The organism is Methylocystis sp. (assembly GCF_021731785.1).
In the GTDB taxonomy this organism is placed as follows: Bacteria; Pseudomonadota; Alphaproteobacteria; order Rhizobiales; family Beijerinckiaceae; genus Methylocystis.
This window is the reverse complement of record NZ_JAKFWS010000044.1, coordinates 1-54,176: the sequence shown is the minus strand read 5'-3', so window position 1 is coordinate 54,176 and position 54,176 is coordinate 1. Positions and strand designations below refer to the sequence as shown.

Here is a 54,176-nt window from a genome sequence, read left to right as displayed (position 1 = left end):
GCGAAGGCCGCGTGCCGCTGCATACGCTGCGCGCCGACGTCGATTACGGCGTCGCAACCGCGCATACCGCTTATGGCGCTTGCGGTATCAAGGTCTGGATTTTCAAGGGCGAAATCCTCGAGCACGATCCGATGGCGCAGGACAAGAAGGCGGCCGAACAGGCGGCCGGCGGCGACCATGGCGATCGCGACCGCGGCGGCGAACGCCGTCGTCGGGAGCACCGCGAACCGCGCGACGCGGCGTAACGAACAAGATTAAAGAGCGCTATCATGCTGCAACCCAAACGCACCAAGTTCCGCAAGGCCTTCAAGGGCCGCATCCGTGGCGCCTCCAAGGCGGGCTTCTCGCTGAACTTCGGTCAGTTCGGCCTGAAGGCGCTGGAGCCGGAGCGCGTCACCGCGCGCCAGATCGAAGCCGCGCGCCGCGCCATGACGCGCCATATGAAGCGCGCCGGCCGCGTCTGGATCCGGATCTTCCCCGACGTGCCGGTCTCCAAGAAGCCGACCGAAGTGCGCATGGGCAAGGGCAAAGGCGCTCCGGAATTCTGGGCGGTGCGCGTCGCGCCCGGCCGCATCATGTTCGAGATTGACGGCGTGCCGGCGCCGCTGGCGCGCGAGGCCTTGACGCTCGCCGCCGCGAAGTTGCCGATTAAAACGCGCTTCATCGAACGCATCGCTGAATAAGGGGGACGTGATGAAATCCAGGCAGCGCCTCTCAGACATCAAGACGATGACCGAAGATCAGCTCAATGACGAAGTGCTGAAGCTCAAGAAAGAGCAGTTCAATCTGCGCTTTCAGCGGGCGACCGGCCAGCTCGAAAACACTTCACGCGTGCGCGTCGTTCGTCGCGACATCGCCCGCGCGAAAACCATCGCCGCGCAAAAGCGCGTCAAGGAGCAAGGTTAAAGCGCCATGCCGAAGCGAATTCTCCAGGGCGTTGTCGTCAGCGACAAGCAGAACAAGACCGTGGTGGTGAAGGTCGAACGCCGTTTCACCCATCCGCTGTTTCAGAAGACGGTGCGCCGCACGAAGAACTATCACGCCCATGACGAAAGTGGCGCGTTCAAGTTGGGCGATACGGTGACGATCGAAGAGACCGCGCCGATTTCGAAATTGAAGCGCTGGCGGGTCGTCGAAGAGGCGGCCAAGGCGTAGTCGGGAAAACGAACTGTCCGGACGAAGTCGGCGCAGTCCAAAGCGGGCTTGCCGAAACCAGACCGGAACGAAAGGCGGGTAGGCCATGATTCAGATGCAAACCAATCTCGACGTCGCCGATAACTCCGGCGCGCGCCGCGTTATGTGCATCAAGGTGCTGGGCGGCTCCAAGCGCAAATATGCCGGGGTCGGCGACATCATCGTCGTGTCGATCAAGGAGGCGATTCCGCGCGGCCGCGTGAAGAAGGGCGATGTGCTGAAAGCCGTCGTCGTGCGCACCGCGAAGGACATCAAGCGCGCGGACGGCTCCGTGATCCGTTTCGATTCGAACGCCGCGGTGCTGATCAACAATCAGAAAGAGCCGATCGGCACCCGCATTTTCGGGCCGGTGCCGCGCGAGCTGCGCGCCAAGAACCACATGAAGATCATCTCGCTCGCCCCGGAGGTTTTGTAATGGCCGCCAAGATCAAGAAGGGCGACAAGGTCGTCGTTCTCGCCGGCCGCGACAAGGGCCGCAGCGGCGAAGTGCTGCGCGTGATCCCGAGCGCACGCCGCGCCGTCGTCGACGGCGTCAACATGGTCAAGCGCCATCAGCGTCAGACCAAGGATCGCGAAGCCGGCATCATCAACAAGGCCGCGTCGATCGACTTGTCGAATCTCGCGCTCGCCGATCCCAAGGACGGCAAGGCGACGCGCGTCGGATTCAAGATTCTCGACGATGGCCGCAAGGTCCGCGTCGCCAAGCGTTCCGGAGAATTGATCGATGGCTGAGGAAAAGAAGCCCAAGGCCGAAAAGCCCGCCAAGGCTCAAAAGCCCGCCGCTGAAAGCGCGGCGGCGAAGGAACAAAAGAAGGCCGCCAAATCCGCCGAAAAGCCCGTCGCCAAGGAAAAGCCGGCGAAGGTCGCGGCCGTCGACGCGTCCTATACGCCGCGTATGAAGAAACATTACGACGAAGTCGTGCGCGAGGCGCTCACCAAGCAGTTCGGCTATAAGAACCCGCTTGAAGTGCCGACGATCGAGAAGATCGTGCTCAACATGGGCGTAGGCGAATCTGTCAATGACAGCAAGAAGGCGACCTCGGCGGCGAGCGACCTTGGCCTGATCGCCGGCCAGAAGCCGGTCGTCACTCGCGCCCGCAAGGCGATCTCGACCTTCAAGCTGCGCGAGAACATGCCGATCGGCGCGAAGGTGACGCTGCGCAAGACGCGGATGTACGAGTTCCTTGACCGGCTGATCACCGTCGCTTTGCCGCGCGTGCGCGACTTCCGCGGACTCAATCCGAAGTCGTTCGACGGGCGCGGCAATTATGCGCTCGGCATCAAGGAGCACATTGTGTTCCCTGAAATCGACTACGACAAGGCAGAGTCAATTCTCGGCATGGACGTGATCGTCTGCACGACCGCCAAGACCGACGAAGAGGCGCACGCCTTGCTGAAGGCGTTCAATTTCCCGTTCCGGCAGTGAGGGCGTAACGGCTCCTCAAACGCGGATACCGAAAGGCGAAACTGGTAATGGCGAAGAAAAGCGCGATTGAGAACAACAAGCGGAAGCAAAGGCTCGTGAAGTCCTACGCGGGGCGGCGCGCGCGGCTGAAGGCGGCCGCGACGGACAAGGCGCTGAGCGTCGAAGAGCAGTTCGAGGCGCGTCTCAAGCTGGCCGAGCTGCCGCGCAATTCGGCGCCCGTTCGGGTGCGCAACCGCTGCGAAGTGTCGGGCCGTCCGCGCGCCTTTTATCGCAAGCTGAAAATGTCGCGCATTGCGCTGCGCGAACTCGGGTCCCGCGGCCTCGTGCCCGGCCTCGTGAAGTCGAGCTGGTAAGGAGACCAATAGATGGCGATCAACGATCCGTTGGGCGATCTCCTCACCCGCATCCGCAATGCGCAGATGCGCCGCAAGGATAAGGTGTCCTCCCCGGGCTCCAAGCTCCGCGCGCATGTGCTCGACGTGTTGAAGGACGAGGGCTATATCCGCGGCTATAGCAGCACCGACTTTGGCAACGGCCGCACCGAATTCGAGATCGAACTGAAATATTTCGATGGCGAACCGGTGATCAGGCAGATCGAACGCGTGTCGCGTCCGGGCCGCCGGGTCTATGCGGCGGTCGGCGCGGTGCCGCGCGTGGCGAACGGCCTCGGCGTCACTATCGTGTCGACTCCCAAGGGCGTCATGGCCGATCACGCGGCGCGCGAAAACAATGTCGGCGGCGAGGTGCTGTGCAAGGTCTTCTAGACCTTTGCGCCTCATCAAACAGGATTTGCAACCATGTCTCGTATCGGCAAGAAGCCTGTCGTCGTTCCCGCCGGCGTCACCGCCAAGGTGGAGGGTCAGCTTGTGCAGGTGAAGGGCGCGAAGGGTCAGCTGGAGTTCCTGGCTCCCGACGAGGTTTCCGTCGTCCAGCAGGATAACGCGATCACGGTCGACCCGCGCAATGGAACCAAGCGCGCGCGCGCGCTGTGGGGCACGGCGCGCGCCCAGATCAACAATATCGTCGTCGGCGTGACCACGGGCTTTGAGAAGAAGCTTGAGATCACCGGCGTCGGCTATCGCGCCGCGGTGCAGGGAAAGACGCTGCAGCTCGCGCTCGGCTATTCGCATGACGTGAACTATCCGATCCCGGCCGGCATCGCGATCGCGACGCCAAAGCCGACGGAAATCACCATCAGCGGCATGGACAGGCACCAGGTCGGACAGGTCGCCGCCGAGATTCGCGCGCTGCGCGCGCCCGAGCCCTATAAGGGCAAGGGCGTCAAATACGCCAATGAATTCATCTTCCGTAAGGAAGGCAAGAAGAAGTAAGGCAATAGCCCTTTCCGGCGAAAGCAAATGCCGCGATCGCCGTCGAAAGCGCTTAAGGAACGATAAGGATCGCCGTTATGGCCAGGGACACGAAGATCGAAGAGCGTCGCAAAGCGCGCGTGCGCAAGGCGATCCGCGAGCGCGCCTACGGACGGTTGCGTCTGTCGGTGTTTCGCTCATCGAAGCAGATCTATGCGCAGATCATCGACGACGAAAAGGGCGCGACGATCGTCGCCGCCTCATCGCTCGAGAAGGCGAACCGCGAAGGTCTGAAGACCGGCGCGGACGTTGAAGCGGCGAAGGTCGTCGGCAAGCTCCTCGCCGAGCGCGCTGTCGCCAAGGGCGTCAAGGCGGTCGTGTTCGACCGCGGCGCTTACATGTATCACGGCCGCGTCAAGGCGCTGGCCGACGGCGCCCGCGAGGGCGGGCTGGAATTTTAAGTCCCTTCTCCCGCTCGCGGGAGAGGGATGAAACGAAGCGAGCGGCGCGGCGATGCGTTGCGTAAGTGACGGAAGAGAAAATGGCGCGTGAAGGAGAAGGCGGCCGCGGCCGCGATCGGGATCGTGACGGCGACAGCGAATTTGTGGATAGGCTGGTCCATATCAATCGCGTCGCCAAAGTGGTGAAGGGCGGTCGGCGTTTCGGCTTCGCCGCGCTTGTTGTCGTCGGCGACCAGAAGGGCCGCGTCGGCTACGGACACGGCAAGGCGCGCGAAGTGCCTGAAGCGATCCGCAAGGCGACGGAAGCGGCGAAGCGCGCGTTGATCCGCGTGCCGCTGCGCGAAGGCCGCACGCTGCATCATGACGTGCAGGGCCGCCATGGCGCGGGCCGCGTCATTCTTCGCGCGGCGCCGGCGGGCACGGGCATCATCGCCGGCGGGCCGATGCGCGCCGTCTTCGAGACGCTCGGCATGCACGACGTCGTGGCGAAGAGCCAGGGGTCTTCAAATCCCTACAACATGATCCGCGCGACCTTTAACGCTCTGGGGCGCGAAGACTCGCCGCGCTTGGTCGCGGCGCGCCGTTCGCTCAAAGTTTCGGTGCTGCAGTCGCGCCGTCAGGGCGTCGACGCCGACGCCGTCGACGCGTAAGGAGACGAGCCATGACGAAGAGCAAGCAGCAGATCGTCGTCGAGCAGACCGGCAGCCCGATCGGCCGTCCCGAGCGCCAGCGCCGCACGCTTCTCGGCCTCGGCCTGACGCGCATCGGCCGCCGCCGGACGCTGGAAGACACGCCGGCCGTGCGCGGGATGATCGCCAAGGTGGCGCATCTCGTTAAAATCGTCGACGGTAAAACCGTCGGCGGGAAGTGAGGACGCGGCCATGAAACTCAACGAACTTTCCGACAATTCGGGCGCAAGCAAGAACCGCATGCGCGTCGGCCGCGGCATCGGCTCCGGCAAGGGCAAGACCGGCGGCCGCGGCGTCAAGGGTCAGAAGGCGCGCGCCGGCGTCGCAATCAAGGGCTTCGAGGGCGGCCAGATGCCGCTGCATCGCCGCCTGCCCAAGCGCGGCTTCTACAATCCGTTCTCGATCGACTATAACGAGGTCAATCTCGGGCGCGTTCAGCAGGCGGTCGACGCCGGCAAGCTCGACGCCAATGCGCCGGTGACGCTCGACGCGCTGCTTGCGGCGGGCGTCGTCACGAAGGCGCGCGACGGCGTCAAGATTCTCGGCCAGGGCGAGTTGAAGGCCAAGCTCGCCTTCGAGGTCGCGGCGGCCTCGAAGTCGGCGGTCGCCGCCATCGAGGGCGCAGGCGGCTCCGTGAAACTTCTCGCCGGCGAGACGCCCGCGGCGTAAAGCAAAAACCGTGGCCGCTTTCGCATGAGCGGCCGCGCTGTTTTATATCAGTCGCTCCAAACGGAGCGGGCGAACCTCGCGCGAACCGCTCGCTTGAGTCGCCGCCCAACAAAATGCGTCGCGTCAACAGCGGCGCGACAGGGGAGTTCCTTCATGGCATCGGCAGCCGAGCAGCTCGCGGCCAACGTCAATCTCTCCGCCTTCGGCAAATCCGAGGAATTGAAGAAGCGCATCCTGTTCACGCTGGGCGCGCTGATCGTCTATCGTCTCGGCACATACATCCCGCTGCCGGGCATCGATCCGGAAGCCTTCGCGAAAAGCTTCTTCGGCCAGTCGAAAGGCATGCTGGAGCTCTTCAACATGTTCGCGGGCGGCGCCGTGCAGCGCCGCGCGATCTTCGCGCTCAACATCATGCCGTATATTTCGGCCTCGATTATCATCCAGCTGCTGACGTCGGTCATCCCGACGCTCGAGTCGCTGAAAAAAGAGGGCGAGCAGGGCCGCAAGGTCCTCAATCAATACACGCGCTACCTGACCGTCGCGCTGGCGACGTTCCAGGCCTACGCCATGGCGATCGGGCTTGAGGGCCAGCAGGGCGTGGTCACCGATCCGGGAATTTTCTTCCGCATCACCACCGTCGTGACGCTTGTCGGCGGCACGATGTTTCTGATGTGGCTTGGCGAGCAGATCACCTCGCGCGGCATCGGCAACGGGTCATCGCTGATCATCTTCGCCGGCATCGTCGCCGCCTTCCCGTCAGCGATCGTGTCGACGCTGGAGTTGGGGCGCCAAGGCGCGATCTCGACCGGGCTGATCATCGGCGTGATCGTCATGTCCTTGGCCGTCGTCGCCTTCATCGTCTTCATGGAGCGCGCGCAGCGGCGCCTGCTGATCACCTATCCCAAGCGCCAGCACGGCAACAGAGTGTATGAGGGACAGACGTCCTTCCTGCCGCTGAAGCTCAACACTTCCGGCGTCATTCCGCCGATTTTCGCCTCGTCGCTGCTGCTTCTGCCGACGACGGTGGCGAATTTCTATCAATCGACCGGCAGCGAAAGCATTTTCGCGACGATTTCCGCCTATTTCGGCCACGGCCGGCCGCTGTATATGCTCGCCTATGTCGGATTGATTGTCTTCTTCGCCTTCTTCTATACGGCGATCGTGTTCAATCCCGTCGAGACTGCGGACAATCTCAAGAAGCATGGCGGCTTCCTGCCCGGCATTCGCCCCGGCGAACGCACCGCGAAATTCATCGACGAAGTTCTGATGCGAATCACCGTGCTCGGCGCCGCTTATCTGGCGGTGATCTGTCTCATCCCGGAAGCGCTGGTCGCCTACGCCAACCTGCCGTTCTATTTCGGCGGCACATCGCTGCTCATCGTCGTTAGCGTCACCATGGACACGGTGTCGCAGATTCACGGCCACATGCAGGCGCAGCAATATGAGGGGCTGATCCGCAAGGCCAAGCTTCGCGGCGGGAAGCGCGCGCGATGAGGCTGGTGCTGCTCGGTCCGCCCGGGGCCGGCAAGGGAACGCAGGCCGCGCGCCTGGTCGAAAGGCATGGCGTGCAGCAGCTTTCGACGGGCGACATATTGCGCGCCGCGGTCGCCGCGAAAACGCCGATTGGGCTCAAGGCCAAGGAGATCATGGACGCCGGCGCTCTGGTGCCGGACGCGGTCGTGATCGGCTTGATCGACGAACGGCTGGATTCGCCGGACTGCGCCAAGGGATTTATCCTCGACGGCTTTCCGCGCACCGTAGCCCAGGCCGAGGCGCTGCAGCAGCTGCTTGACCGCAGGGGCCTGTCGCTCGACGCCGTGCTCGAACTCGCTGTCGACGAGGGGGCGCTCGTCGAGAGGATGCGCAAGCGGGTGGAAGAGACCGTCGCCGCTGGCGGCGCGGTGCGCGCCGACGACAATCCGGAAAGCTTCAAGACGCGGCTCGAAGCCTATCGCGCCCAGACCGCGCCCGTGTCGGCCCATTACGCCGGGCGCAGCCAATTGACCAAGATTGACGGCATGGCGCCGATCGATGAGGTGTCGGCGGCGATCGACCGCGCGCTTGTCGGCGCGGCGGTCGTTCGCGGCTAGCTCTGGCGCGTCAACGGTTTATTCTCGGTTACACGAATGGCTGATTGGCCCTGCTGTTGCGTCGGCCCTATTCGCGCCAGGCGGTCGATCATGCGCGCGCGGCTTTGCCGCCGATCTCGGGCTATGGGACTTTGCGCGCAAGCGCTCGAGGCGCAAGCGCTCACAATCTTGGCGGGGCTGGGATTTTTTTGCAGGCGTTGTCGGCCTGATGTCGCCAGCCAAAATATTGCGTGGCCGCCTTGACGATCGCGGCAGCCCACGCTTGCGGCCCTCATTCATTTACGCCGGTCGGCGACGTTCGCCAGCTAGAGAGTATTTATGCGGGCCTGGCTTTTCCTACTCGGGCTGACCACGATCGCTGCCGCGTCGATTGCCCAAGCCGAGGAATGCAACAAGGCTTCCGATATGGCCAGCATGAACGAATGCTTGGCCAAGTCCTACAAGCGGGCCGACGACGAACTCAACCTCCTCTATCAGCAGCTAATCGGCCGCGTGAAACAAGCGGGCGCTGATTGGGCCGATACACACACGGCTCTCGTCGCCGCGCAGAGAGCATGGATCGCCTTTCGGGAGGCCGAATGTGCGCTCGTCGGCTCCAAGACCGATGGAAGCTTCAACACCACCGTCACCACGTCTTCCTTAACCGGCTAAACTGTCAGTCGCATCAAGGACTTCAAGCGTTATCTCAAATGTAAGGAGGGCGATCTCTCCTGTCCGTTTCCGGCGAAATAGTGCGAAATCGCGGCGAACCGCTCGGATTTTGCCGGAGGGTTATTTTGGCTGGCGCATGATGCCTGTCCGCGCCGCCGATATTTGTGCGAAGCCGCTTGACCCTTTGGCCAATCCCCCCTAAGTAAATCGTCTTCACGTTGTTGAACAGGCGGCTCCGGCTCCCGGCTTGGGGGGCGGAGCCCGTTTTCGTATGAAAACGGTTCGCAGCCGTCCGCAAGGGCCGGGCTCCACCGGACGCGGGCGCCAACTTGGGAGCGACAGCTCCCCCTAATGGAGAGGCACAGTGGCCCGAATTGCAGGCGTCAATATACCGACGAACAAGCGCGTCGTCATCGCGCTCCAATATATCCACGGCATCGGCCCCAAGAAGGCGGCGGAGATTTGCGAGAAGGTGAGCATTCCGTCGGAGCGGCGCGTGGCGCAGCTCACCGACGCGGAAGTGCTGCAAATTCGCGAGACCATCGACCGCGATTACATGGTCGAGGGCGATTTGCGCCGCGAAGTGTCGATCAATATCAAGCGCCTGATGGACCTTGGCTGCTATCGCGGTTTGCGCCATCGCCGGCAATTGCCCGTGCGTGGCCAGCGCACGCACACCAACGCCCGCACCCGCAAGGGCAAGGCGAAGCCGATCGCCGGCAAGAAGAAATAATTCCGGGGCTTCGGCCAGTCGGGCTTGGGCAGTCGGACCCCGATTGCCGACTGCCGACCTGCCGATTGCCCCATCAGGTGGAGCCGCTGGAATTACGGCGGCGTCGATATCGAAAGGCAAACTGAACAATGGCCAAAGACACAACGCGCGTTCGTCGCCGCGAGCGCAAGAACATCGTTTCCGGCGTCGCGCATGTGAATTCGACGTTCAACAACACCATGATCACCATCACCGACGCACAGGGCAACACCGTGTCGTGGTCCTCGGCGGGGTCGATGGGCTTCAAGGGCTCGCGCAAATCGACGCCCTACGCGGCGCAGATGGCCGCCGAAGACGCCGCCCGCAAGGCCGGCGAGCACGGCGTGCGCACGCTCGAAGTGGAAGTCTCAGGCCCGGGCTCCGGCCGCGAGTCGGCGCTGCGCGCGTTGCAGGCGGCGGGCTTCACCGTCACGTCGATCCGCGACGTAACGCCGATTCCCCACAACGGCTGCCGGCCGCGCAAGCGCCGCCGCGTCTGAGGCTATTTCAGATCGCCCGATTGATTTCGCGCGGCGCGCGACACATGTCCCGACGCCGCGTTCAGGAGCTTCAAGGAAAGGCCTCCAAGTGAGCATCCAGAAGAACTGGCAGGAACTCATCAAGCCGAACAAGCTCGACGTCACGGCCGGAGACGATCCGAAGCGTGTGGCGACGGCCGTCGCCGAGCCGTTGGAGCGGGGCTTTGGCGTGACGCTCGGCAACGCCCTTCGCCGCATCCTGCTGTCGTCCTTGCAGGGCGCGGCGATCACGTCGATTCACATCGACGGGGTGCTGCATGAATTCTCGTCGATCCCTGGCGTACGCGAGGACGTGACCGACATCGTCCTCAACATCAAGGACATCGCCATCAAATATCAGGGCGAGGGCGTCAAGCGTCTGACGCTCAAGAAGACCGGACCGGGAGTCGTCGCCGCCGGCGACATCCAGACGTCGGGCGACGTCCAGATCCTTAATCCGGAGCTCGTCATCTGCACGCTCGACGAGGGCGCCGAGATTCGCATCGAGTTCACCATCGCGACCGGCAAGGGCTATGCGCCTGCCGACCGCAACCGCGCTGAAGACGCGCCGATCGGCCTCATTCCGATCGATAGCCTGTATTCGCCGGTCAAGAAGGTCAGCTATCGCGTCGAGAACACCCGCGAAGGCCAGGTGCTTGACTATGACAAGTTGACGCTGACGCTCGAAACCAACGGCGCGATGAGTCCCGAAGACGCGCTCGCCTTTTCGGCGCGCATTCTGCAGGACCAGCTCAACGTCTTCGTCAATTTCGAGGAGCCGCGCCGCGAGGAGGCGGCCCCGTCGATCCCGCAGCTCGCCTTCAATCCGGCGCTGCTCAAGAAGGTCGACGAGCTGGAGCTTTCGGTGCGTTCGGCGAACTGCTTGAAGAACGACAATATCGTCTATATCGGCGACCTCATCCAGAAATCGGAAGCCGAAATGCTGCGCACGCCGAACTTCGGCCGCAAGTCCTTGAACGAGATCAAGGAGGTGCTGGCGCAGATGGGGCTGCATCTCGGCATGGAAGTGCCTGGCTGGCCGCCGGAGAACATCGACGATCTCGCGAAGAGATTCGAGGAGCATTATTGACGGCAGTCGTCAGTCGGGCTTCGGCAGTCGGATTTCGACTGGCGACTGCCTAACGCCGACTGCCCATAATCGACGGCCGTTCCTTGGCACGGCGGCCGCATAATCAACGGAGAGCCGCATGTATCACGGTCACAAGAAGCGCCGTTTCGGGCGCACGCATGAGCACCGCAAGGCGATGTTCGCCAATATGGCGCAAGCGCTCATCAAGCATGAGCAGATTGTCACGACGCTATACAAAGCGAAGGACCTTCGCCCCGTCGTCGAGAAGCTGGTGACGCTCGGCAAGCGCGGCGATCTCCATGCGCGCCGTCAGGCGATCGCGCAGATCAAGGACGTGAAGCTCGTCGGCAAGCTCTTCGACGTGCTCGGACCGCGCTACAAGGACCGTAACGGCGGCTATACGCGCGTGCTGAAGGCGGGCTTCCGCTATGGCGACAACGCGCCGCTCGCCGTGATCGAATTCGTCGACCGCGACGTCAACGCCAAGGGCCAGGATTCCGGGCCGGTGCAGTCCGAGGGTGAGGCGGCCTAGCGGCTATCTCAACATCGCCCCGAGCGGCCGCGTCGTCAGTGGAGCGGCCGTATCATCATCAGACAAGGCGTCCGCGCGCCCCATAGCGTTGGAAATTCTTCCAGCGGAAGGAAGCCGACAGCCTCGTAAAAGCGTCCCGTCTCCGCGTAATTTTCGTCGGGATGGGACGCTGCGAGCGTCTTGACCGTGAGAAAGCGCTGGCCGTCACGCCGCGCGCGGCGCACGGCGGCGTCGACAAGCAGTCGACCGACGCCCTGTCGACGCCACCGACGTTTGACGCCGATCACATATAGTTCACATACATATTGGTTGTGATCGCGCAGCGAAACGAAACCAGCTCGTTCGCTGCCTATCGAAGCCGCGAACATCGGTTGAGCATCGCAGGCGCTGGCGTAGGCCGCTTTCGATTCCGCAATCGCGAACCATTCGGGAAGATCGTCGAGAACCTCGGCGCAGAACGCGGCGCGCCCCATCTCCTGTTCAGCGATGGCGATCTTCACGGTCCAATCTCGCGCCAACAAACTGCATTCCCGCATTCTTACGGTTTCGCGGCTTTGCGTCTATACATGCGCTGAGCAGTCAGATACGGAGCGCTTCATGAGCATTTCCGCACGTCATCTTTATTCTGCGGCGCTTGCTTTCGTCATTGCGACGTTGGCGATCTCCGGCCGCGCAGAAGCGCCGCTCGATCCGATGCAGGCCGCGCCTCCGCCCAAGCCGTCAGGCCGCGTCGACGGCTTCACGCCGCCGGCGCCCGAGCGCGTCGTTCCGACAAGTCGCGCCGACATCACTCTTTCCTTCGCGCCGATCGTCAAGAAGGCGCAGCCGGCGGTCGTCAATGTCTTCGCTTCGCGCGTCGAGCGCATGCCGGCCAATCCGCTGCTCGACGACCCCGTCTTTCGCCGCTTCTTCGGGGAAGGGGGCGGCATGCCCGGCCGCAATATGGCGCAGTCGCTGGGCTCGGGCGTCATCGTCGATCAAAGCGGCCTTGTTGTGACCAACAATCACGTCATCGAGGGCATGACCGACGTGAAAGTGGCGCTGGCCGACAAGCGCGAAATCCCCGCGAAGATACTGTTGCGCGATCCGCGCACCGATCTCGCCGTGCTCAAACTGACCGAAGGCGCCAATTTTCCGACGATCGAGCTTGGCGATTCGGACGCGCTCGAAGTCGGCGATCTGGCGCTCGCCATCGGCAATCCGTTCGGCGTCGGCCAGACGGTGACCCAGGGCATCGTCTCGGCGCTCGCGCGCACCCATGTCGGCATCACCGACTACGGCTTCTTCATCCAGACCGACGCCGCGATCAATCCCGGCAATTCCGGTGGGCCGCTCGTCGATATGAACGGCCGCGTCGTCGGCATCAATTCGGCGATTTTCTCCAAATCCGGCGGATCGGTCGGCATCGGTTTCGCCATCCCGGTCAATATGGTCAAGAGCGTGATCGCCACTGCAAAAGGCGGCGGCAAGCAGGTGCGGCGGGCCTGGATGGGCGCGACGCTGCAGGGGCTCTCCCAGGAAATCGCCGACGGCCTTGGGCTCGATCGCCCGACCGGCGCGCTACTGACGGACGTCGATCCGAAAGGCCCCACGGCGGAGGCGGGACTGAAGCGCGGCGACGTCATCGTCTCGGTTGACGGCCAGACGGCGGACGATCCGGAAGCCGTGGGCTATCGTCTTGGCACCAAGCCGCTCGGCGGACAGGCGACGCTCGGCGTATTGCGCGGCGGCAAGAAGATCGCGGTGCAAATCCGCCTCACCGCGGCACCGGAGACGCCGCCGCGCGACGAGCTGAAAATCAAGGGCGGGTCGCCATTCGCCGGCGCGACGGTCATCAATATTTCTCCCGCGGTCATCGAAGAAATGTCAGTACAGGGAATGACCAATGGCGTCGTCGTTTCCGAGGTGGACGACGGCTCTTACGCGCAACAGCTCAACCTGCAGCGCGGAGACGTTATTCTCGCCATCAATGACCAGAAGATCGGGACGACGCGCGATTTGACGAGCATCACGGCGGGACGCGCCTATTATTGGAAAATCACGCTGGCGCGGGGCGGGCAGGTGATCACCACCGTGATCGGCGGCTGACGCGCATGAGCGGGCTCGCGATCCTCGTGACGACCACCGACGACGAGGAACAGGCGCGCGCGCTTGCCCGCGGCGCGCTCGCTGCCAAACTCGCCGCTTGCGTTCAGATACACCCCATTCAAAGCTGCTACGTCTGGAAGGGCGAGATGCGCGAAGAGCCGGAGTTTTTGCTGCACATGAAAGCGCGCGCCCAAGACTATCCTGCGCTCGCCGCACTGGTGCGACGCCTGCACAGCTATGAGACGCCGGAAATCCTGCGGGTCGATGTCGCCGAAGCGGACCAAGATTATCTCGCCTGGGCGATCGAGGCCACGCGCCGTTAGGCCGGCGCCTTTCAAATCGCCGATAGCGGAATTACCTTCCTGCGCAACGGCGCTGCACGCCGCGCCACAACCCGGACTTTGCGATGTCGATTCCCACTGACTATCTCGTTGATCGCCGAAGACTGCGCCGGAAGCTCGGGTGGTGGCGCCTTGCCGCCCTTCTCGCTTTGGGCGTCGCCGGCCTCGTCGCGGTGGTGCGGCTTGGCGGCGCCGACTCGGCCAATAAGTTGACGCCGCACATTGCCCGCCTCGAGCTGCAGGGCATGATCACCGGCGACGACGATACGCTCGATATGATCAAGAAGATCGGGGAGTCGAGCCAAGCGAAAGCTCTTCTGCTGGAAATCGAAAGCCCGGGCGGAACGACGACCGGCGCCGAGCGGCTCTATGAGGAGCTGCGACGTGTCGCCGAGAAGAAGCCGGTTGTCGCCGTGGTCGGCACGGTGGCCGCTTCCGGCGCCTATATCGCCGCGCTTGCGGCCGATACGATCGTCGCGCGGGGCAATTCGCTCGTCGGCTCGATCGGCGTGCTGTTCCAATATCCCAATGTTTCGAAGCTGCTGAATAATTGGGGCGTCGAGGTCGAGACGATAAAATCCTCGCCGCTCAAGGCCGCGCCCAACGGGCTCGAGCCCACGAGTCCGGCCGCGAAGGAGGCGGTGGCGAGCCTTGTCGCCGACTCCTACGCCTGGTTCAAAGGTCTGGTGCAGCAGCGGCGCAATCTTGACGATGCGCAGCTCGCGAAAGTTTCCGACGGGCGCATCTTCACCGCGCGCCAGGGCCTGCCGCTCAAACTCGTCGATCTCATCGGCGGTCAGCGCGAGGCCATCGACTGGCTTGTCGCCAACAAAGGCGTCGCGAAGGACCTGCCGGTGCGCGAATGGAAGAAGTCATCCAGCCTGGAGCGGCTTGGGCTTGTCGGGAGCGCCGCCGACCTTGCGCGTATCGCCGGATTGCCGTCAGTCGCTGATTTTTTAGAAAAAACAATCTTGCTCGAACGAAGCGGCGAGCTTGACGGCCTTTTGGCGATTTGGCAGCATTCGGCCGCGAACTGACTGGGGGCGTCGCGGCTTAGCTTGTTCGACGCCAAGCTATTGGATCGGCTCATGATAAAGTCTGAACTTATTCAGCGCATCGCGCGCCGAAACGGCCATCTCTACCAGCGCGACGTCGAGACCATCGTTAGTACGATTCTTGACGAGATCACTTGCGCGCTGGCGCGCGGCGATCGCGTCGAATTGCGAGGCTTCGGGGCTTTTTCGGTGAAGAAGCGGGACGCGCGGACCGGCCGCAATCCGCGCACCGGCGCGCAGGTTTCGGTTCAAGAAAAGAGCGTGCCGTTCTTCAAAACCGGTAAGGAGATGCGCGAGCGCCTCAACGAGAACTATCAGGGCTGAGGCGATCTAAGGCGCGGCGTCCTCTCGATCGCGGGACGCGCGGCAGTGGCGTGCGGCGGCTGTAGGTTGCGGCTGCCCAGCGTGTTGCGCGGGGCCGGCTTGAGGGAGGTTTTATGAAGTCCATCCTGCGCGTCATTGTTTTCGTTCCGCTGGCGCTCGTCATTCTGTTTTTCTCGATGGCCAATCGCGGGTCGGTGCGCATCGGCCTCGATCCCTTTGCGCCGAATGACGGATCCGGTCCCTCTTTCGAGGCGCCGGTCTTCCTCGTGGTTTTGGCGTCGATAGCCATTGGCGTGCTCGCCGGCGGAATCTCTTCCTGGCTTGGACACCTGCCGGTGCGACGCGCCGCCAAGGTCGCGCGCGCGGAAGCGCGCAAGACGCGCGTAGAAGTCGAAAAGCTGCGCCAGCAGGCGCTGGCGAGTCTGCCGGCAGATAAGCGGCTGAAGAGCGATTGAGCGCGTTTTCTGGCGACGCGTTTTAGTGAAAGTCCCGAGATTTCGGCAGGATTCGCACATCACGCGGATGGCTGCCGCGTGGATGCTGGGGGTGATTAAATTCGTCGGCGCGAGACAGTACGATTTCCGGACGATGCGCCTCTGACAGCCTGTTGAGATCAGCGCTGCGGTCGATGATCCGCTGCGCCATCAGATGCACGACATTCTCAGGGCTTTTCTGCACCCTTCCTTCCACCAGCATGAGTCGTGACGCCATCGTCTCGCGGCGGTAGCGCTCGAAGAGCCGCGCCCAGATGACGATATTGAGAATGCCGGTTTCGTCTTCGAGCGTGACGAAAATGGCGTTGCCTTGTCCCGGCCGTTGCCGCACCAGCACGACGCCGGCGCCGCGCGCAAAGGCGCCATCAGTGAGCGCGGAAACTTCCGCGCAGGCCATGATCCGCTCACGCGCGAATATCGGCCGCAGCACCGCCATGGGATGCGCTTTCAACGAGAGCCGCAGCGTCTGATAATCCGCCGCGACATGTTCGCCAAGCGACATGGGCGGCAGCAGCGGATCTTGTTCCTTAGCAAGTTCGCGCGCGTCAGCGGCCGCAAAGAGCGGCAGGGGCTTCGCGTCCGGCAGACGCCGCACGGCCCAGAGTGCGTCGCGTCGATCGCTTTGCAAGGAGCGGAAAGCGTCGGCGTCGGCGAGCGCGCGCATCGTCGCGCCGTTGAGCGCCGCCCGCCGCGCGAGATCTTCGACGCTGTCATAGGGTTTCGTTCGCGCTTCGACGATGCGATAGCCTTCGTTCTCATGCACGCCGTCCGCCTGTCGAAAGCCGAGACGCAGCGCTAGAGCGCCATCTTTTGCGCGCTCCAGCCTATTGTCCCATTCGCTGAAATTCACGTCGACGGCGCGCGCCTCGACGCCATGCTCGCGCGCGTCGCGCACGATCTGCGCCGGCGCATAAAAACCCATCGGCTGCGAATTGAGCAGCGCGCAGGCGAAGACCGCCGGATGGTGACATTTGATCCAGGAGGAGACATAGACGAGCTTGGCGAAGGACGCGGCGTGGCTTTCGGGAAAGCCATAAGAGCCGAAGCCCTTGATCTGTTCGAAACAGCTTTGCGCGAAGCCGCGGTCGTAGCCGCGCGCCGCCATGCGTTCGACCATCATTGATTCGAATTGATGGATCGTGCCGACATTGCGGAAGGTCGCCATGGCGCGGCGCAGACGATTGGCTTCAACGTCGGAGAATTTCGCCGCGACCATCGCGAGCTTCATCGCCTGCTCCTGAAAGAGCGGCACGCCCTTGGTCTTTTCGAGCACCTTGCGCAATTCGTCCGCCGGCCCGTGCTCCGGCGCAGGCGAGGGATAGATCACCGGCTCGCTTCCGGAGCGGCGGCGCAAATAGGGATGCACCATATTGCCCTGTATGGGTCCCGGCCGCACGATCGCCACCTGAATGACGAGATCGTAGAATTCACGCGGCTTCAGGCGCGGCAGCATGTTCATCTGCGCCCGGCTCTCGACCTGAAAGACGCCGATCGAGTCGCCTCGACACAGCATGTCATAGGTCGCCGCGTCTTCGACCGGCACGTCGGCGAGGCCCATGTCCTTTCCTTCATGGGCGCGCAGATAATCGAAACATTTTCGAATGCAGGTGAGCATGCCGAGCGCCAGCACGTCGACCTTCATCAAGCCGAGCGCGTCGATGTCGTCCTTGTCCCATTCGATAAAGGTGCGCTCAGGCATTGCTGCGTTGGCGATGGGCGTCAGTTCGTCGAGCCGCCCGCGCGCAAGGACGAACCCGCCAACATGCTGCGAGAGATGGCGCGGAAAGCCGAGCAGCCGCGTCGCGAAATGAATGGCGCAGCGGATGAGGGGATTTTCCGGATCAAGCCCGGTCTGCCGGATGTAAGCCTGTGGAATGTCGGAACCCCAACTGCCCCACTGCGTGCTGGCGAGAGCGGCGGTCACGTCCTCGGTCAGTCCGAAGACCTTGCCGACTTCGCGAATGGCGCTGCGCGGCCGATAGCTGATGACGGTCGCGACGAGTCCGGCGCGCTCGCGACCGTATTTCGCGTAAATATGCTGGATGATCTCTTCGCGCCGCTCATGCTCGAAATCGACGTCGATATCGGGCGGCTCCTTGCGTTCCTGCGAGATGAATCTGGCGAAGAGCAGATCATTCTCCGCCGGATCGACGCAGGTGACGCCGAGCACATAGCAGACGGCGGAATTTGCGGCGGAGCCGCGCCCCTGGCAGAGAATCCCCTTGTCTTCCGCGATCCGCACGATGTCGTGAATGGTGAGAAAGTAGCGCGCATAGTCGAGCGTCTCGATGAGCGCCAGTTCTTCGTGCAGGAGCTTCTCGACCTTCTCCGGCACGCCGTCGGGATAGCGCATCGCGGCGTGACGCCAGGTCAGTTCCTCAAGCCATTCCTGGGGATTGCGCCCCGGCGGAACAGGCTCGTCCGGATATTCATATGTCAGCTGATCGAGTGAGAAATCGACGCGCGCGAGAAAACATTGCGTCTCCTCGATCGCCTCTGGCGCGTCAGTGAAGAGACGCGACATTTCTTCCTGCGTCTTCAAATGGCGTTCGGCGTTGACCTCCAATCGGCGTCCAGCTTGCGCGAGCGTCACGCCTTCTCGAATGCAGGTCATGACGTCTTGCAGATCGCGCTGGCCGGGATCGGCATAAAGCGCGTCATTGGTTGCGAGCAGAGGCGTCTGCGTTCGCGCGGCGATCTCTTTCAGTCTTGCAAGACGCCGCCTGTCGTCGCCGCGTCGCGGCATGGTTGCGCCGAGCCAGACGTCGCCTTGCGCAAGATCGCTCAGACGCGCCAGAGTCGACGGCAGGCGCGCCAGATTGCGCGAAGGCATGACGATCAGTAGCAGATCGCGGGCGGCCTGCGCGAGATCGTCGACATAAAGATGGCATTCTCCTTTCTTGGCGCGCAGATTCCCCGTCGTCAGCAGCCGCGTGAGCCTTCCCCAGCCGTTGCGATTTTGCGGATGAACGACGATGTCCGGCGTCTCGTCGGCGAAGACGAGCCGCGCGCCGACGACGAGCTTGAAGGATTGGGCGCGCTCTGCATCGAGCTGCGCGAGAAGCGCCACGTCTTCGTCAGCCGGCGGATCGCGCAGTTTTTCGCGTAGCTCCTTAAGCGCGGCATAGGCGCGCACGACGCCGGCGACGCTGTTGCGGTCAGCTATGCCAATTCCGTTATGGCCGAGCAGCATCGCCGTCAGCGCCATTTCTCCGGGATGCGATGCGCCGCGCAGGAAGGAGAAATTCGTCGCTGCGACGAGTTCGGCGAAAGGCGGGCTCATGCGAAGAGCCCATGCAGAAACCAGCGCGGGTCCGCGGTTTCGCTTTCGTAGAGGCCCTCGCGAAACACCCAGAAGCGACGGCCTTCGCGATCCTCGAGGCGGTAATAGTCGCGCGTCCGCCGGCGCGCGCCGGCGGCGTTGCGCCACCATTCCGGCGCGATGCGCTCCGGCCCTTCGGCGCGGGCGATCAAATGGCGCACGCGGCGCCATTTGAAATGCATCGGCGGACCGTCCGGCGTCTCCGCCATGGTTTCGATGGGCTGCGGCGGATCGAACAGAAACAGCGGCCGCAAGGGCGGCTCGCCCGGCTCCGGCTTCCCCCAGGAACTGGGTCGGGAAGAAGGAGACGCGGCGGCGTCGACATAGGCGGCGGCGCGCATGGGATCATGCGTTTCATGCGCCGCAAAGCGCAGCACGCGTTCGCGGCCGAAGCGCGCCGCGAGGCGATCGACGAGATCGGCGAAATCGCCATCTTGCGCGTCCTGCCGTTCGAAGCCTATCTGGCTTTGCGCCAGAGTTTCGGCGCGCAGGACGCAAAAGCGGATGACGTCGAAGCCGTATCCCGGATCGAGCGGATCGGCGAGCGAGTCGGCCTTCAGGCGAAAGAGCCGCAGCAGCGCCTCGACATGGCGCGAGGGCGCGCCGGTTTCGAAACATAACGCGCGGACGGCGCCGTCGGCGCGAAAGAAACGCGCTTCAAAAGCGCGGCCGCCTTGCCCGCGCTTTTCGAGAATGCCCGTCGCTTCCGCGATCAATGGGCGCAGAACGTTTTCTATCGCGGAAAGATCGAGAAAGGGCTCGGCGAAGCGCCGCTCGACCATGCATTCCGGCAAGGCCCGCAAGGGCGTGATGCGTGCGTCTTCGCGTCCCAGAATGCGCGTCAGCCGCCGCATCGTTTCGTCGCCGAAACGCGCTGTCAGCGCGGCGCTAGAACGATCGGCGAGATCGCCCAAGGTCGTGAGGCCGGCGCGCGTCAGCGCGACGCTCGTTTCTCTTGGCGCTTCAAGCGCGGTGATGGAGAGCGGCCGGGCAAAAACTTCCTCTTCGCCCGGAGGCGCGACGGCCGTCTCGCCAAAACGCGCCAGGGCGCGCGCGGCGTCTGGCGTTCCGGCGACAGCCGCGCGTCCCGAGAAAGAGAGGCGCGCCATCGTCCGTAAGACGTATGTGCGCATCGCCGCATCGCCGCCGAAAAGATGCGCGCAGCCCGTCGCGTCGAGCATGAGGCCGCAAGGCGGATCAAGCGCCACGAGCGGCGTGAACTGTTCGCAAAAGGCGGCAAGCCGCAGCATCAGCCGCTCGTCCGCCTCCGCGTCGGCCTGCGCGACGGCGAGATGGGGCGCGCGCGCCCTGGCGTCGGCGAGCGTCATGCCGCGCGTCAAGCCGAGCGCGATCGCCTTTCGATCGAGCGCATCGATGCGCAGCGCGCTGCGTTCTTTTTTGACGAGGACGAGCGGCGCGTCATCCGAATTTGCGTCCGGCTGTCTGCGGCGCGACTTCGTCAGGCGCTCCGCCGACAGGAAGGGAAACCACAGGGCGAGATAGCGACGGTGCGTCGAATGTTCTGTCTTCGAAGGCGCCACGGTCACGGTTCCACTCCACACGCCACGCATGCCCCGCCGCGCCGCCGCGCTGGCGCAGCAGAAAAATCGCGAAAACCGAAGATCCCGGCGCATTCGCCGCAAGCGCGCGGGAAGGCGCGGCGCGCACAAGCCAGCGGCTTGCGGCGGCGCTTGGCGCAGGAGAGGCGCTGACGCGGGCGATGAAAATCGGCGCTCCGGCGGCTGCGGCGGCCAGAGCCAGACGACGGCTTGCGGTGAGGTCATAGGCGCGCGCTTCGCCGAAGAGTTCGATCAGCGTCGCGCCGACGGCGGCGTAGCGCCCGGCCTCGGCGCCCGCCTGCAGCGCCTCTTTGGCGTCGCGCACGCGAATGAAGGCGACGGCGGCGGGGTTGAGGCCGATGTCGGCGAGGCCCGGCGGATAGGGCGCGCCGGATTCGGCGATCAGCGCCTCCTGCCGGGCCCAGAGCAGCGGCTTTTCTGCGCTGGCCATTGCGCGCCTGGCGAGCGCCAGGGCGAAGCCCGTCGCCGCCGAGGCGTCGGCGGCGGTCGCGGCATAGGCCTCATGCAGCGCCGCGCGAAGAATCCCGCCGCCAAGCCGCCGATCGAGGGCGGGCGCGCCGAGCGCGATCGTCTCGCAAGCTGCGGCCGGATGGGCGCAAGCCAGGCTTTTGCGCAGCGACGCCAGCGGCTGGGTCATCTCATATGTTCCTGTTATGTTCTTATAATGACTCCCGATGCGGGAGAGTCAAGCGGGGGCGAGAGACGGAAGGGCGTGTCGGTAAGGCGCCGGTTTCCTCATCCTGAGGAGCCCGCGTAGCGGGCGTCTCGAAGGACGAGGAAACCTTCATGGGCTGTCTTTTGAAAACTCGCCCTCGTGCTTCGAGACGCGCCTTTCAGGCGCTCCTCAGCATGAGGGCGAGGGGGGATGGTGGTTCATGCTAGGAGGGCGCCCCGCTCGCCGCCGCTCACTTCGTCTTCAAATATTCGACGATCGCCATGGCGCCGGCGACGTCGTTCGACCAATCGAGCTTCAGCGTCTTGCCATCCTCGACGACATCCTTGTCGTGGCCCTTGTTGGAGAGCGCCGGAAAGGAGGTCGTGTCGAAACGATAGCCCTCGCGCGAGAGCGTCTGCGCCGGCTGCCAGGAGAAGCCGACGAGCTTCTTGTCGTAGTCGAGTCGGCCTTTCACGAACACCGCCGGGCGCTCGCGCGGAACGAGAAGATGATACAGCGTCGGCACCGAGCCATTGTGCAGATAGGGCGCTTGCGCCCAGACGCCGCCGAGCGGAAGCGCATTATAGCCTTCATGCTTATTGGGATCGGCCATTGAGAGGTCGGCGCGGTTCTCGAGCGACACGCCGTCAAATTTCGCGCAGGGCGCGATGCGAGCGCCCGAGGGCGGCATCTCGATCACCTTGGTCGGCGGACAAATTTTTGCAAAGTTCTCGCGGGCTTTTTTCGCAATCGTTTCGCTGACGGCGCGCGCCCGGCCGAGATCCGCGCCCAAATCATAGACCTTGCCGTTATGCGGTCGGTGGCACGGCGCGCAATTCTCATCAAAGAGCGCCGCGCCTTTCTTTGCGAGCGTGAGATCGACGGGAAAGGGATAGACCGCCGCCGGCAGATCGCGCAGCAAATCCTCGCTGAAGGCGGCGACGCGAAGGTCGATGTCGGGTCCGAACTCTAGCGTCAGTTCAGCGGCGAGGTTACGGAAAATCGGAATAGGTATGTCGCCGTTCCATTGTCCGCCGCCGTCGACCAGCTGCGTATGATCCGCCGACCAGCGCGGCAGGCGCTTGCCCTGCTCCCAAACGGCCATGAAGTCGGCGATGCCTGGCGTCGGCGGCAGATCTGTCTTCGGATCGGGAATTTCGCCGCGCGCTTCGGCGGTGGCGTAAGCCATCGATGCGCTGACGCCGGTCGCATCGGCCATGCCGCCGAAGCCCTGCGTCATCTGCTCCTCGAAGCCTCTGTAGTTCTTGTAGATCAGATCGAGCAGCGAGAAGAATTCGAGTCCGGCCCGGGCAAGGTATTTGCCGACGATTGCGGCGGCGTCCTGTTTGAAGAGTTCGATTTGCCGCGCTTCATAGGCGGCGTCGAACCGGCGGCCGGCGAATGTATAATTCTTGTAGAAGAAGTTCCTGTCTTGAGCATGGACTTTGTCGAGCGTCGAGACGATCGACTGCGTCGCGCGTTCGACCTTTTCCTCGAGCGTCGCGGCCCCGGCGGTGATCTTCTTGATCGTGTTTATCACTCTGATGCGATACTGAGCGAGATTGAGCTGCGCGTTCACGCCGCCGTCGAGATAGCGAAGACTGAGGTCGTCGAGGCGCACGCGGCCGATGTGGCACGCGCCGCAACTCATCGTCGCGTAATCGACGCCGCTGTTTGGATCCTCGCGCGCCAATCCAGTCCAGCCGAAGCCGCGCGCGATCGGGTAGGTCGGGTCGCGTTCGTCGACGAAGAAGCCGGCGACATCGAGAAAATTGTTCTCGCTTCCCCATTCCTCCGGCGCGAGCTTCGGCAAAAGCTTCAAGATGATGAAGGGCGCGCCGTCCTGCCGGCCAAACGGAAAATCCGCAAACCACCGGTAGGCGATCGGCTTCCGGCTGATATAGACATCGAGCGCCTTCAGCCGCTTTGCCTGTTCTGCGCGCCACTCGCCGTCGGAGAGCGTCGCCTGCGCCAAAGCCGGCGCGTCCAAACAGGCGCGCATCGCCAACGTCACGCACGCAGCGAGCGAAATGCGCGAGAAGGCGCGCATCACAGACGTCGCCATGTCCAGATTAGAAATTCGGTCGGATTATTCGGCATGGGCGTCGCTTCAGCGCTTCTAGACATGTTTCACAATTCGCGACTTGGTCGGGTCATAGAGGAAGGGGCTGCGGAAAAATACGCGCTTTCGAGCCGATTGCCGAGACGAGTCTGCTTGATTTTCTTGACGATGCCGCTGTCTTCAAGCTGTCGGGCACAGCGGCGGCGCATGGAAGGATGGGATCTCGCCTTGCCTAGCGAGTCGCGATATGCGCATGACAGGCGCGCTGCTCACCGGGAAACGCCCACCGGCTCGTTAAGGTTCCGCCCGAACGCCGTCAATGTGCACTGCGAAAATCCGGCGCCATGCGTCGCGATCGACGCGGCGGCGCGCGCTTTAACGCGCCTCTTTTGCATGGCACGGGGGTCTCGCCAGTTGCGCCTGTCCTTCGCGCTATTATGGTGACAATGAAATATCGCCGGGCGCCGCGCTGTTCTCGCGCTGACCGATTCCGCAACGCACCGATGTCATCGAACGGTCGCAAAATGCGGGCTTCGATGCGCGCCAGACAATGTGCTCGATGATCCTTGCCGAGACGGACGCAGATATCGCTCCCATAAATTCGCGTCGCTTCGGCGTCGAGGCGCGCGCGCAACCCGGCGCCGAGCTTATTCACGATGCTTGCGCCGGCCGCGTGCGCATTCGCCACATGAGCTTGCGCGGCCGCGGGCCGCTGGCGCGGGCGGTGGAGGAGCGATTTCGCCATCTTCCCGGCGTCCTCCAGGTTCGCGCCAGCGAATGGACCGGCTCGACGCTCGTCGCATTTGAGCCGCCGATGACTACCGCGCGGCTGATGCAGGCGCTTGAAGCGGCGATCGCTGACGCGCCCGCGCGCAACGCGGACGGCTCGCAACCCCCGGAGCGCGCCGCTCATGCCGAGACGATTGCGACGCTCGCGGCGCGATTGGAAACGGATGTCGCTCGAGGGCTATCGACAGAGGAAGCGGCCGCAAGATTGGAGAGGTGGGGGCGCAACGAGCTGCGCCGCGAGGAGCCGCGCTCGGCGGCGAGCATTTTCGCCGAGCAGATTTCCAGCCTGCCCGTCGCTTTGCTCGCTGCGTCGGCGGCGGTGTCGCTGGCGACAGGCGGCGTCGCCGATGCGGTGATGATTGCCGCCGTGGTGCTCGTCAACGCCAGCATCGCCACGGCCACCGAGCGCCAGGCGGATCGCGCAATTTTGGGCCTTGCCGGCGAGGAGCCGTCGGACGCCGCCGTCATCCGAGACGGCGCGCGCGTGAGGATCGATTCGCGCGATCTCGCGCCGGGCGACGTCTTGCTGATCGAGCGCGGCGCGTTCGTTCCGGCCGATGCGCGCCTGATCGCCAGCGACGATCTGACGGTGAACGAATCGCCGCTCACCGGCGAGGCTCAACCGGCGCCCAAAGACGCAAAACTCGTTTTGTCGCCTGATACGGGAGTTTCGGATCGTCGCAATATGGTGTTTCGCGGCACGGCGGTGACCGGCGGATCCGGCCTGGCCATTGTCACTGCCGTCGGCGCGCATACGGAGATCGGCCGCGTGCAGCAATTGCTTGGCGGGCTGAGGCCGCCGGAGACTCCCATACAGCGCGAACTTGGCGAAGTTGAGCGCGAACTCGTCATCGTCAACGGCCTAATCTGCGCGAGCGTTTTCGGTCTCGGCCTCCTACGCGGCCACGGACTTCTCCCTACCTTGCGCAGCGCGGTCTCACTTGCAGTGGCCGCCATTCCCGAGGGGCTGCCTGCAGTCGCGACAACCACGCTTGCCTTGGGCGTGCAGGACATGCGCAAACGCAAGGTGCTGGTGCGCAAAATTGACGCCGTGGAGACGCTTGGGGCGATCGAAGCGATCGGGCTCGACAAGACTGGAACCCTGACCGAAAATCGCATGGCGACGGTCAGCGTTCACACCGATGGCGCCGCCTTCGAGTTGCGACGCGGCCGCCTCTTGCGCGACGGCGCCGATGCGGCCGCCGAAACGATCGCCATTGCACGACGCATGTTTGAAGTGGCGACGCTCTGCAGCGACGCCGGCGTAAGTCCCGCAGCGAGCAGTTGGGAAATCGACGGCACGCCGACCGAAACCGCGCTGATCGAAGCCGGGGTGGCGATGGGAGTCGATCCCGTCGCTCTGCGCCGATCGGCGTCTGTTGTGACATGTGTGGCCCGCGGCGAAGGCCGCAAGCGCATGAGCACGCTGCACGAAGCGGTTGACGGCGCGCGCATTCTTTGCGTCAAAGGCGATCCGGTCGAGGTGCTCGCGCGCTGTGCCGCGCGCAGGACCGCCGATGGCGTCGCGCTGCTCGACGATGCGGCGCGCAGAGTCATTCTCAAGGCCAATGAGCGCATGGCCGGAGACGCGCTGCGCGTCCTCGGCGTCGCGGTCGACGAGGCCGGCGGCGATCCCCGCGACGAGCGGGGTCTCACATGGCTCGGTCTCGCCGGTATGGCGAATCCTATTCGAGCCAGCGTCGCTCCGGCGCTCAAACAGCTCCATCGTGCCGGCGTGCGCACGGTGATGATCACCGGCGATCAGAGCGCGACGGCCTTCGCGATCGCGCGGCGGCTTGATCTTAATGACGGCGGCGAACTGCGCGTGCTCGAAGCCGGCCAGATGGCGAAAATGCAGCCCGAAACGCTCGAAGCGCTGGCGCGACAGCCGCATGTGTTCGCGCGCGTCAGCCCCGTCGACAAGCTCAACATCGTCAAGGCGCTGCAAGCGCATGGCCACATTGTTGCGATGACCGGCGACGGGATCAATGACGGTCCGGCCTTGCGAGCCGCGAACGTCGGCATCGCGATGGGCGGAGAAGGCGCCGACGTCGCCCGTCAGGTCGCCGATATCGTGCTCGCTTCCGACGACATGGACGGCATTGTCGAGGCGATAAGGCTCGGCCGCGCCACTTACGCCAATATCCGCAAGGTGCTGCGTTATCTCGTCTCGACCAACGCGTCCGAGACCATCGCCATGTTCGGCGCGGCGCTTGTCGGCGGCGAGCCGCTGACGCCGATGCAATTGCTTTGGCTCAATCTCGCGACCGACGCGCTGCCGGCGATCGCGCTTGGAGTCGAGCCGCCGGAGCCCGATGTGCTCGACAAGCCGCCGCATGATCCGAAAGCGCCGATTCTCGGCGCCTCCGATTTCCGGCGAATCCTTCGCGAGGGATCGGTCATGGGCGGCGCCGCGCTCTTGGGGTATTTCAGTCTCGGCGGCGCGGCCGGCGGGGCGCGCGCCAGCACCGTCACCTTTCACGGCATTACGTGCGGCCAGTTGCTCCATAGCCTGTCCTGTCGATCCGAGCGACGGGGATTGAGCTTTGAGTTCGGCAGGCCGCCGAATGCAATGCTTTACGGCGGCGTCGGCGCCACCCTGCTGTTACAGCTTGGCGTGCAGCTCTTTCCAATTACCCGGCGCCTTTTGGGCCTGTCGCCGCTCGGCGCCGGCGATCTATGGCGGATCGGCGCAATAGCCCTCGGCAGTTCGCTCGCCAACGATATCATCGGTAGAGTTGCGGATCGCGAAGCGCCGCCGCGCGCCAATGGAGAAAGCCATGTCTCCTGACATGATCTTCACGTCGGAGTCGGTGACGCGGGGGCATCCTGACAAGCTCTGCGATCAGATCAGCGACGCGGCCATTGACGCGCTGCTGCGCGAAGACGAGCGCGCCCGTGCGACCGTGGAGTGCGCCCTGGCGACAGGCGTCGTCTTTCTCGCCGCGCGCTACGCCGCCGATGCGCTCGTCGATTTGCCGGCGCTCGCGCGCACGGTGATGCAAGACGCCGGCTATGCCGCGGGGAGCTTTGACGCACGCAATTGCTCGATTCTCACGAGCTTCGTCGAATTGCCGCTCGACGCGCGCGAGCCACCGCTCTCGGACCTCGCCGACGACGAGGCGATCGGTAGGCGCGTCGCGCATGAGCAAGCCAATGTTTTCGGCTACGGCTGCCGCGATACGCCCGAATTCATGCCGGCACCGATCAGCCTCGCGCATAGGATCGCGCGCGCGCTTGACGCCGCGCGCCGCGACGGATTTGCGTCACTGTCGCCCGACGCCAAGACACAAGTGTCCGTCGAGTTTTGTGGCGGTCGACCGACGCGCATTCACGGCGTGTCGCTCACGGTCGCCTTCGACGGCGCGGCGCTGGACGACGACAAGTTCGAACGATTGCGCGCGATCGCGCTCGATGCGCTCTCGGTCGGCGAGATGAGGCCCGACCCTCAGACCAGCGTTCACGTCAATGCAGGGGAACCCTTCGACATTGGCGGGCCGGCGCGTCACGCGGGCCTGACCGGGCGCAAAAACGGAATCGATACCTATGGCGAGATCGCGCGCCAGAGCGGCTCCGCGCTTTCAGGCAAGGATCCTTCGCGCATCGAACGCGCCGGCGCTTACGCCGCTCGCCATGCGGCCAAGAACATCATCGCGGCAGGCCTCGCCGAGCGCTGCGAGGTTCATTTGGCTTACGCGGCGGGGCAGGCGGAGCCGCTCAGTCTCTCGGTTGAGACCTTCGGCTCCGGCCGTCTCGCTGATGACAAGCTCGCCAGAAGGCTCGCAGCGCTTCTTGATTTCCGTCCTGCTGCGATCGTCCGCCGCTTTGGCTTGCGCACGGCGCCGCAAACAGCCGGCGCGAAAGGCTTTTATCTGCCGCTCGCGACCTATGGACATTTCGGCCGGACCGATCTCGATCTCCCCTGGGAAGCGACCGACATCGTGGATGCGCTGAAGGGTTAGGCCCTACTCGCCGCTATCGGCGTCGCCGTCGAGCGACCATACGCCGCCGAGGCGGCCGGCGTACCAAAGCAGAGTGATCGCCGGCGGCAAGAAGCGCTCCCTCGACATTTGCCAAAGCGCCGCAGCCAAGAGCGCCAACGCTGCGACGATCTTCGGGTCGATGGAGACTTGCGGCGCCTCGCGCGGCGCCATAGTCGCTTCGCCGACGACAAAAAGCTGCGCCTCCTGCGCGGCGACCCCGATGCGCGCCAAAGGACCGCTGTGCTGAATGAGAACGCTGCCCGTCATCGGCGCCACGTCGACGGCGCGAACGCCGGTGATCGCCGAAAGGGCCTTGGCGACCGCCGCGAAGTAAGCGTCGTCGCCACGACGGTCGGCGATCCGCAGCCGCGCGCGGCCCGGCATGGCGTGGGCGACCTGCGCAAATGGCGGAGATGCTTGGGTCATTTACGCGCTCTCGCCCGCGGCGCGCGACGCCGGGGCTTCGGCCGTCGCGGCGCCGGTCTCGGATTTAGGAGGGGCCGCTTCGGACGTTGGTTGGTGCTTCGCCTTCGCTTGGGCGGCGGCCATCGCCGCGGCGAAAATATCCGAGGCGGCCTCGGACTTCGCTTCGGCAAAGAGATCCTCGGCGGCTTCGGCGAGTTCGGCGCCTTGCACGCGCGCTTCATGATAGGCCATCATCGCCGCCTTCAGCGCCGCTTTGGCGACTGGGCGCACGCGCCGCGTTTCCTGACGGGTGAGCAGCAAAACCGCAGCGGCCCCGGTCAGAACGCCCACTGCAAATCCAAAGGGTTTCATCGCTTCGACTCCGGTCCGATTCGCTGTGCGCCGTCGGGGCGAAGCGGCGACGGCCAAGAATTCTATCAAGACATCCTATCATGCAGCAATCGACGCAAATCGCGAAAAGAGCGTGAGGACGCCGTCACATAACTGTAACGTGGCGCGTTCCTATGAGCGGCGGCTGCACGACGCCTGAATCTGCCGGGACGCCGCTCGACTCTCTAGAGCATCATGAGACGCTATGACCGCACTGTCCCGTATCCTGACGCCAGACCGCCTGCCTCCAGCGGAGATGAACGGCCAGACGGTCGGGCGCTATCTTGTGGCGTCGGTTCCCATAGCCGGCTGGCAGGAGAGCGTCGGCGAGGCGCGAGCGCGATTGATCGGGCGGCGCTTCGACGACGCCTCGCATGTTTTCGCGCTTGCCGAGGATCGTCGCCTCATCGGCGTCGTCGCCATACGCGATCTGCTTGGCGCGCCGGAGAGGACCCCGCTGCATGACATCGCACGAAACGCCCAGGCCTATAGCGTCTCGCTCGACGCTGATCGCGAAGCTGCGGCGAGCGTCGCCATTCATGCAGGTCTGTCAATATTGGCCGTCTGTGACGCGGAAGGCAGGTTTCTCGGCGCCGTGCCGGCGCGCGCGCTGATGACGATCCTGCGCGACGAGCATCTCGAGGATCTGCATCATATGGTGGGCATCCTCGGCAAGTCAGAGGCCGCAAAAGACGCCCTGACCGCCGCGCCGCATCGTCGCGCGCTCTATCGATTGCCCTGGTTGCTTGTCGGCATGGCGGGCAGCGCCGCGGCGACCGCGATGATGTCGCGCTTCGAGTCCGCGCTCAGCGCGCATATCGCGGTCGCCTTCTTTATCCCGGCGATCATCTATCTTGCTGATTCGGTGGGCACGCAATCGGAAGTCGTGGTCGTGCGCGGGCTGTCCCTGACCGATTCCGCCCTGCTGCCGCTGTTTGCGGGCGAACTTGGCACCGGAGCGCTGCTCGGCGCGATGCTTGGCTGTCTCGCCTTTCCGATCGTCTGGTTCTTCTTTTCGAGCGTCGGGCTTGCTGCGACCGTCGGGATTTCGCTGGCGGTCGCGAGCACCATCGCCACGGCCTTCGGTTTTCTGATGCCATGGCTGTTTGCGCGGCTCGGCTTTGACGCAGCGCTCGGCTCCGGACCGGTCGCCACCGTGGTGCAGGACACTTTTTCGCTTCTCACCTACTTCGTCGTCGCGTCCTTTCTTGTGTTCTGAGCCGCGCGCTAAGAGACTTCGAAGAATTCAGCGGTCGGTCGCGCGTCTGAAGGCGGCGACGCCGCAAGGTTCGAGAATCGGCTCGCCGAGCAACAGTGTTTCTTGGCCGATGAGCGCCGAGACATCTGTAGCCTCGGCGCCATAGTTGAAAATGTAGCGCATCGCGCCATTGTCGCGGATGCGGATATCTTCGGCGAGATCGAGCGTCGCTATTTCAGCGGCGCTGAAAACCCGACGCAGGACGCTCGCCAGCAAGTCGTCGTCGGGCCAGCCTGAGAGATAGAAGACGTTGCCGCATCGCGCGAGCGCCGTCCCGCCGTCGTCCGATATGAGTTCGCGGCGAACGCTCTCTCCGAGCAGCAAAGATTCGCGCCACCGCACGAAGGCGCCCTCGCCAGATATCTTGACGGATGCTCCGGGACGAAGGCTCTCGATCCGTCTGACGCGAATGTCGATGAGGCTTCGCAGCGCTCCCGGCGGTAGATTGGCCGGAATTTGAAAATCGGCGGTCTTTGATCCGGCGCGTGGGCCAAGCAGGAGCGTCGCGCCGCTTTCCGCCAGCGCCTCCGTAAATTCTAGAGACGGCGCGAACAGCGCAGGCGCGACGATCAGTCTGCGCGCGGCGACGGCCGCGGCGGTCGGCGCAGTGACGTCGACGGAAAGACCGGCGCGCCGCAGACCTCGGTAAATCGACAGCATGAGGTCGAAATAGGAGAAGTCCTGGCCTTGCGGTTCGATGCGCCACGCCCAGGCGCTCTCATAGTCGAAGATGAGCGCGACCGGCGCGCGAACCGTTTCGACGCGCGCATCGAGCGCCGACAGCTCCCGCGAAACGCGTGCGACGATATTAAAGCCTTCATTGGGCTCGGCGTTCGGCAGCAACAGCCCCTCGTGCATCTGCTCCTGCGCGAAGGGCGCCTGGCGCCAGCGAAAATAGCTTACGGTCTCGGCCCCGGCGGCGAAAGCCTCGAAGGTCCACAGCCGCACCGCGCCTGCGGCGGGGGCCGGATTCCACGGCGCCCAATTCACCGGCCCGGGCTGCTGCTCCATTATCTGCCATCGGCCGCGGCCGCAGGCGCGATAGAGGTCGTGATGAAAGGCCTGAAAGTCGGGATCGCCGACCCGCATGTAGCGTAGCTTGAAGGCGTCGTCATGCGATGAGCGTTCGAGAAAGCCGAGCGGGTAGCTGTCCCACGCGGCGACATCGAGATCGTCGGACAGCGCATAATGATCGAAGTCGACGAATGAGCCCATGAAGTTGTGAAGGATCGTCGCGCCCGGCGCATGGCGTCTGATGATCCGCGCTTGGCGTTGATTGAAGGCGACGACCTGATCCGACGAGAAGCGCCGGAAATCCATCAGATGCGATGGATTGGCCTCGGTGACGGTCATGTTCGGCAGTTCGATCTCGTCGAAGCTTCGATAGTCCATCGACCAGAAGACATTCCCCCAGGCTTCGTTCAGCGTTTCGATGCGGCGATATTTGGCTTCGCACCATCGGCGAAACGCCCGCAGCGCCGCCTGCGAATAGCTCAGCACGGTGTCGTGGCAGCCATATTCATTGTCGGTCTGCCATGCGGCGATGGCGGGATGCGCGCCGAAACTTTGCGCCAAACGCTCGACGATTCGGTCGCACTCCTGAGCATAGCCTTCATGACTGAAGCAATAGTGCCGGCGCGAACCGAATCTTCGCGGCCGCCCATTGGCGTCGAGCGCCGCCATGTCCGGCATCTTGTCGACAAGCCATTTGGGCGGCGTTGCGGTTGGCGTTCCGAGCACGACCTTGAGGCCAACGCCATCGAGCGCATCGATAGCTTGGGCGAGCCAAGCGAAATCATAGACACCGTCGCAGGGCTCCAGCCGCGACCAGGAGAATTCGCCGACACGTACGAAGGAAAGACCTATCTCCTTCATCATGGCCGCGTCCTCGCTCCAGCGTGACTTTGGCCAATGTTCGGGATAGTAGCAAACGCCCAGGCGTTGACGTGTCATGCGCAGACGATCATTTGATTTCCTTGTCGCGCGTTCGATGCGGCGTCGCCTTGACGGTTTGATGACAACGGGACTGTGGCTGGAATGGAATCGATCGAGCAAGATCTGATCGCCGCCTTCCGCCAGAGCTTCCAGCGCGCGCCGCGCCTGTTTCGGGCGCCCGGCCGCATCAACCTCATTGGCGAACATACCGACTACAATGACGGCTTCGTCATGCCCGCGGCGCTCAACCTCTCGATCTGGGCTGCGATCGCCCCGCGGCCCGATCGGCGCCTGCGCCTACGCTCGCTGATCATGGACGACATCGTCGAATTCGATCTCGACGATCCGGCGGCGCAGCCGCGCGGCGACTGGAGCGACTATATCCGCGGCGTCGCGATTTTTCTTGAGCAGGCCGGCTACAGGCTGAGCGGCGCCGATCTCGTCTTTGACGGCAATCTCCCGATCGGCGCCGGACTCTCCGCCTCCGCGGCGTTCGAAGTCTCGGCGGGCTTTGCGCTCTTGACGATCTCCGGCGCAGAGATCGACAGAGTCGAACTCGCCAAGATTTGTCAGCGCGCCGAGAATCAATTCGTTGGCGTCCGCTGCGGAATTATGGATCAATACATATCATGCTGCGCCGTCGCAGGGAGCGCGCTGCTGCTTGACTGCCGCAGCCTGACGGCGCGGAAAGTTACGATCGACCCGCAAGCGCGTCTTGTCCTTTGCGACACTATGGTGCGCCACCAGCTCGCAGCCGATGAATATAACGCGCGTCGCGAGGACTGCGAGCGCGCGGTCGCGGCGCTGTCGACACGGATCGCGGGCATATCGGCGTTGCGGGACGTGACGTTCGACCAATTGATGCGATACGTCGACTCGATGCCCGAGCTTGTGTTTCGCCGCGCGCGCCATGTCGTCGGCGAGATCGATCGAACCCTGCGCGCCGCCGCGGCGCTCGATGCGGGAGACCTTGAGGAATGCGGCCGTCTGATGAATCTCTCGCATGACAGCCTGCGTGACGACTATCAGGTGAGCTGCGCCGAACTCGACCTCATGGTCGATATCGCGCGCAGCTTTCCGGGAGTCTATGGCGCGCGGATGATGGGCGGCGGCTTCGGCGGCTGCACCATCAATCTCGTCGACGGAACGCGGGCTGAAGCTTTCGCGCAGGCCATGGCCGAGAGATATCGAACGGCGACGGGCGTGACCCCGCCGATCCTCGCCTGCGTCCCCGGTCCCGGCGCGGGTCCGGCCGGTCTGATAGGAGCGGCGCATGTCTCTGCTCGATAGCGCCTCGCATCGCCGGCTCAATCAGCTCACCGGCGAGTGGGTTCTGGTGTCGCCGCATCGCACGAGCCGGCCCTGGCAAGGACAGCTCGAGAAAGTGCGCGACGCGGATCGACCCCGATACGATCCGTCCTGTTATCTTTGTCCCGGCAACGAACGGGCCAATGGCGAACGAAATCCTCCCTATAAAGGCGTTTTCGCCTTCGACAACGACTTTGCCGCGCTCACCCTTCACGCGTCGGCGCAGGTTGTCGCTCATGACGGACTGCTTGTCGCGCAAAGCGAACCCGGCCGATGCCGCGTGCTGTGTTTTTCGGAGCGTCATGATCTGACCCTGCCGCGCATGAGCGTCGAGGAAATCGTTCCGGTCATCGAGGCATGGCGCGACGAAACCATGCGGCTCGGCGCTGACGACATGATCAACTATGTGCAGATTTTCGAAAATCGCGGCGCGGCGATGGGCGCGAGCAATCCGCATCCCCATTGTCAAATCTGGGCGACGCACAGCATGCCCAACGAAGCCGTCAAGGAATCGAAGCGGCAAAGCGCCTATCTGGAACGTAACGGCTCCTGTCTTCTCTGCGACTATCTGGCGCTCGAAGAAAAGCTCGAGGCGCGCATCGTTTGCCGCAACGAACGTTTCGTTGCGCTTGTTCCGTTCTGGGCGATCTGGCCGTTCGAAACCATGGTGCTGCCAACACGGCATGTCGGCGCTTTCGACGAACTCGCCGCCGAGGAGGTAAGCGCGCTTGCCGACATCCTCCGGCGCCTGACCATTCGCTACGACAATCTGTTCGAGACCGACTTTCCCTATTCGATGGGGTTTCACCAGCGTCCCACCGACGGCGCGCACCACCCCGGCTGGCATTTTCATGCGCATTTCTATCCGCCGCTCTTGCGTTCGGCGAGCGTGCGGAAGTTCATGGTGGGATTCGAACTGCTTGGCGAACCCCAGCGCGACATCACGCCGGAAGCGGCGGCGGCGCGTCTTCGCGAGGATTCCGAAATCCATCATCTCGATCGGGCTGCCCGGGAGGGTCGCGATTGATCGTCGCCGCGCCGGTGCTCATATAGCGCAGTGGGTTTGCGAGGAGCCGTTCGCGGGAGGACCGGCGAAGTGAGAAAAGCCGCGATCACCGCCGAAGCGGCGGCAGCGCTCGTTGTCGATGGCGCGAGGGTGATGATCGGCGGTTTTTTGGGCGTCGGCTCGCCTGATCGGCTGATCGACGCGCTCATCTCGCGAGGCGCGCGCGGACTGACCATCATCGGCAACGACACCGCCTATCCGACCGTCGGCGTCGGCAGGCTGATCGAGGCGGGGTGCGTCGCGCGCGTCGAAGCGTCGCACATCGGCACAAATCCGACGACGCAGCGATTGATGAGCGACGGCGCCATCGAAGTTGAGCTCATTCCGCAAGGCACGCTCGCCGAACGCATCCGCGCCGGCGGCGCCGGCCTCGGCGGCGTTTTGACGCCGACCGGCGTCGGCACGATGGTCGCGCAGGGCAAGCAGGTCATCGAGATCGACGGCGCGACTTTTCTCCTCGAAAAGCCGATGCGCGCGGACTTCGCACTGCTGCGCGCGCATGAAGCCGATTATTGCGGCAATCTGACCTATCGGCTGACCGCGGCGAATTTCAATCCGGTCATGGCGCTCGCCGCCGATTGCGTCATTGCCGAACCAGATGAAATCGTGCCTGCCGGAGTCATTCCGCCTGACGCGGTGCGCACGCCCGGCGTGCTTGTCACCCACCTTGTCGGCAGGGCGCGCTGATGGACGCGAAGGAAACCATCGCACGGCGCGTCGCCATGGAGCTGCGCGACGGCATGCTGGTCAATCTCGGGATCGGCCTGCCGACGCTCGTGGCGCGCTTCGTGCCGATGGGAATTTCGGTCGCTTTTCAGACCGAGAACGGGCTCATCGGCTTCAGCGCGCCGCCGCCAGAGGGAATGGCGAATCGCGATCTCGTCGACGCGGGCGGCGGGTTCATCGCGGCGCTGCCAGGCGCCGCCAGCTTCGACAGCGCGACGAGCTTTGCGTTGATCAGAGGCGGCCACGTCGGCTTGGCCGTGCTCGGCGCGCTGCAGGTCGACGCCTCGGGGCGTCTCGCCAGCTGGATAATCCCCGGAAAGTTCACGCCGGGCATGGGCGGCGCCATGGATCTCGTCGCCGGGGCCAAGCGCGTCATCGTCGCCATGCAGCACGCCGCGAAGGGTGAGCCGAAGCTCGTCGAAACGCTTACGTTGCCGCCAACGGCGGCGCGGCGGGTCAGCCTGATCGTGACCGAGCTTGCGGTGATCGAACCGACAGATGACGGGCTTGCCCTGCGCGAACGCGCGCCGGGCGTCAGCGTATCGGATATTTTGGCCAGTACCGGCGCAAGGCTCATCGTGCCGGACGACGCACCCGAAATGCCTCTCGGTTGCGATTAGGCCCGGCGCGGGCGCCGGCCCTTGATATCGGCCACGTTCGCGACAGGTATCGGGCTGGCCGCGCTGTTGAACCGGAGCGGTCAGGCGTTAACGGCACAGAGTCGATCGATGAGAAAGCTGATTGTTTTTCTTGCGGCCTTCATTGGCCTCGCCGCGCTCAATCCTGCGGCGGCGCGAACCGCCGTGGACAAGCAGCGCGCGGCCTGCGAGCGCGATTCCCACAAATTCTGCGCGGCGGAAGAGCCTAATGCGATCGCGGTGGAAAGATGTCTGCGCGCGCATGTGAGCCAGCTTTCGAAGGCATGCAAACGCCAGTTCATGCAGAAGGGCCGCTGATCCGGCGCTTCGCTTCGCGCGCCGCGGCGATCTGCCGGCGCGCGACTTGTTGCGGCGCGTTCCCGGCCTGACTACAGTGCCGGTCGATGAATACGCTCGCAAAACGCGCCAACGCGCTCGGCGCGTTGTTCGCCTTCAGCGCTCTGGCCTTATTCGCCTGCGCCGCATCTGCGCGCGCCGAGTCCTGCGGATCGTCAGCTTCGGGCTTCGGTGAATGGCTTGAGGGCGTCAAGCGGGAGGCTCGGGCGAACGGTCTCTCACAGCGCACGCTCGACGCAGCGTTAGCGGATATATCCTATGACCATGCGGTGATCGGCCGCGATCGGGGACAGCGGATTTTTCGCCAAAGCTTCGAGAAATTCTCGAGCCGCCTGGTGACGCCCGGCCGCTTGAGCAAGGCTCGTGCGCAGCTCCAGCGCCACGCCGCGCTGTTGCGGCAGATCGAGTCGCGCTATGGCGTGCCAAGCTCGGTGCTGGTGGCGATCTGGGGGTTGGAGACCGGCTTTGGCGCCGACAATGGGCGCTTTAAGACGCTACAGGCGCTGGCGACGCTCGCTTATGATTGCCGGCGCGCCGCGCAATTCAAGGACGAGCTGAACAACGCGCTGACGATCGTCGAGCGCGGCGATATGTCTCCCGCCCAGATGCGCGGCGACTGGGCCGGGGAAATCGGTCAGACCCAGTTCATGCCATCGTCCTATCTCAAATATGGCGTCGATTTCGACGGCGACGGCAGGCGAGATCTCATCCGTTCGACGGCGGACGCGCTGGCTTCGACAGCGAATTTCCTCAAAGGCAAAGGTTGGCGCACGGGCGCCGGCTGGGCGGAAGGCGAGCCCAATTTCGAGGTCTTCCTCGAGTGGAATAAGGCGCGCGTTTACGCCAAGACCATCGCGTTGATGGCGACGAAGCTCGACAGCGGGCAGTAGCGCCGGATTGGAAATCAACCGCAACCGATCAATAGACGCGGCGTCTTGAAATTCACGGCGCAAAGGAGCTTGCGAGCTCGGCGTCGATAGCGTCAACCAACACAATCTCCTGGCAAAAGCCGTTGTCCCCTTTTACCCGCGCTCCCGCGGGCGAGGGTTCGATGCAAGGGCAGTCATGCGGCAGGCCGAGCGCGCGCAGACATAACGACAGGCCGAACAGATGCGATGGAATGATGCCGTCAAGACCTTTTCGAAGCGGCGCCAGACTCATCGCCTCCCGGGCCGAAAACCAGCGGCCTTCTTCCGCCGATGACGGCTCGCGCGCAACCGTGCACAAAAACAGGAGGCTCAAAATGTCGGAACGGCGGCTGCAGACGGGATAGATCGACGCCACATGCCGGCAGCTTTCCAGCTTGCCCCCACACAACTCGCGCTGCAACACGCGGCGTATGCCGCCGATTAGATAATCGCCACATCGGTCGACGCTGCCCGTGTAATGCCACATGCCATTGAACGGATCGGCTTCGTCGACCGCGCGCAGGGTAAGCCAAAAAAACGCCTCGCCGTCGACGAGCTTGTGAACGATGACTTCGGGGGAGCAGGACGGACGAAGGCGGATCAGCGCGTTGAAAATTCGTTCGGGAAAAACGCCGCCGTGGGCGTCGCGATAGCGCTGCAGCCATTGCAGGGCGGCCTCGCAGGTTGCGAGCGCGTTTTCCTCGTCGTCGAACAGGCGATGTCCTCCGCCGGGCCTATCGTGACTGCTCATATTCCCCATAGCGGCGCGCGTTTTCGGCGAACCAATGGTACGTCGCGCGCAATCCCGCGCAAAGATCGGTTTCCGCCGTGAAGCCCAAATCCCTTGTCTGCCTTGTCGTATCGGCTACCCAGCGCGGCGAGTCCCATCGCTGGCGTTCGACGGCGCCCCATTCGAGGGGGAGCGGTCGTCCGTGAATTTCCTCCACGATGTTCGCGACTTCGCGGATGGTGCGCTCGACGCCCGTGCCCAGGTTGAAGACCGTCTCGTCGCCCGGAACAGGCCGCCGCATGCAATGCTCGACGGCGCGCACGACGTCGTCGACGAAAATGAAATCGCGGCTCACATCTGGAGACGATAGACTCATCCGCCTTCCCTGCAGCGCCGACAACATCAGGCGGGGGACCAGCCGGCGCCCTTGCTCCCACGGACCATAGACGGAAAAAAGGCGCAAGGTCACCAGCGGCAGCCCTTTGAAGCGCGCCGCGTAAGTTCCATAGAGCGTCTGCGCCAGCTTGGCGATGTCGTGCATGCGCGTTGGGTTGGGAAGCGACGACTCGCTCATCGGCTCAGTCTGGTAGCCATATTCCGACGAACTGCCCGCATTGATGAAAAGCTCGCAACCGGCACAAGCCGAGGCGAGATTGACGAGCGGCTGCACCGTATGCAGCAGAATCTCGCCTTCGTCGGTTTCTTGGGGAAGCGCGGCATGCGACGCAAAATGCAGCACGACCTCTGGGCGAGCAATCGCCGCCGCTTGCCGGGTCGCCTCCGCGTCGACAAGATCGACATGATGCACGCGCATATTGTTCGCGATCTCAGCGATGCGCCACAGACTTTTCCGAGGATCTGATTCGCGCTTCGGCGTTCGGGCGATCACATGGACGTCATGTCCAAGCTCGATCATCCTTCGGGTCAGGCTGGCGCCGATAAAGCCCGCGGCGCCGCTGATCAGAATGCGACGCGGGTCAGACGCCGGCATATTCGTGTTCGCGGCAGAACGCCACGTAGCGGGCGAAGCCGTCGTCGAGGAAGGTGCGCGGCTCATAACCGAGCATACGGCGCGCTTTGTTGACGTCGAGGGCTCCCCGCAGGGTGCGCTTCACCGGGTCGCGCGTCTCGCAGTTGATCACCCGCAAGTCCGGAAAATGGATGCGGGCGATGTCGGCGAGATCGCGCAGGGTGCGCGCTGTGCCGCTCGTGATGTTGAAGGTCTCGTTGGCGGCCGCGGGATGCGTTGCGGCGAGATGGAAGCCCGCGACGGTGTCTTCCACCCAGGTGAAGTCGAGAAGCTGGGCGCCGCCGTCAAAGAGCCGGATCTCGCGGCCGTGCATGCCGCTCTCGACGAAGCGTTGAACGATGCGCATATTCGTGTCGGTCGGGCCGTAGACCGAGCAGGGGCGCACAATCGCATATTCGAGCCCGAACATTTCGTGGTAGGCGCGCACATAGATCTCGCCACATAATTTCGATGCGCCATACACTTCCAGCGGGACCGTCGGATGATCCTCCGCCGCGGGAAAGTGGACGAAGTCGCCATAGGTCATGCTCGATGACGCATAGACAAAGCGCTTGACGCCGCAAAGGCGCGCCGCGTTCAGGACATTGGTGGTCCCGGTTTGATTGATCGCGAGCGCGTCCTCGAGATACCGCTGTGAGGCGTCGGCGATCGAGATCGCCGCCAGATGGATCACAATATCAGGATTGGCCTCCCGCATGGCGCGCGTCAGGAATTCCGGATGGCAGATGCTGCCCTCGATCAGCTTGAATTGCGCGCCGCCGTTGTTTTCTTCCTCCGCTTGGCGCGCGCGTCGCAGCCGGTATTCCAGGCGTCGCGGATAATCGGCGCGTTCGTGCGGATGCACGAAGGAGCGCAGGGAATCATAGGCGACGACGTCCCAACCGCTACGGATGAACGTCACCGCGAGCAACGAACCGATGAAACCAGCTCCGCCTGTGATGAAAACCTTCTGCTTCATTCGTCGACCTTACTTTCCAGGACTCTCCTGACGACGCTGTCTGGCGTCAAGCCGCACTGCTCCCGATAAAACGCCTGCGAGCCGGATACATGCGCGAATCGATCCGGAACGCCAATCCGGTGGACTGCGCAACGTGTCGGGATGCTCGCGACAACCTCACTCACCGCGCCGCCAAGACCGCCCAGCACCGAATGCTCTTCAATGGTGAAAATCGCCCGGCAGGTTTCGCTCAGCCGTTTGATACACAATTCGTCAAGCGGCTTCACGGTATGCATGCTGACGACGGTCGGCCTGATTCCATGCGCCGATTCCAGTATGCGCGCGGCGTCGACCGCCGTGGACAGCATATTGCTCGTCGCCACAAGCGCGATCTCGCCGCCGCCCTGGAGGACGATCGCGCGACCGATTTGAAAATCGTCGCGCGTCTCGGGTCCATGAACGACAGGCTCGCCTCGCTTGGCGAGCCGCATATAGGCCGGCCCGTTATGCGCGGACAAGGCGCTGACGGCGCGACGCACTTCCCAAGGATCGCCGGGACAGATCACGCACATGCCCGGCAGGGAGCGGCTGACGGCGATGTCCTCTATCGCGTGATGCGTAGCCCCCATGTCGCCGTAGCTGTATCCGGCGCCCAATCCGACGATGGTCACGGGCAGATCGTGGTAGCAGATGTCGATGCGGATCTGCTCCAAGGCGCGAAAAATGACGAATGGAATGAACGAATAGACGAACGGCCTCATGCCTTCGCGCGCGAGGCCCGCGGCGGTTCCGAGCATGTTCGCCTCCGCCACCCCGCAATTGATGAACCGCTCGGGGAATTCGGCCTGGAAGGACTCGAAGACCGTGTAGCCGATCGCCGGTCAGCAGGATCACGGCCTGATTTGCCCGCGCCTGGCGCGTCAGCTCCTCGACGAAGGCCGTCCTCATGACATCAGCTCGACGCGCGCCGTCTCGACCTCGTCAGCCGTCGGCGTCTGATAATGCCATTTCAGCTGATCCTCCATGAAGCTTACGCCCTTGCCTTTGATCGTATGCGCGATCAGCGCGCTCGGCCGACCAAGCTCGAAGGGCGCCGCGGCGAGCGCTTCGACAAGGGCGCCCATGTCGTGACCGTCGACGGTCCTGGTCGCCCAGCCGGCGGCCCGCCATTTGGCGTCAAGCGGCGCGAGGCCGAGCACTTCATCGACGCGTCCGTAATTCTGGATCTTGTTGTGGTCGACGATGCACACCATCGAAGAGAGCCGGTGATGGGCGGCGAACATCGCCGCCTCCCATGTCGAGCCTTCCTGACAATCTCCTTCAGAGAGGATCGTAAAGACGCGGTAAGGTAGACGTCGCATCCTTCCCGCCAGGGCAAGGCCGTTCGCGACGCTGAGGCCATGGCCGAGCGAGCCGGTCGAAAATTCGACCCCAGGGATTCCGAACGTATTGGTGTGGGCGATGAAGGGCGATCCGTCCTTCAGATAGTCCCGGAGTTTTTCCTGCGGAAAATAGCCGTATTCGGCAAGCACGGCGTAAAGCGCGGCGGCCGCATGGCCCTTGCTGAGAATTATTCTGTCGCGGCCGCTGGGATCGTCCCGCCTTATCACGCCGCCATAGAGCGCGACCAGAATGTCCATGACCGACAGGCAGGAGCCCACATGGCAACTGCGAGCGTCGGCGATCATCCGCGTCACCTCGAAGCGCAGGCGATTGGCGGCGCGTTGCAGTTCCGTCGGATCAATCGCGGGATGACTCATGCCGCGCCGGTTGTCGTTTCGGAAACGCCGGGAAGCGACGCCGTCGGGCCGAGAAAGAAAACCTTGAAATGCTCTATGACGGGATTGTCGGCCTCGTCGGTGTTTTCGCAACCAGCGTGAATGGCGCCGACGGGGCTCGCGACAATGTCGAGATTGCAGCGGACCGGCTGCTTGCGCTCATTCTCGCCCGGGCATGAGAGATGAATGACGCCGGCCTCGTCGAGCGTCCATTGACACGTCCACGTCTTCCCGGGATCGAACATGTAACGCTCGGTCACCGTGCCGTCGCCGTTGAAGCGGACGAGATAGCCGCCGCACAGCTCTCCCAATTTGAGCATGTACGAGCCCACGATCTCGTCGCGGGCGAAGGGACGCTTAGTCTTCAGCCAGGCGGAATAGGCGGGGTCGGTTGAACTTTGCGGCTTCTGGCCGGTCTCGAGCTCGCACAACCTCAGAAGTCTGTTGACGTCCCCCATTTGGTCCTCTGTTCTCTTGTGAAGAAAGCCTATGCGCGCCGCGTGAATTCGGCCGCTTTTTCGTGGGCCGGCCGCGGCTCGCGTAGTTTCAGCGTCGTTACAGACGCGACCGCGGCGGAAAGTTGCTCGAACCGGTCGGGACTGCGCCAATTGAACCAGTGGGCATAGCCGTCAAGACTCGCGTAGGGCGGGCGTGCATGGTCGCGATCTTGCGGGCATTCGCGATAGGATTCGCGCGCGGACGGTCGCCAGCCCAGCAAATCAAACACCGGTTTCTGGGTCGCATAGGCCTCGGCCATCGATTCCTTGCACCGCATCGCAGCTTCATCCAGCTCCACGTGCCGCATGCCTTCGGAGCGAGCGGGAAAAGCCGCCAGCCGGAGCCCATTCGCAACATCGGCGTCGGGTGCATAGCATGGATACTCAAATATGGGGACCTCCCAACCAGCGCGACGACAACTTTCAGCGACAACGAAGCTCGTTGCGTCGTGGTCCGCGTGGCCGCCTTCAAACGCAGGGCCCATCACGATTCCTGGTTTGATTCCGTCGATCAGCCGATGCAGCGCCGCGCATGCTTCCTCCAGCGCGCCGACGAGTCCGCCGTCGGGAAATCGCAAGAGATGACGACGCTCGACGCCCGCAAGGTCCATGGCGCGGCCGATTTCGTCTTCACGGGTTCGATCCAGTCCGTCGTAACCGCCCGACGTCATCCACGCCGCATGGACGATCAGGCCTGCGCGCACAAGCAAGGACAATGTCCCTCCGACAAAGACGTCATCGTCAGGGTGAGGAAATACGAAAAGGATTATCCCTGAGTCCTTCCCGGCTCGTCTTGTGAGGCCAAGGAAGTCGATCACGTCGCGTCGTCCAGATATGCGGTTTTGTAAAAGTCGGGGCCATGCGCGGGCGCGCGCGTCTCGACCTCATGGACCGGCAAAGGCGGCGCCACGCCGGAAATAAAATGCTCGCGGATGGTCATCAGCGTAGCGACCGCCTGTTCCGGCGTCAGGCTCCAGTCGACTTTTCACGCGGCGATTGGCATGCATCCCGACGATTACGATTTCAAAGTGTTGCGGCTCACCACGGAAATCTCCCGTCAGGTGTTTCCGATCACGCTCGATCTCGATCATCCGCGGTTCAAGCCGGGTCTCGACCGGCTCGTTGAGATCGAGCGCAAAATCGCGGAGGCGAAGAAACAGAAGGGTATTGTCGCGCGACTCAAACAGGCGACTCTCGCCGTTGCGGCGGCTGCGACCTTCGCGCGCCTCTATGTTCTGCCGGCAAAATGCAACGCGTTGCCAGCGCAAATTCGTCTTGCGCCGGTGTGGTGAGGGAACGCCGCATGTTCGACTACGCCGCGCCCATTCTCGCTACGCTCCTGCTCTGGTGGGGCAGCACGGGCGCCATTCTCTATCTCGACGGTCTTTCTCGCCGCACTTACGCATGGAGCATGGCGGGCGCAACGGCGCTTTTTACGCTAGCGCTGTGGGGAATCGTCGCGACGAGCGGCAAGACCACGGCCGCTTCGGCCTATTGCGCCTTTCTTTGCGGACTCACCGCCTGGGCGTGGCAGCTCGTGAGTTATTATATGGGCTTCGTCACCGGCCCGCGCAAAACCGCCTGTCCGCCGCATCTGCGCGGCTGGCGGCGTTTTGTCGAGGCGGTGCGCACAAGCCTTTACCACGAGATCGCGATCATCCTGTGCGCAATCGTGCTCGTTGCGCTAACGCGCGATCAGCCAAATCAGCTCGGCGGGTGGACCTTTTTCATTCTGTGGTGGATGCATACGAGCGCCAAACTCAACCTTTATTTCGGCGCGCCTAACTTGAGTGAAGAGCTGTTGCCGGAACATCTGCGCTTTCTTGCGACGTTCATGACCCGTCGTCCGATGAATCTTTTCTTTCCGCTTTCGGTCACCGCCTCGACCATCGTCACCGTGCTGATCGCCCAGAAGGCGCTCGCCGCGACGACGGATTTTGAACTCGTCGGATCAACGATTCTCGCGACGCTCATGGCGCTTGCCGTCGCCGAGCATTGGTTTCTCGTCGCGCCGCTCCACGCCAATGCGCTCTGGTCATGGGGCGTCAAGGAAATTCGTCCGACCGACGAAGAGAACACAAGCGACTCGCTTCGGGTCATCGCGATTGAGGCGGCGCTGCCCCGCTCGCAGGTCAACCAAATTTAGGCGTCACGCAGAATGGCGCGCGAAGGGAAATTACGCCGATGGAGACTCAAATGAATCCGATGGCCATGACCTATGATCAGCATTTTCAATCGGCGATTGCGCGGTTGAAGATGGAGAACCGCTACAGAATTTTCGCCAATCTCGAACGCGATGCGGTCCGCTTTCCCGCTGCGCTTTGGCGGCCGGAAGGCGAAGAGCATGCGCCGCGCGAAGTCACGATCTGGTGCTCGAACGACTATTTGGGCATGGGCGGCCATCGCGCCGTGATTGAGGCCGCCCGTGACGCGCTGGAGCGCCATGGCGCGGGGGCAGGCGGCACGCGCAACATCTCCGGCACTCACAACCCGATCGTCGAGCTCGAAACGGAGCTCGCCGATCTCCACGACAAGCTCGCCGCGCTTGTCTTCACCTCAGGCTGGATCTCTAATCTCGCCGGCATTTCGACTATCGCGTCGCTGCTGCCGAATTGCCTCATCCTCTCCGATGCGCTCAATCACAATTCAATGATCGAGGGCGTGCGGCGCTCCGGATGCGAGAAGCAGCTTTGGCGCCACAACGACGTCGCGCACCTTGAGGAATTGCTGCAAGCCGCCGGCAAAAAACGGGCCAAACTTATCGTTTTCGAGAGCCTCTATTCCATGGACGGCGACATTGCGCCGGTCGCCGACATCGTCGCGCTCGCGGAAAAATACAATGCGCTCACCTATGTCGACGAGGTGCATGCGGTCGGCATGTATGGCGCGCGCGGCGGCGGCATCTGCCAGCGAGAAGGCGTCGAAAGCCGCATCGACATCATCGAGGGCACGCTCGCCAAAGGCTTCGGCGCGCTTGGCGGCTATATCGCCGCGAGTCCGGCGATCGTCGATGCGGTGCGCAGCTATGCGCCGCAGTTCATCTTCACCACGACGTTGCCGCCGATGGTTGCGGCCTGCGCCCGCGCCGCTGTCCGTCATCTCAAACATTCCGGCGAAGAGCGAACCCGTCACCAGCACATGGCGATGCTGACGAAGCACGCCCTGCGCGCAGCCGGCCTGCCGGTGATGGACAACAATTCCCATATCGTGCCGGTGATGGTCGGCGATGCGAAGCGCTGCAAGGAGGCGAGCGATCTGCTGCTTCGACGCCACTCGATCTATATTCAGCCGATCAACTATCCGACGGTGGCGCTCGGCACCGAGCGCCTGCGGATCACGCCGACGCCGCGTCACGACGAGGCGCATGTCGCTGAACTCGTCGAAGCGCTGGTCGATGTCTGGTCGTCATTACGACTGCCCTTCGCCGAGGCTAAAGTCATACCGCTTCGCCCGTGTCAAAAGACGGCTGCTGAAGCGCATTGCACCTATCCGCAAATGAAACAGGCAGCAGAATGATAGGACAACGGCGTCCGTTTCCAGAACGACGACGCCAAGAAGCGGAAGCTACCGCTGCATTCAAATGCGTTGTTCTTGGGTCGCGCCGCACAAGTAGGAGACGCGCCAGCGCCGTTGGCGACGCCCTCCATCTGGCCGCGCTCAGGCACTACGAGAATTCAGTAAGGCGTTTGGGGGAAGCGTTCGGACGTGGCCCTGCCCCCGATAATGCGGAGGCGGCGGAGAAAATCCGAGAGCTGGGCGCGAAAGTCACGATAAAACCGTCGGAAGATGGGGTGAAAATCGAACTTCAAGGAAGCTCGCGGTCTGACGGGCGCCCCCAATCTCTATCCGCGTCGGGGGGATCGGTGGTAGCGGAGGAGCGCTACCACCTTTCCCCACAACGCCCAATCATACGCTATTGTCTCCGGGCGTGCGCTTGATTTTCCGGGCGAGTCAGATCGAGCTAGGCCATTCGCTGTTTCTGGCATAGGACCGCCATCTGCCGGTCGTGGATTGGGGCGATTTCCGCGTTCGCCTTGATCGTCAGGATCGCGTACGCCTCAGGTCTACGCGCTTGATACGTGTACACGAATACGCTATTTGTGTGTCACGTGGAGGCGCTCAATGACGATAGCGGATAAGGCTAAGCCCAAGGTCAAGACGAAGGCGCGGCGAGTGATCAAGGAAGGTATCACTCTCCAAGCGTTGGTCGATCGCCTTGGCGACCGAGCCGCCAGGGAATTCTTCAATCGGATCGACGGCACCCTTCGCGAGGGAACAGTGATCGTCGGCACCAGTGTACGCGATGCCCGTGTCGGCTTCGGTAAGGCGATGACCAGTAGCGCCAAGGTGGTCGTTCCGGGGCGTACGAGTGGCCGTAGGCGGAGTTCGGTCGATCCGTCCGAAGGATTTGTCATCATGAAGATCGACGATCTTGAGGCCGTCGTGCGCGCGGGTCAGGACGAGTTCGACTGGGGGCAGGCGTTCGCGCCGCGCGCCGGGCTCGAAGCCGCGACCACTACGCCGGTGCTCAAGCGCGGGTCCCGCGGTCGGCGTCACCTGCAGGTCTGATGTGTACCTGCTCGACACGCAACAGGTGATGGATCTGTTCAGTCGCGATGTGGCGAGACCCGTCTTCCAATGGCTCGAGGAGACCAGGCCCGGAAAAAGCGATCTTTTCGTGAGCGTCATCAGCCTGGGGCAGATCGCTCACGCCATCGAGGACATGGGTGTCACTCAGCGCAATCACTGGCGCCGTCTTTACCAGGAAGGACGTCGGGACTTCGAGCAGTCGGGTGGCGTCATCGATGTCGACGCCGCGATTGTGGACGTTTGGCAAGCCGGTCTTCGCGGCGATCGCCTGATTGATGTTCCCGATGCGGACGAGGAACTCGGGGAGGATGATCGTCTGATCTTCGCAACGGCGATCGCCCGCGGCTATGCGCTCGTTACGAGCGGGTCGCGGCAACTCCAGGACATCGCGGAGCGGACCACGCTCAGCATGATCGAGATATGAACAGCCGAAAACTCGATCCCGGCGAACTTCCCGGAGAGGAGCGACGCGGGCGGCGCGAGCGACACCTTCTCGCCCTAACCGGCGGCGGTTACCGCGGGCTCTTTTCAGCCGAGATACTGGCCGCGGCCGAAGCGGACGGCGGCGTCCCGCTCGGCAAGCGCTTCGACATGATAGCCGGCACGTCCGTGGGTGGGATTCTCGCGATCGGGCTTGCCAGCGGCGTGCCGGCGCGCGATCTCGTGGCGTTCATGCGCGAGCATGGACCGGCGATCTTTCAACCGAGCCCGCTGTCATTCGCAGGCTTCTCCAAATCCCGCTATGGAAATGGTGGCCTGCAGCGCGCGATCGAGGCAGTCCTCGGAAAGCCCCGCGCGCAAAGGGCTTTTGCCGACATTCCCGTCCCGCTCGTGGTCTCCGCGGTGCAGGAAGGTACTGGCACACCGTATCTCTTCCGATCCAGCGCTGCGGCGACCGGAAAGGGAGACGAGGTCTCGACCCTCGATGTCGCGCTCGCAACCTCGGCGGCGCCGACCTATTTTCCCCCGCACCGGATCGGTGACCGGGTCTATGTCGACGGTGGTCTTGTGGCCAATGCCCCGGATCTGGTCGTTCTAACCGAGGCAGCGCGGCAATTCGGCTGCCGCCTCGAGGAATGCCATCTGCTCAGCATCGGAACGGCTGGGTCGCCACGGGCCGGCACCGTCGACGGCGCGCCTGGAAAGATCGGCTGGCTCGCCCGGCACGCCATCATTGACCTCATTATGACGGCGCAGGAGGCACTGGCGATCAATCAGGTTCGGTGTTTGCGTCCTGGCACGTTTCTTCGGATCGATGCCAAGCCGGCCCAACGGATCGAATTGGACGACACGAGCACCGTCGCGACGAAAACGATCATTGAGCTCGCGCAGAAGGCCATCGAGAACACCCGGCAGACGCAGGCCGCGGAGTGGCGGCGGTTTCTGGCGTACTTGGCCTGAACAATCGACCAGCGGTGGAGATCGTGCGGCTGTGGGAGGCTTCCCCCAGAGAAGGGCTGGCCGAGGCCGAGAATTCATGGGGGCTGATTTTTGGGTACTGAGATCACATTAGATGTTGGCGGCGTATCCCTCACCTATAGCAAGAATTTCCGTGGGATTGATCACGGCTCATTGTTCCAGGAACAGGATCGCAAGCGTGTTCGTGGGAAGCAGATCGACTATGATTATTTTGAGGAAACGGGAGAAAGTCCAGTGGCCATGGAGATGGCTCTCTCGCGTCCGTTGAAGGATGTCGTTCCCAGGCTCCAGTTGCTCGGCTTCTCGCTTGAACGGGTGAAGCGGGAATATGAGCGCACGGCAGAGGCATGGCGCGAGGAGCGGCGGTCTTTGGCCGACGATGAGCAAGAGCCCTTGCTGGACCTAATGAGCTTCGACGAATTTCGCCAGTTCGTGACACGGCATCCGCTCCGTAGTTTAGACGAAACGTTCGTCTCGGGTACTGGTAAAGCAAACGAGGCAAGTGTTCGCGGACGCTTCAACAACGAGGGGATCACCGCTCGACTCCCTCGCTATTCGCCTTTCGATTTCCAGGCATACTCGGAGCGAAGCTATTTTGGCGAGCTTGTGAACATCATGCATCCATACTCGATTATGCGCTTGCTAGCGGAATGCAAGGCGAACGAGGACGACGAGGTTATCTGCCACTATGGACCGCTGGTGGATGCAGGCTGGGCGAACGAAAGTGATTTCGTGCCGAACGCGCGGCGAACCGAGACCTTCCTGGTCGCCACTGAGGGGAGTTCGGACGCGCATATCCTTAAGCACGCATTTGGATTGCTTCGACCAGAGATCGCGGATTTCTTCCGGTTCATCGACGTTAGCGAAAGCCATCCATTTCCGGGCACCGGCAACCTGCTCAAGTTTGCCGAAGGGCTCGCGAAAATCGACGTGCACAATCAGGTTGTCTTCCTGTTCGACAATGACGCGGAGGGCTTTGATGCCCATCGGCGGCTCTCCAACCGCCTCCTGCCGGTCAACATGCGTGCCATCATGCTGCCTGAACTGGATCGGTTTCGCGCCTTTCGGGCGCGTGGACCTGAGGGGGTAAGCGAAACGGACATCAATCGACGGGCGGCGGCAATTGAATGCTATCTGGACCTCGACGCCGGAGGATTTCCCCCCGCGCAGGTGCTTTGGACCAATTACAAGAGGGAAGTGAAGGCCTATCAAGGCTCCTTGGAGCACAAGGAGTCCTACATCAAAGAATTCTTGAGGCAGACACCCGATACGCTGTCGGCAGGGTCTTACGACGCGAGCAAGATCAACACAGCGCTCGACGCCCTCGTATCCGAGTGCAGTTCCATCGCAGCAGCCACGCGGAACCCTACCGCGTAGATCGGTTCGATTCGCGTGATGGCGGTTCCAGTGAGTGGAGATACCCGAACGAAAATTGCAACGGATTGCAAGGCTAATGTTAAAAATTTCTCGTTCCACCGAGCATATCATTACACCAATCACCATACCAAACCTGAGCCGTGACGATGCTATTCTTTGAAAATGAATGGAGGTTCGAGAGCCCCGGTAGCATTGAGCGAGACGTGGAAGCTGGCTTCCTCGATCTGATCAATCGCATCTGTGGTCAGGGCAATCGCCAAAACATCTTGGAACATTTCAAATCGCATTTCTCCGCTGCGGCAGGCCGTCCCCACCACGTCAGCAGCAATGCGAGTTGGGCGGCGAGTGATTTGGAAACAGAGATGAGCTACGCCGCCACCAATGCGCCGCTCTTCATTGAAGCTTTTTACAGCGCCTGCGAGGAGCTACAGCAGAGGCCAGACATCGCCCTGCCGGATATCGGCAGGATCAACCGCATTCTTTCCGATCCTGGTGCTGGGTATCAGATCGACCCACCGAATCTTGTCGCTACTCGTGTACACATTCCGATCGCGGTGCCGGAGCAGCCGCCCTCGCTCGACGTGCAGGCCCAAACCCTGATTGATGAAGCCCTTCGAGCCTCTGAGCGCGCTCTTGCTGAAGGAAATGGTCGGCAGGCAGTGCAGGAAGTCGTGTGGCTTCTGGAGACGATCGCCACTGCGTTTCGGAGCCCCGATATTTTCGACGGCAGCATTCAGGGGCGATATTTCAACAAGATCGTCCCTGAGTTGCGTCAGCGAGGGCGCGGGCATCAGGAACAAATTTTCGGGTGGATGATGACGCTGCACGGCTATCTATCTTCGCCGACCGGAGGCGGTGTTCGCCACGGCGTCGATCTGAAAGAGGGGTTGGCGCTTCAACTCCACGAGGCGCGGCTCTATTGCAATCTCATTCGCAGCTATCTGACCTTCCTGATCGCTGAGCATGAGCGGTTGAGCCGAGGCGGGGCTTGACCTCGCGGAGCCTCTCAGGAAGTTGCAACGCGCTGCAGCGAGGGTGCGGGCGTACCTCGCTATCACGCGCTCTTCATCACCTTGTTGAAATCTATGTCGTAGCCCGCCTCGTCCAGCTCCTTCGCAAGCTGCATCTTCCATGCGCCCGCGCTGTCCCATTTGACATAGGCGACGCCCACGTAGTCGGTCGGCATTTCGATATCGTCCTTGAGTAGGGCGCACACTTTGTCCCGACCGAGGCGTCCGACGAAGTATCCCAACTCAAGGATGACGTTCTGACGGGCGCGCGGCTTGTCCTCGGTTGTGTTAGATGTATAGTCCCGGCATCTGGTGGAGCGGATCGAGTATGAATCGATGCGGCTCTTTCGTCCAGAGCTTGCAGATGAACTCATAGGGCGTGAGGCCTTTGAGCGTCTTCAGGCGGCGGGCGAAGTTGTATGCGGTGACGAAGTTGGCAAGATGCGTGCGCAGTTCGGCGTGCGTTTCGTAAAAGTAACGTTTGACGGTCGCCTCTTTGATTGTCCGGTTCATTCGCTCGACCTGACCATTGGTCCAGGGATGCTTGGGTTTGGTCAGTCGATGATCGATATCGGCGCGGGCGCAGGCGAATTCGAAAGCATGTGCACGAAACCGCTTCCCCTCGGCGAGCATTCGTTTGATTTCTACTGGGGTCCAGGTGTCGCCAGCCGGGTCGGTGAAATGAATTCCGTTGTCGGTGAGCACCGTGTGGATTTTGTAGGGAACGGCTTTGATCAGCGCGAACAGGAAGTCTGCGGCGACTTGTGTCGTGGCCCTCTCATGCAGTTCCACAAAAGCGAATTTCGACGTCCGGTCGATCGCCACGAACATGTAGAGCCTCCCTTCGGCCGTTCGCACCTCGGCGAGGTCGATGTGGAAAAAGCCAATCGGATAGGCTTTGAACTTTTGCTTGGCGGAGACCTCACCGTCGATTTTTGGCAGCTGTGAAATGCCGTGCCGCTGAAGACAGCGGTGCAGCGCCGAACGCGTCAGATGCGGGATCGTCGCCTGCAAGGCGTAGAGGCAATCATCGAGCGGCAGCAGCGTGTGACGGCGGAAGGCGACGATAATCGCCTCCTCCTCGATCGTCAGAACTGTCGACCTCGGCTCTTTTGGGCCTGTGCGCTCGTCAGAAACTGAAGTTCGCTTCTTCCATTTGGCGATGGTCTTCTGGTTGACGCCATAGCGCTTGGCGAGGGCTCTCAAGCTCTCTTGACTATGCTGTATCGCTCGACGCACCGCCGCTGTCGTGCGGGCGCTCCCGTGGAGAATTTGGCCCATAGCGCATCCTTCCAGTCGCTGGAGAAGATTGCACCATCAAACCACGGGATCAAACATCTAATAGCGCGGCCCACGTCATCTGGCGTGAGAAGAACCACCGCGAAGCCGACGTTGCCGTGCTTGATAAGCTTCTCGGGGATCGTCATGCCCCCGTTGGCCTTCTCGTGAAGGATCACCGCCTCTGCGATCGAACGCCAGTTCGCTGTTGCCCCGCGTCAGTTTCCACGAATGCGGGCCTTCTTGGATATCGGTATTCATCGATAAAGTCAGAGTTCGGCGCGGTTTTTCGTGACGGGTTGAGCGCTGCGAGAGAGGCTCGTGGCGCCCGTCGCGGAGTCCTGGTCATGAACATCGATGTGTCGAACGCCGCGGCTGAGGCTGGCGGTCCCCGCAATTATGCTGGTTCCTTGGGATTCAAGATCGATCTCTCCCACGGCGATCGCGTCGGCCGCGTTTCATCCGAGTGGTTTTCCCGGCCCGATGACGAACGCTTTCTGTCGTTGCCGGAACTCTATGCTGCTGTTCGCGCACGGGCGGATCGCGCGACGGCTCGAACTGTAATAAGTCGCGCCATCCACGTCGAAGCAAGACGAGATGACGCGGAGCGGCTTGCGCTGATCGTTCCAGGCCGGGAGACCCCCGTCGCTCCCACCCATTGGAGCTTCGGGCAGATCTGTAGTCTGGTGGGCGCGCCGTCGAGTTATTTGCGTGATCTGCCGGCCCCGCTCGCCGCCGTCAACCTCCAACATGGTCTGCTGTCGCACCGGGCCGAGTTGATCAAGACTCTCGAGGCCGAGGACGGCAGGATCGAACTTCGTGCAGTAACGGGGCCGGACTACGGCCGAATCTGGGACCATGAGCTCGTCGCCGCCGTGATGAACATCGCGGGAAACGGGACGGGCGACACGCGCTGGAAAGTTCCCGGCGTGCTGGACTGGGCCACCATGACCCACAATCCCTTCGTGGACGTCACCAAAGAGACGACCACCCTTTACGCCAGCGACCGCGATGTTTTCCTTTTCCTCGTCGACGATACGCATCCGATCGAGGCGGGGCGCCTGCCGAATGGCGACCCTGATTTGTACTTTCGGGGATTTTACTGCTGGAACAGCGAGGTTGGCTCGAAAACGCTCGGCATTGCCTCCTTCTATCTTCGCGCCGTTTGCATGAACCGCAATCTCTGGGGCGTCGAAGGTTTCGAGGAGATCAGCATCCGACACAGCAAATTTGCAGCGCAGCGCTTCGCCCATGAGGCGGCGCCGGCCCTCACGAACTTCGCCCGCTCCTCGCCGGCGCCCTTTATCGCTGGTGTCAAGGCGGCGCGCGAGCGAATCGTCGCCCGCAAGGACGAGGAGCGGGAGGCGTTTCTGCGCAAGCGCGGCTTCAGCAAAGCCGAAACCGCGAAAGTGATCGCGACGGTTCTGAATGAAGAAGGCCGGCCGCCGGAGAGCATCTTCGACTTCGTGCAGGGCATCACCGCAGTCGCCCGCGCCAAGCCGCATCAGGATGCGCGCCTGGAACTCGAGGGCAAGGCCAAAGCGTTGTTGGAGCGCGCCGTCTGATCATCGTGATGCCATGGCGCCGAGACCGCGGTTCTCTGGCGCTGTGTCTTCCTCCTCTCATTTTTCGGCGTCGCCCTCAGAGGCAGAGGGCGGCGCCGTTCTTCGTGACGGGTTGGAGGCGGAAAGAGAGGCTTTCGGCCGCCCGTCGCGGAGTTTATCCCCATGGCCAAGCCGGCTCAGAAGATCCAGTTGAGCGCCTCGCGCGATATTCCCTTCAACAAGCTCGTGTTGTCGCAATCGAACGTGCGGCGCATCAAGGCCGGCGTTTCGATTGAGGAGCTCGCCGAGGACATCGCCCGCCGCACGCTGTGGCAGAGCATCACCGCGCGGCCAGTGCTCGACGAAACCGGCGCCGAGACCGGCATGTTCGAAATCCCCGCTGGCGGAAGGCGCTATCGCGCGCTCGAACTTTTAGTGAAGCAGAAGCGCCTCGCCCGAACGGCGCCGATCCCCTGCGTCGTGCGCACCGAGGGAACGCCCGAGGAGGACAGTCTCGCCGAGAATGTCCAGCGCGCGCCGCTGCATCCGCTCGATCAGTTCCGAGCCTTTCTGGCGCTACGCGAGAAAGGCCAGAGCGTGGACGAGATCGCGGCCGCTTTCTTCGTCAGCGTCGCCATCGTCAAGCAGCGGCTGCGGCTCGCGTCAGTGTCGCCGAAGCTCCTCGACATCTACGCTGAAGACGGCATGACGCTCGATCAGTTGGTGGGCTTCACGGTCAGTCCAGACCATGAGCGGCAGGAGCAGGTATTATGCCGATATCGGCATAAAACTTCTTATGTCGAGCAGGAGATTATGCCGAGCAGAGCCCAAAACGGCCGTCCCACATCGGAGAAACACGTGGACTCGCTCGGCATAATTGCTCTCTCTTCAGTTCATCATGTTCCGTTCCGCGCCTCGGCG

Annotated in this window: 64 protein-coding genes and 2 pseudogenes (1 of these 66 running past the window's edge); 45 read left to right on the top strand and 21 right to left on the bottom strand. The window is 63.1% G+C overall.

The features are described 5' to 3' along the window. The 21 genes from rpsC to rplQ form a co-directional block, all read left to right on the top strand. Window positions 1-245 carry the 3' portion of a 30S ribosomal protein S3 gene (gene rpsC / locus QZ964_RS09245; protein ID WP_292531161.1) on the top strand. It extends 505 nt beyond the left edge of the window, so 245 of the gene's 750 nt are visible here — the last part of the coding sequence; its start codon lies off the left edge, out of view; its stop codon occupies window positions 243-245. Between the two features lie 24 nt (window positions 246-269). Further along, a complete protein-coding gene (rplP, locus tag QZ964_RS09240; protein WP_292531160.1) occupies window positions 270-683 on the top strand; it encodes a 50S ribosomal protein L16 in 414 nt (137 codons plus the stop codon). A gap of 10 nt (window positions 684-693) precedes the next feature. Next, window positions 694-906, top strand: coding sequence for a 50S ribosomal protein L29 (rpmC, locus tag QZ964_RS09235; protein WP_292531159.1), 213 nt, complete (start codon window positions 694-696; stop codon window positions 904-906). A 6-nt stretch (window positions 907-912) separates the two neighbouring features. Next, the gene (rpsQ, locus tag QZ964_RS09230) at window positions 913-1,155 is read left to right on the top strand and encodes a 30S ribosomal protein S17 (protein WP_292531158.1); all 243 of its coding nucleotides are present in this window, start codon (window positions 913-915) and stop codon (window positions 1,153-1,155) included. Window positions 1,156-1,240: 85 nt separating this feature from the next. Continuing rightward, window positions 1,241-1,609 (top strand): 50S ribosomal protein L14, encoded by a 369-nt coding sequence (rplN, locus tag QZ964_RS09225; RefSeq protein ID WP_018266630.1) that lies wholly within the window; start codon window positions 1,241-1,243, stop codon window positions 1,607-1,609. Further along, on the top strand, window positions 1,609-1,926 hold the full coding sequence (gene rplX, locus QZ964_RS09220; RefSeq protein WP_292531157.1) for a 50S ribosomal protein L24: 318 nt from the start codon (window positions 1,609-1,611) through the stop codon (window positions 1,924-1,926). The genes rplN and rplX overlap by 1 nt, the downstream gene beginning before the upstream one ends. Continuing rightward, on the top strand, window positions 1,919-2,620 hold the full coding sequence (rplE, locus tag QZ964_RS09215) for a 50S ribosomal protein L5 (protein ID WP_292531156.1): 702 nt from the start codon (window positions 1,919-1,921) through the stop codon (window positions 2,618-2,620). The genes rplX and rplE overlap by 8 nt, the downstream gene beginning before the upstream one ends. Before the next feature lie 47 nt (window positions 2,621-2,667). Continuing rightward, window positions 2,668-2,973: a 30S ribosomal protein S14 gene (gene rpsN, locus QZ964_RS09210; protein ID WP_292531155.1), complete on the top strand. Its 306-nt coding sequence runs from the start codon at window positions 2,668-2,670 to the stop codon at window positions 2,971-2,973. A 12-nt stretch (window positions 2,974-2,985) separates the two neighbouring features. After that, window positions 2,986-3,384 (top strand): 30S ribosomal protein S8, encoded by a 399-nt coding sequence (gene rpsH / locus QZ964_RS09205; RefSeq protein ID WP_292531154.1) that lies wholly within the window; start codon window positions 2,986-2,988, stop codon window positions 3,382-3,384. A gap of 33 nt (window positions 3,385-3,417) precedes the next feature. Further along, window positions 3,418-3,951: a 50S ribosomal protein L6 gene (rplF, locus tag QZ964_RS09200; RefSeq protein ID WP_292531152.1), complete on the top strand. Its 534-nt coding sequence runs from the start codon at window positions 3,418-3,420 to the stop codon at window positions 3,949-3,951. Between the two features lie 77 nt (window positions 3,952-4,028). After that, window positions 4,029-4,391 carry a 50S ribosomal protein L18 gene (rplR, locus tag QZ964_RS09195; RefSeq protein ID WP_292531150.1) on the top strand — a complete coding sequence of 121 codons (363 nt, stop codon included), beginning with the start codon at window positions 4,029-4,031 and terminating at the stop codon, window positions 4,389-4,391. A gap of 80 nt (window positions 4,392-4,471) precedes the next feature. Further along, complete coding sequence (gene rpsE, locus QZ964_RS09190) at window positions 4,472-5,041, top strand: 30S ribosomal protein S5 (protein WP_292531148.1); 570 nt, start codon at window positions 4,472-4,474, stop codon at window positions 5,039-5,041. Window positions 5,042-5,052: 11 nt separating this feature from the next. Continuing rightward, window positions 5,053-5,262 carry a 50S ribosomal protein L30 gene (gene rpmD / locus QZ964_RS09185; protein ID WP_292531146.1) on the top strand — a complete coding sequence of 70 codons (210 nt, stop codon included), beginning with the start codon at window positions 5,053-5,055 and terminating at the stop codon, window positions 5,260-5,262. A 10-nt stretch (window positions 5,263-5,272) separates the two neighbouring features. Then, complete coding sequence (gene rplO / locus QZ964_RS09180; protein WP_292531145.1) at window positions 5,273-5,749, top strand: 50S ribosomal protein L15; 477 nt, start codon at window positions 5,273-5,275, stop codon at window positions 5,747-5,749. A 153-nt stretch (window positions 5,750-5,902) separates the two neighbouring features. Next, window positions 5,903-7,243 (top strand): preprotein translocase subunit SecY, encoded by a 1,341-nt coding sequence (gene secY, locus QZ964_RS09175; protein WP_292531144.1) that lies wholly within the window; start codon window positions 5,903-5,905, stop codon window positions 7,241-7,243. Next, the gene (locus tag QZ964_RS09170; RefSeq protein ID WP_292531143.1) at window positions 7,240-7,839 is read left to right on the top strand and encodes an adenylate kinase; all 600 of its coding nucleotides are present in this window, start codon (window positions 7,240-7,242) and stop codon (window positions 7,837-7,839) included. Before secY ends, QZ964_RS09170 begins: the two co-directional genes overlap by 4 nt. Before the next feature lie 318 nt (window positions 7,840-8,157). Beyond that, a complete protein-coding gene (locus QZ964_RS09165) occupies window positions 8,158-8,490 on the top strand; it encodes a lysozyme inhibitor LprI family protein (RefSeq protein WP_292531142.1) in 333 nt (110 codons plus the stop codon). A 364-nt stretch (window positions 8,491-8,854) separates the two neighbouring features. Continuing rightward, window positions 8,855-9,223, top strand: coding sequence for a 30S ribosomal protein S13 (rpsM, locus tag QZ964_RS09160; RefSeq protein ID WP_292531141.1), 369 nt, complete (start codon window positions 8,855-8,857; stop codon window positions 9,221-9,223). Between the two features lie 128 nt (window positions 9,224-9,351). Continuing rightward, window positions 9,352-9,741 carry a 30S ribosomal protein S11 gene (gene rpsK, locus QZ964_RS09155; RefSeq protein ID WP_014890740.1) on the top strand — a complete coding sequence of 130 codons (390 nt, stop codon included), beginning with the start codon at window positions 9,352-9,354 and terminating at the stop codon, window positions 9,739-9,741. 88 nt (window positions 9,742-9,829) lie between these two features. Then, window positions 9,830-10,849, top strand: a complete 1,020-nt coding sequence (locus QZ964_RS09150; protein ID WP_292531134.1) for a DNA-directed RNA polymerase subunit alpha — start codon at window positions 9,830-9,832, stop codon at window positions 10,847-10,849. 118 nt (window positions 10,850-10,967) lie between these two features. Further along, window positions 10,968-11,381 (top strand): 50S ribosomal protein L17, encoded by a 414-nt coding sequence (gene rplQ, locus QZ964_RS09145; protein WP_292531133.1) that lies wholly within the window; start codon window positions 10,968-10,970, stop codon window positions 11,379-11,381. Window positions 11,382-11,416: 35 nt separating this feature from the next. On the opposite strand, the gene QZ964_RS09140 is transcribed toward rplQ, so the two are convergent. Then, window positions 11,417-11,881 (bottom strand): GNAT family N-acetyltransferase, encoded by a 465-nt coding sequence (locus QZ964_RS09140; RefSeq protein WP_292531132.1) that lies wholly within the window; start codon window positions 11,879-11,881, stop codon window positions 11,417-11,419. Between the two features lie 97 nt (window positions 11,882-11,978). Between QZ964_RS09140 and QZ964_RS09135 the strand changes: the two genes are divergently transcribed. From QZ964_RS09135 to QZ964_RS09115, 5 genes are all read left to right on the top strand, one after another. Beyond that, window positions 11,979-13,469 (top strand): DegQ family serine endoprotease, encoded by a 1,491-nt coding sequence (locus QZ964_RS09135; protein ID WP_292531130.1) that lies wholly within the window; start codon window positions 11,979-11,981, stop codon window positions 13,467-13,469. A gap of 5 nt (window positions 13,470-13,474) precedes the next feature. Beyond that, window positions 13,475-13,792, top strand: a complete 318-nt coding sequence (gene cutA, locus QZ964_RS09130) for a divalent-cation tolerance protein CutA (protein WP_292531129.1) — start codon at window positions 13,475-13,477, stop codon at window positions 13,790-13,792. An 83-nt stretch (window positions 13,793-13,875) separates the two neighbouring features. Next, entirely contained in the window at window positions 13,876-14,847 is a 972-nt protein-coding gene (gene sppA, locus QZ964_RS09125) for a signal peptide peptidase SppA (protein WP_292531127.1), read from the top strand. Between the two features lie 51 nt (window positions 14,848-14,898). Continuing rightward, on the top strand, window positions 14,899-15,189 hold the full coding sequence (ihfB, locus tag QZ964_RS09120) for an integration host factor subunit beta (RefSeq protein ID WP_292531126.1): 291 nt from the start codon (window positions 14,899-14,901) through the stop codon (window positions 15,187-15,189). A gap of 113 nt (window positions 15,190-15,302) precedes the next feature. Beyond that, window positions 15,303-15,644, top strand: coding sequence for a LapA family protein (locus tag QZ964_RS09115; RefSeq protein WP_292531124.1), 342 nt, complete (start codon window positions 15,303-15,305; stop codon window positions 15,642-15,644). Window positions 15,645-15,666: 22 nt separating this feature from the next. Here the strand turns inward: QZ964_RS09115 and QZ964_RS09110 are convergent, their stop codons facing one another. From QZ964_RS09110 to QZ964_RS09095, 4 genes are all read right to left on the bottom strand, one after another. Then, window positions 15,667-18,966: an error-prone DNA polymerase gene (locus QZ964_RS09110; RefSeq protein ID WP_292531123.1), complete on the bottom strand. Its 3,300-nt coding sequence runs from the start codon at window positions 18,964-18,966 to the stop codon at window positions 15,667-15,669. After that, entirely contained in the window at window positions 18,963-20,381 is a 1,419-nt protein-coding gene (locus tag QZ964_RS09105) for a DNA polymerase Y family protein (RefSeq protein ID WP_367119254.1), read from the bottom strand. The genes QZ964_RS09110 and QZ964_RS09105 overlap by 4 nt, the downstream gene beginning before the upstream one ends. Before the next feature lie 43 nt (window positions 20,382-20,424). Then, a complete protein-coding gene (locus QZ964_RS09100) occupies window positions 20,425-21,222 on the bottom strand; it encodes a hypothetical protein (RefSeq protein ID WP_292531121.1) in 798 nt (265 codons plus the stop codon). Window positions 21,223-21,490: 268 nt separating this feature from the next. After that, window positions 21,491-23,290, bottom strand: a complete 1,800-nt coding sequence (locus QZ964_RS09095; RefSeq protein WP_292531120.1) for a cytochrome C — start codon at window positions 23,288-23,290, stop codon at window positions 21,491-21,493. A gap of 562 nt (window positions 23,291-23,852) precedes the next feature. On the opposite strand from QZ964_RS09095, the gene QZ964_RS09090 reads away from it, so the two are divergent. Together QZ964_RS09090 and QZ964_RS09085 are read left to right on the top strand one after the other, a co-directional pair. After that, on the top strand, window positions 23,853-26,882 hold the full coding sequence (locus QZ964_RS09090) for an HAD-IC family P-type ATPase (protein ID WP_292531118.1): 3,030 nt from the start codon (window positions 23,853-23,855) through the stop codon (window positions 26,880-26,882). Continuing rightward, complete coding sequence (locus QZ964_RS09085) at window positions 26,872-28,053, top strand: methionine adenosyltransferase (protein WP_292531117.1); 1,182 nt, start codon at window positions 26,872-26,874, stop codon at window positions 28,051-28,053. Before QZ964_RS09090 ends, QZ964_RS09085 begins: the two co-directional genes overlap by 11 nt. 3 nt (window positions 28,054-28,056) lie before the next feature. Here QZ964_RS09085 and QZ964_RS09080 read toward each other — a convergent pair whose 3' ends face one another. Together QZ964_RS09080 and QZ964_RS09075 are read right to left on the bottom strand one after the other, a co-directional pair. Next, on the bottom strand, window positions 28,057-28,500 hold the full coding sequence (locus QZ964_RS09080) for an HMA2 domain-containing protein (RefSeq protein ID WP_292531116.1): 444 nt from the start codon (window positions 28,498-28,500) through the stop codon (window positions 28,057-28,059). Next, entirely contained in the window at window positions 28,501-28,851 is a 351-nt protein-coding gene (locus tag QZ964_RS09075; protein WP_292531114.1) for a DUF5132 domain-containing protein, read from the bottom strand. Between the two features lie 223 nt (window positions 28,852-29,074). Here QZ964_RS09075 and QZ964_RS09070 point away from each other — a divergent pair, with 223 nt between their 5' ends. Beyond that, entirely contained in the window at window positions 29,075-30,088 is a 1,014-nt protein-coding gene (locus QZ964_RS09070) for a magnesium transporter (RefSeq protein WP_292531112.1), read from the top strand. 27 nt (window positions 30,089-30,115) lie between these two features. On the opposite strand, the gene QZ964_RS09065 is transcribed toward QZ964_RS09070, so the two are convergent. Next, a complete protein-coding gene (locus QZ964_RS09065; protein WP_292531111.1) occupies window positions 30,116-32,080 on the bottom strand; it encodes a beta-galactosidase in 1,965 nt (654 codons plus the stop codon). 84 nt (window positions 32,081-32,164) lie between these two features. On the opposite strand from QZ964_RS09065, the gene galK reads away from it, so the two are divergent. The 6 genes from galK (at window position 32,165) to QZ964_RS09035 (ending at window position 37,047) form a co-directional block, all read left to right on the top strand. Further along, the gene (gene galK, locus QZ964_RS09060; RefSeq protein ID WP_292531110.1) at window positions 32,165-33,352 is read left to right on the top strand and encodes a galactokinase; all 1,188 of its coding nucleotides are present in this window, start codon (window positions 32,165-32,167) and stop codon (window positions 33,350-33,352) included. Further along, the gene (locus QZ964_RS09055; RefSeq protein WP_292531108.1) at window positions 33,336-34,397 is read left to right on the top strand and encodes a UDP-glucose--hexose-1-phosphate uridylyltransferase; all 1,062 of its coding nucleotides are present in this window, start codon (window positions 33,336-33,338) and stop codon (window positions 34,395-34,397) included. The genes galK and QZ964_RS09055 overlap by 17 nt, the downstream gene beginning before the upstream one ends. Before the next feature lie 69 nt (window positions 34,398-34,466). Continuing rightward, window positions 34,467-35,123: a 3-oxoacid CoA-transferase subunit A gene (locus tag QZ964_RS09050; protein WP_292531106.1), complete on the top strand. Its 657-nt coding sequence runs from the start codon at window positions 34,467-34,469 to the stop codon at window positions 35,121-35,123. After that, a complete protein-coding gene (locus QZ964_RS09045) occupies window positions 35,123-35,782 on the top strand; it encodes a 3-oxoacid CoA-transferase subunit B (protein WP_292531105.1) in 660 nt (219 codons plus the stop codon). Before QZ964_RS09050 ends, QZ964_RS09045 begins: the two co-directional genes overlap by 1 nt. Before the next feature lie 108 nt (window positions 35,783-35,890). Continuing rightward, on the top strand, window positions 35,891-36,118 hold the full coding sequence (locus tag QZ964_RS09040) for a hypothetical protein (RefSeq protein ID WP_292531104.1): 228 nt from the start codon (window positions 35,891-35,893) through the stop codon (window positions 36,116-36,118). Window positions 36,119-36,204: 86 nt separating this feature from the next. Continuing rightward, the gene (locus QZ964_RS09035) at window positions 36,205-37,047 is read left to right on the top strand and encodes a lytic murein transglycosylase (RefSeq protein WP_292531103.1); all 843 of its coding nucleotides are present in this window, start codon (window positions 36,205-36,207) and stop codon (window positions 37,045-37,047) included. A 52-nt stretch (window positions 37,048-37,099) separates the two neighbouring features. Here QZ964_RS09035 and QZ964_RS09030 read toward each other — a convergent pair whose 3' ends face one another. The 8 genes from QZ964_RS09030 to QZ964_RS08995 form a co-directional block, all read right to left on the bottom strand. Further along, window positions 37,100-37,816 carry a hypothetical protein gene (locus QZ964_RS09030; RefSeq protein ID WP_292531102.1) on the bottom strand — a complete coding sequence of 239 codons (717 nt, stop codon included), beginning with the start codon at window positions 37,814-37,816 and terminating at the stop codon, window positions 37,100-37,102. Then, on the bottom strand, window positions 37,800-38,786 hold the full coding sequence (locus tag QZ964_RS09025) for an NAD(P)-dependent oxidoreductase (RefSeq protein ID WP_292531101.1): 987 nt from the start codon (window positions 38,784-38,786) through the stop codon (window positions 37,800-37,802). The genes QZ964_RS09030 and QZ964_RS09025 overlap by 17 nt, the downstream gene beginning before the upstream one ends. Further along, window positions 38,773-39,783, bottom strand: coding sequence for an NAD(P)-dependent oxidoreductase (locus tag QZ964_RS09020; RefSeq protein ID WP_292531100.1), 1,011 nt, complete (start codon window positions 39,781-39,783; stop codon window positions 38,773-38,775). Before QZ964_RS09020 ends, QZ964_RS09025 begins: the two co-directional genes overlap by 14 nt. Continuing rightward, complete coding sequence (locus QZ964_RS09015; RefSeq protein ID WP_367119251.1) at window positions 39,780-40,574, bottom strand: transketolase family protein; 795 nt, start codon at window positions 40,572-40,574, stop codon at window positions 39,780-39,782. The genes QZ964_RS09020 and QZ964_RS09015 overlap by 4 nt, the downstream gene beginning before the upstream one ends. 132 nt (window positions 40,575-40,706) lie before the next feature. Beyond that, the gene (locus QZ964_RS09010) at window positions 40,707-41,522 is read right to left on the bottom strand and encodes a transketolase (RefSeq protein ID WP_292531098.1); all 816 of its coding nucleotides are present in this window, start codon (window positions 41,520-41,522) and stop codon (window positions 40,707-40,709) included. Beyond that, the gene (locus tag QZ964_RS09005; RefSeq protein ID WP_292531097.1) at window positions 41,519-41,998 is read right to left on the bottom strand and encodes a hypothetical protein; all 480 of its coding nucleotides are present in this window, start codon (window positions 41,996-41,998) and stop codon (window positions 41,519-41,521) included. Before QZ964_RS09005 ends, QZ964_RS09010 begins: the two co-directional genes overlap by 4 nt. A gap of 29 nt (window positions 41,999-42,027) precedes the next feature. After that, on the bottom strand, window positions 42,028-42,855 hold the full coding sequence (locus tag QZ964_RS09000) for a PIG-L family deacetylase (protein WP_292531096.1): 828 nt from the start codon (window positions 42,853-42,855) through the stop codon (window positions 42,028-42,030). Further along, window positions 42,852-42,977, bottom strand: a complete 126-nt coding sequence (locus QZ964_RS08995; RefSeq protein ID WP_292531095.1) for a hypothetical protein — start codon at window positions 42,975-42,977, stop codon at window positions 42,852-42,854. Before QZ964_RS08995 ends, QZ964_RS09000 begins: the two co-directional genes overlap by 4 nt. Between QZ964_RS08995 and QZ964_RS08990 the strand changes: the two genes are divergently transcribed. The 3 genes from QZ964_RS08990 to hemA all read left to right on the top strand — a co-directional run bounded on the left by QZ964_RS08990 (window position 42,970) and on the right by hemA (window position 45,553). Further along, a complete protein-coding gene (locus QZ964_RS08990; protein WP_292531094.1) occupies window positions 42,970-43,329 on the top strand; it encodes a hypothetical protein in 360 nt (119 codons plus the stop codon). The two genes, QZ964_RS08995 and QZ964_RS08990, sit on opposite strands and share 8 nt — an antisense overlap. 11 nt (window positions 43,330-43,340) lie before the next feature. Further along, window positions 43,341-44,183 carry a putative photosynthetic complex assembly protein PuhE gene (gene puhE / locus QZ964_RS08985; protein ID WP_292531093.1) on the top strand — a complete coding sequence of 281 codons (843 nt, stop codon included), beginning with the start codon at window positions 43,341-43,343 and terminating at the stop codon, window positions 44,181-44,183. A gap of 65 nt (window positions 44,184-44,248) precedes the next feature. Continuing rightward, on the top strand, window positions 44,249-45,553 hold the full coding sequence (gene hemA, locus QZ964_RS08980) for a 5-aminolevulinate synthase (protein WP_292531168.1): 1,305 nt from the start codon (window positions 44,249-44,251) through the stop codon (window positions 45,551-45,553). A 448-nt stretch (window positions 45,554-46,001) separates the two neighbouring features. Here hemA and QZ964_RS08975 read toward each other — a convergent pair. Next, window positions 46,002-46,100: pseudogene (locus QZ964_RS08975) on the bottom strand (SOS response-associated peptidase); the annotation flags it as partial. A 59-nt stretch (window positions 46,101-46,159) separates the two neighbouring features. Between QZ964_RS08975 and QZ964_RS08970 the strand changes: the two are divergent. The 5 genes from QZ964_RS08970 to QZ964_RS08950 all read left to right on the top strand — a co-directional run bounded on the left by QZ964_RS08970 (window position 46,160) and on the right by QZ964_RS08950 (window position 50,415). Next, window positions 46,160-46,606, top strand: a complete 447-nt coding sequence (locus QZ964_RS08970; protein ID WP_292531092.1) for a hypothetical protein — start codon at window positions 46,160-46,162, stop codon at window positions 46,604-46,606. A 1-nt stretch (window position 46,607) separates the two neighbouring features. Continuing rightward, the gene (locus QZ964_RS08965; protein ID WP_292531091.1) at window positions 46,608-47,051 is read left to right on the top strand and encodes a PIN domain-containing protein; all 444 of its coding nucleotides are present in this window, start codon (window positions 46,608-46,610) and stop codon (window positions 47,049-47,051) included. Continuing rightward, window positions 47,048-48,028 (top strand): CBASS cGAMP-activated phospholipase, encoded by a 981-nt coding sequence (locus tag QZ964_RS08960; RefSeq protein WP_292531090.1) that lies wholly within the window; start codon window positions 47,048-47,050, stop codon window positions 48,026-48,028. Before QZ964_RS08965 ends, QZ964_RS08960 begins: the two co-directional genes overlap by 4 nt. Before the next feature lie 90 nt (window positions 48,029-48,118). After that, window positions 48,119-49,423, top strand: a complete 1,305-nt coding sequence (locus tag QZ964_RS08955; protein ID WP_292531089.1) for a HEPN/Toprim-associated domain-containing protein — start codon at window positions 48,119-48,121, stop codon at window positions 49,421-49,423. Window positions 49,424-49,626: 203 nt separating this feature from the next. Beyond that, the gene (locus QZ964_RS08950) at window positions 49,627-50,415 is read left to right on the top strand and encodes a hypothetical protein (protein WP_292531087.1); all 789 of its coding nucleotides are present in this window, start codon (window positions 49,627-49,629) and stop codon (window positions 50,413-50,415) included. 62 nt (window positions 50,416-50,477) lie between these two features. On the opposite strand, the gene QZ964_RS08945 is transcribed toward QZ964_RS08950, so the two are convergent. From QZ964_RS08945 to QZ964_RS08930, 4 genes and pseudogenes are all read right to left on the bottom strand, one after another. After that, a complete protein-coding gene (locus tag QZ964_RS08945; protein ID WP_292531170.1) occupies window positions 50,478-50,609 on the bottom strand; it encodes a hypothetical protein in 132 nt (43 codons plus the stop codon). An 18-nt stretch (window positions 50,610-50,627) separates the two neighbouring features. Continuing rightward, window positions 50,628-50,807 (bottom strand): annotated as a pseudogene (locus QZ964_RS08940) (TIR domain-containing protein); the annotation flags it as partial. After that, window positions 50,722-51,714: an IS481 family transposase gene (locus tag QZ964_RS08935; protein WP_292531086.1), complete on the bottom strand. Its 993-nt coding sequence runs from the start codon at window positions 51,712-51,714 to the stop codon at window positions 50,722-50,724. The pseudogene QZ964_RS08940 and the gene QZ964_RS08935, both read right to left, overlap by 86 nt. Beyond that, window positions 51,636-51,890, bottom strand: coding sequence for a hypothetical protein (locus QZ964_RS08930; RefSeq protein ID WP_292531085.1), 255 nt, complete (start codon window positions 51,888-51,890; stop codon window positions 51,636-51,638). Before QZ964_RS08930 ends, QZ964_RS08935 begins: the two co-directional genes overlap by 79 nt. 168 nt (window positions 51,891-52,058) lie before the next feature. On the opposite strand from QZ964_RS08930, the gene QZ964_RS08925 reads away from it, so the two are divergent. Both QZ964_RS08925 and QZ964_RS08920 read left to right on the top strand, forming a co-directional pair. Then, window positions 52,059-53,276 (top strand): DUF932 domain-containing protein, encoded by a 1,218-nt coding sequence (locus QZ964_RS08925; RefSeq protein ID WP_292531083.1) that lies wholly within the window; start codon window positions 52,059-52,061, stop codon window positions 53,274-53,276. A gap of 162 nt (window positions 53,277-53,438) precedes the next feature. Continuing rightward, window positions 53,439-54,176 (top strand): ParB/RepB/Spo0J family partition protein (locus tag QZ964_RS08920; RefSeq protein ID WP_292531081.1); only part of this gene is annotated, 738 nt, incomplete at its 3' end.

Bases quoted from the DNA above. Each gene is read 5' to 3' on its own strand.
- rplP (WP_292531160.1), top strand. From the start codon at position 270: ATGCTGCAACCCAAACGCACCAAGTTCCGCAAGGCCTTCAAGGGCCGC.
- rpmC (WP_292531159.1), top strand. From the start codon at position 694: ATGAAATCCAGGCAGCGCCTCTCAGACATCAAGACGATGACCGAAGAT.
- rpsQ (WP_292531158.1), top strand. From the start codon at position 913: ATGCCGAAGCGAATTCTCCAGGGCGTTGTCGTCAGCGACAAGCAGAAC.
- rplN (WP_018266630.1), top strand. From the start codon at position 1,241: ATGATTCAGATGCAAACCAATCTCGACGTCGCCGATAACTCCGGCGCG.
- rplX (WP_292531157.1), top strand. From the start codon at position 1,609: ATGGCCGCCAAGATCAAGAAGGGCGACAAGGTCGTCGTTCTCGCCGGC.
- rplE (WP_292531156.1), top strand. From the start codon at position 1,919: ATGGCTGAGGAAAAGAAGCCCAAGGCCGAAAAGCCCGCCAAGGCTCAA.
- rpsN (WP_292531155.1), top strand. From the start codon at position 2,668: ATGGCGAAGAAAAGCGCGATTGAGAACAACAAGCGGAAGCAAAGGCTC.
- rpsH (WP_292531154.1), top strand. From the start codon at position 2,986: ATGGCGATCAACGATCCGTTGGGCGATCTCCTCACCCGCATCCGCAAT.
- rplF (WP_292531152.1), top strand. From the start codon at position 3,418: ATGTCTCGTATCGGCAAGAAGCCTGTCGTCGTTCCCGCCGGCGTCACC.
- rplR (WP_292531150.1), top strand. From the start codon at position 4,029: ATGGCCAGGGACACGAAGATCGAAGAGCGTCGCAAAGCGCGCGTGCGC.
- rpsE (WP_292531148.1), top strand. From the start codon at position 4,472: ATGGCGCGTGAAGGAGAAGGCGGCCGCGGCCGCGATCGGGATCGTGAC.
- rpmD (WP_292531146.1), top strand. From the start codon at position 5,053: ATGACGAAGAGCAAGCAGCAGATCGTCGTCGAGCAGACCGGCAGCCCG.
- rplO (WP_292531145.1), top strand. From the start codon at position 5,273: ATGAAACTCAACGAACTTTCCGACAATTCGGGCGCAAGCAAGAACCGC.
- secY (WP_292531144.1), top strand. From the start codon at position 5,903: ATGGCATCGGCAGCCGAGCAGCTCGCGGCCAACGTCAATCTCTCCGCC.
- QZ964_RS09170 (WP_292531143.1), top strand. From the start codon at position 7,240: ATGAGGCTGGTGCTGCTCGGTCCGCCCGGGGCCGGCAAGGGAACGCAG.
- QZ964_RS09165 (WP_292531142.1), top strand. From the start codon at position 8,158: ATGCGGGCCTGGCTTTTCCTACTCGGGCTGACCACGATCGCTGCCGCG.
- rpsK (WP_014890740.1), top strand. From the start codon at position 9,352: ATGGCCAAAGACACAACGCGCGTTCGTCGCCGCGAGCGCAAGAACATC.
- rplQ (WP_292531133.1), top strand. From the start codon at position 10,968: ATGTATCACGGTCACAAGAAGCGCCGTTTCGGGCGCACGCATGAGCAC.
- QZ964_RS09135 (WP_292531130.1), top strand. From the start codon at position 11,979: ATGAGCATTTCCGCACGTCATCTTTATTCTGCGGCGCTTGCTTTCGTC.
- cutA (WP_292531129.1), top strand. From the start codon at position 13,475: ATGAGCGGGCTCGCGATCCTCGTGACGACCACCGACGACGAGGAACAG.
- sppA (WP_292531127.1), top strand. From the start codon at position 13,876: ATGTCGATTCCCACTGACTATCTCGTTGATCGCCGAAGACTGCGCCGG.
- ihfB (WP_292531126.1), top strand. From the start codon at position 14,899: ATGATAAAGTCTGAACTTATTCAGCGCATCGCGCGCCGAAACGGCCAT.
- QZ964_RS09115 (WP_292531124.1), top strand. From the start codon at position 15,303: ATGAAGTCCATCCTGCGCGTCATTGTTTTCGTTCCGCTGGCGCTCGTC.
- QZ964_RS09110 (WP_292531123.1), bottom strand. From the start codon at position 18,966: ATGAGCCCGCCTTTCGCCGAACTCGTCGCAGCGACGAATTTCTCCTTC.
- QZ964_RS09100 (WP_292531121.1), bottom strand. From the start codon at position 21,222: ATGACCCAGCCGCTGGCGTCGCTGCGCAAAAGCCTGGCTTGCGCCCAT.
- QZ964_RS09095 (WP_292531120.1), bottom strand. From the start codon at position 23,290: ATGCGCGCCTTCTCGCGCATTTCGCTCGCTGCGTGCGTGACGTTGGCG.
- QZ964_RS09090 (WP_292531118.1), top strand. From the start codon at position 23,853: ATGTGCTCGATGATCCTTGCCGAGACGGACGCAGATATCGCTCCCATA.
- QZ964_RS09085 (WP_292531117.1), top strand. From the start codon at position 26,872: ATGTCTCCTGACATGATCTTCACGTCGGAGTCGGTGACGCGGGGGCAT.
- QZ964_RS09080 (WP_292531116.1), bottom strand. From the start codon at position 28,500: ATGACCCAAGCATCTCCGCCATTTGCGCAGGTCGCCCACGCCATGCCG.
- QZ964_RS09075 (WP_292531114.1), bottom strand. From the start codon at position 28,851: ATGAAACCCTTTGGATTTGCAGTGGGCGTTCTGACCGGGGCCGCTGCG.
- QZ964_RS09070 (WP_292531112.1), top strand. From the start codon at position 29,075: ATGACCGCACTGTCCCGTATCCTGACGCCAGACCGCCTGCCTCCAGCG.
- QZ964_RS09065 (WP_292531111.1), bottom strand. From the start codon at position 32,080: ATGACACGTCAACGCCTGGGCGTTTGCTACTATCCCGAACATTGGCCA.
- galK (WP_292531110.1), top strand. From the start codon at position 32,165: ATGGAATCGATCGAGCAAGATCTGATCGCCGCCTTCCGCCAGAGCTTC.
- QZ964_RS09055 (WP_292531108.1), top strand. From the start codon at position 33,336: ATGTCTCTGCTCGATAGCGCCTCGCATCGCCGGCTCAATCAGCTCACC.
- QZ964_RS09045 (WP_292531105.1), top strand. From the start codon at position 35,123: ATGGACGCGAAGGAAACCATCGCACGGCGCGTCGCCATGGAGCTGCGC.
- QZ964_RS09040 (WP_292531104.1), top strand. From the start codon at position 35,891: ATGAGAAAGCTGATTGTTTTTCTTGCGGCCTTCATTGGCCTCGCCGCG.
- QZ964_RS09035 (WP_292531103.1), top strand. From the start codon at position 36,205: ATGAATACGCTCGCAAAACGCGCCAACGCGCTCGGCGCGTTGTTCGCC.
- QZ964_RS09030 (WP_292531102.1), bottom strand. From the start codon at position 37,816: ATGAGCAGTCACGATAGGCCCGGCGGAGGACATCGCCTGTTCGACGAC.
- QZ964_RS09025 (WP_292531101.1), bottom strand. From the start codon at position 38,786: ATGCCGGCGTCTGACCCGCGTCGCATTCTGATCAGCGGCGCCGCGGGC.
- QZ964_RS09020 (WP_292531100.1), bottom strand. From the start codon at position 39,783: ATGAAGCAGAAGGTTTTCATCACAGGCGGAGCTGGTTTCATCGGTTCG.
- QZ964_RS09010 (WP_292531098.1), bottom strand. From the start codon at position 41,522: ATGAGTCATCCCGCGATTGATCCGACGGAACTGCAACGCGCCGCCAAT.
- QZ964_RS09005 (WP_292531097.1), bottom strand. From the start codon at position 41,998: ATGGGGGACGTCAACAGACTTCTGAGGTTGTGCGAGCTCGAGACCGGC.
- QZ964_RS08990 (WP_292531094.1), top strand. From the start codon at position 42,970: ATGGTCATCAGCGTAGCGACCGCCTGTTCCGGCGTCAGGCTCCAGTCG.
- QZ964_RS08995 (WP_292531095.1), bottom strand. From the start codon at position 42,977: ATGACCATCCGCGAGCATTTTATTTCCGGCGTGGCGCCGCCTTTGCCG.
- puhE (WP_292531093.1), top strand. From the start codon at position 43,341: ATGTTCGACTACGCCGCGCCCATTCTCGCTACGCTCCTGCTCTGGTGG.
- hemA (WP_292531168.1), top strand. From the start codon at position 44,249: ATGACCTATGATCAGCATTTTCAATCGGCGATTGCGCGGTTGAAGATG.
- QZ964_RS08970 (WP_292531092.1), top strand. From the start codon at position 46,160: ATGACGATAGCGGATAAGGCTAAGCCCAAGGTCAAGACGAAGGCGCGG.
- QZ964_RS08960 (WP_292531090.1), top strand. From the start codon at position 47,048: ATGAACAGCCGAAAACTCGATCCCGGCGAACTTCCCGGAGAGGAGCGA.
- QZ964_RS08945 (WP_292531170.1), bottom strand. From the start codon at position 50,609: ATGCCGACCGACTACGTGGGCGTCGCCTATGTCAAATGGGACAGCGCG.
- QZ964_RS08935 (WP_292531086.1), bottom strand. From the start codon at position 51,714: ATGGGCCAAATTCTCCACGGGAGCGCCCGCACGACAGCGGCGGTGCGT.
- QZ964_RS08925 (WP_292531083.1), top strand. From the start codon at position 52,059: ATGAACATCGATGTGTCGAACGCCGCGGCTGAGGCTGGCGGTCCCCGC.